Annotated in this window: 44 protein-coding genes and 1 tRNA gene (1 of these 45 running past the window's edge); 24 read left to right on the top strand and 21 right to left on the bottom strand. The window is 59.7% G+C overall.

From position 1 onward, the window contains the following. The 7 genes from ACM6JQ_RS25200 to ACM6JQ_RS25170 form a co-directional block, all read left to right on the top strand. Positions 1-1,278, top strand: partial view of an HlyD family type I secretion periplasmic adaptor subunit gene (locus tag ACM6JQ_RS25200; protein WP_007914892.1) — the 3' portion only. The gene continues 72 nt to the left of window position 1, outside the view; only the last 1,278 of its 1,350 coding nucleotides appear in the window; its start codon lies off the left edge, out of view; the stop codon is at positions 1,276-1,278. A 2-nt stretch (positions 1,279-1,280) separates the two neighbouring features. Continuing rightward, on the top strand, positions 1,281-2,651 hold the full coding sequence (locus tag ACM6JQ_RS25195) for a TolC family outer membrane protein (RefSeq protein ID WP_007914891.1): 1,371 nt from the start codon (positions 1,281-1,283) through the stop codon (positions 2,649-2,651). 316 nt (positions 2,652-2,967) lie between these two features. Then, positions 2,968-5,928: an autotransporter domain-containing protein gene (locus tag ACM6JQ_RS25190; RefSeq protein WP_414894848.1), complete on the top strand. Its 2,961-nt coding sequence runs from the start codon at positions 2,968-2,970 to the stop codon at positions 5,926-5,928. An 88-nt stretch (positions 5,929-6,016) separates the two neighbouring features. Beyond that, on the top strand, positions 6,017-9,094 hold the full coding sequence (locus tag ACM6JQ_RS25185) for an autotransporter domain-containing protein (RefSeq protein WP_414894847.1): 3,078 nt from the start codon (positions 6,017-6,019) through the stop codon (positions 9,092-9,094). A gap of 57 nt (positions 9,095-9,151) precedes the next feature. Further along, positions 9,152-10,840: a polyurethanase gene (locus ACM6JQ_RS25180; protein ID WP_414894846.1), complete on the top strand. Its 1,689-nt coding sequence runs from the start codon at positions 9,152-9,154 to the stop codon at positions 10,838-10,840. A 197-nt stretch (positions 10,841-11,037) separates the two neighbouring features. Next, positions 11,038-12,891 (top strand): polyurethanase, encoded by a 1,854-nt coding sequence (locus ACM6JQ_RS25175; RefSeq protein ID WP_123375156.1) that lies wholly within the window; start codon positions 11,038-11,040, stop codon positions 12,889-12,891. 241 nt (positions 12,892-13,132) lie between these two features. Further along, positions 13,133-13,507, top strand: coding sequence for a hypothetical protein (locus tag ACM6JQ_RS25170; protein ID WP_414894845.1), 375 nt, complete (start codon positions 13,133-13,135; stop codon positions 13,505-13,507). 144 nt (positions 13,508-13,651) lie between these two features. On the opposite strand, the gene ACM6JQ_RS25165 is transcribed toward ACM6JQ_RS25170, so the two are convergent. Beyond that, positions 13,652-13,876 carry a YgdI/YgdR family lipoprotein gene (locus ACM6JQ_RS25165; RefSeq protein ID WP_042705060.1) on the bottom strand — a complete coding sequence of 75 codons (225 nt, stop codon included), beginning with the start codon at positions 13,874-13,876 and terminating at the stop codon, positions 13,652-13,654. Positions 13,877-14,070: 194 nt separating this feature from the next. On the opposite strand from ACM6JQ_RS25165, the gene ACM6JQ_RS25160 reads away from it, so the two are divergent. From ACM6JQ_RS25160 to ACM6JQ_RS25145, 4 genes are all read left to right on the top strand, one after another. Beyond that, the gene (locus tag ACM6JQ_RS25160) at positions 14,071-15,723 is read left to right on the top strand and encodes a VRR-NUC domain-containing protein (protein ID WP_414894844.1); all 1,653 of its coding nucleotides are present in this window, start codon (positions 14,071-14,073) and stop codon (positions 15,721-15,723) included. Beyond that, entirely contained in the window at positions 15,720-18,038 is a 2,319-nt protein-coding gene (locus ACM6JQ_RS25155) for an ATP-dependent DNA helicase (RefSeq protein WP_414894843.1), read from the top strand. The genes ACM6JQ_RS25160 and ACM6JQ_RS25155 overlap by 4 nt, the downstream gene beginning before the upstream one ends. A gap of 5 nt (positions 18,039-18,043) precedes the next feature. After that, positions 18,044-19,963, top strand: a complete 1,920-nt coding sequence (locus ACM6JQ_RS25150) for a PAS domain S-box protein (RefSeq protein WP_414894842.1) — start codon at positions 18,044-18,046, stop codon at positions 19,961-19,963. 77 nt (positions 19,964-20,040) lie between these two features. Beyond that, positions 20,041-20,577, top strand: coding sequence for a hypothetical protein (locus tag ACM6JQ_RS25145; RefSeq protein ID WP_007914867.1), 537 nt, complete (start codon positions 20,041-20,043; stop codon positions 20,575-20,577). A gap of 420 nt (positions 20,578-20,997) precedes the next feature. On the opposite strand, the gene ACM6JQ_RS25140 is transcribed toward ACM6JQ_RS25145, so the two are convergent. The 4 genes from ACM6JQ_RS25140 to ACM6JQ_RS25125 form a co-directional block, all read right to left on the bottom strand. Beyond that, positions 20,998-21,294 (bottom strand): hypothetical protein, encoded by a 297-nt coding sequence (locus tag ACM6JQ_RS25140; RefSeq protein WP_007914865.1) that lies wholly within the window; start codon positions 21,292-21,294, stop codon positions 20,998-21,000. Positions 21,295-21,481: 187 nt separating this feature from the next. Then, the gene (locus ACM6JQ_RS25135) at positions 21,482-22,825 is read right to left on the bottom strand and encodes a cation:proton antiporter (protein ID WP_414894841.1); all 1,344 of its coding nucleotides are present in this window, start codon (positions 22,823-22,825) and stop codon (positions 21,482-21,484) included. A 90-nt stretch (positions 22,826-22,915) separates the two neighbouring features. After that, entirely contained in the window at positions 22,916-23,773 is an 858-nt protein-coding gene (locus ACM6JQ_RS25130) for a glucose 1-dehydrogenase (RefSeq protein WP_414894840.1), read from the bottom strand. A 208-nt stretch (positions 23,774-23,981) separates the two neighbouring features. Continuing rightward, on the bottom strand, positions 23,982-25,136 hold the full coding sequence (locus ACM6JQ_RS25125; protein ID WP_414894839.1) for a MalY/PatB family protein: 1,155 nt from the start codon (positions 25,134-25,136) through the stop codon (positions 23,982-23,984). 334 nt (positions 25,137-25,470) lie between these two features. Here ACM6JQ_RS25125 and fdnG point away from each other — a divergent pair, with 334 nt between their 5' ends. The 7 genes from fdnG to ACM6JQ_RS25090 all read left to right on the top strand — a co-directional run bounded on the left by fdnG (position 25,471) and on the right by ACM6JQ_RS25090 (position 34,542). After that, positions 25,471-28,536, top strand: a complete 3,066-nt coding sequence (gene fdnG / locus ACM6JQ_RS25120) for a formate dehydrogenase-N subunit alpha (protein WP_414894838.1) — start codon at positions 25,471-25,473, stop codon at positions 28,534-28,536. Positions 28,537-28,550: 14 nt separating this feature from the next. Continuing rightward, positions 28,551-29,486, top strand: a complete 936-nt coding sequence (gene fdxH / locus ACM6JQ_RS25115) for a formate dehydrogenase subunit beta (protein ID WP_008082738.1) — start codon at positions 28,551-28,553, stop codon at positions 29,484-29,486. Then, a complete protein-coding gene (locus ACM6JQ_RS25110) occupies positions 29,483-30,148 on the top strand; it encodes a formate dehydrogenase subunit gamma (RefSeq protein ID WP_007914853.1) in 666 nt (221 codons plus the stop codon). Before fdxH ends, ACM6JQ_RS25110 begins: the two co-directional genes overlap by 4 nt. 3 nt (positions 30,149-30,151) lie before the next feature. After that, a complete protein-coding gene (gene fdhE / locus ACM6JQ_RS25105; protein ID WP_414894837.1) occupies positions 30,152-31,078 on the top strand; it encodes a formate dehydrogenase accessory protein FdhE in 927 nt (308 codons plus the stop codon). Between the two features lie 45 nt (positions 31,079-31,123). Then, positions 31,124-32,527, top strand: coding sequence for an L-seryl-tRNA(Sec) selenium transferase (gene selA, locus ACM6JQ_RS25100; protein WP_414894950.1), 1,404 nt, complete (start codon positions 31,124-31,126; stop codon positions 32,525-32,527). Continuing rightward, the gene (gene selB / locus ACM6JQ_RS25095; protein WP_414894949.1) at positions 32,524-34,440 is read left to right on the top strand and encodes a selenocysteine-specific translation elongation factor; all 1,917 of its coding nucleotides are present in this window, start codon (positions 32,524-32,526) and stop codon (positions 34,438-34,440) included. Before selA ends, selB begins: the two co-directional genes overlap by 4 nt. Before the next feature lie 6 nt (positions 34,441-34,446). Beyond that, positions 34,447-34,542, top strand: a tRNA-Sec gene (locus ACM6JQ_RS25090). A gap of 276 nt (positions 34,543-34,818) precedes the next feature. Here the strand turns inward: ACM6JQ_RS25090 and ACM6JQ_RS25085 are convergent. From ACM6JQ_RS25085 to ACM6JQ_RS25075, 3 genes are all read right to left on the bottom strand, one after another. Continuing rightward, positions 34,819-35,178, bottom strand: coding sequence for a DUF6124 family protein (locus ACM6JQ_RS25085; protein ID WP_095113273.1), 360 nt, complete (start codon positions 35,176-35,178; stop codon positions 34,819-34,821). A 471-nt stretch (positions 35,179-35,649) separates the two neighbouring features. After that, positions 35,650-37,398: a phosphoethanolamine transferase CptA gene (locus tag ACM6JQ_RS25080; protein WP_007914842.1), complete on the bottom strand. Its 1,749-nt coding sequence runs from the start codon at positions 37,396-37,398 to the stop codon at positions 35,650-35,652. A 211-nt stretch (positions 37,399-37,609) separates the two neighbouring features. Next, the gene (locus tag ACM6JQ_RS25075) at positions 37,610-37,792 is read right to left on the bottom strand and encodes a DUF6026 family protein (RefSeq protein WP_007914840.1); all 183 of its coding nucleotides are present in this window, start codon (positions 37,790-37,792) and stop codon (positions 37,610-37,612) included. 272 nt (positions 37,793-38,064) lie between these two features. Here ACM6JQ_RS25075 and gnd point away from each other — a divergent pair, with 272 nt between their 5' ends. The 3 genes from gnd to ACM6JQ_RS25060 are packed head-to-tail and all read left to right on the top strand — an operon-like array spanning position 38,065 to position 41,383. After that, positions 38,065-39,045, top strand: a complete 981-nt coding sequence (gene gnd / locus ACM6JQ_RS25070; RefSeq protein WP_007914838.1) for a phosphogluconate dehydrogenase (NAD(+)-dependent, decarboxylating) — start codon at positions 38,065-38,067, stop codon at positions 39,043-39,045. Next, entirely contained in the window at positions 39,042-40,565 is a 1,524-nt protein-coding gene (gene zwf / locus ACM6JQ_RS25065; RefSeq protein ID WP_414894836.1) for a glucose-6-phosphate dehydrogenase, read from the top strand. Before gnd ends, zwf begins: the two co-directional genes overlap by 4 nt. Beyond that, a complete protein-coding gene (locus ACM6JQ_RS25060; RefSeq protein WP_414894835.1) occupies positions 40,562-41,383 on the top strand; it encodes an HAD family hydrolase in 822 nt (273 codons plus the stop codon). The genes zwf and ACM6JQ_RS25060 overlap by 4 nt, the downstream gene beginning before the upstream one ends. Positions 41,384-41,414: 31 nt before the next feature. On the opposite strand, the gene nhaB is transcribed toward ACM6JQ_RS25060, so the two are convergent. The 4 genes from nhaB to ACM6JQ_RS25040 all read right to left on the bottom strand — a co-directional run bounded on the left by nhaB (position 41,415) and on the right by ACM6JQ_RS25040 (position 45,999). Then, a complete protein-coding gene (gene nhaB, locus ACM6JQ_RS25055) occupies positions 41,415-42,917 on the bottom strand; it encodes a sodium/proton antiporter NhaB (protein ID WP_007914825.1) in 1,503 nt (500 codons plus the stop codon). A gap of 173 nt (positions 42,918-43,090) precedes the next feature. Then, on the bottom strand, positions 43,091-44,017 hold the full coding sequence (locus tag ACM6JQ_RS25050) for a hypothetical protein (protein ID WP_414894834.1): 927 nt from the start codon (positions 44,015-44,017) through the stop codon (positions 43,091-43,093). A 134-nt stretch (positions 44,018-44,151) separates the two neighbouring features. Continuing rightward, positions 44,152-45,453 (bottom strand): hypothetical protein, encoded by a 1,302-nt coding sequence (locus ACM6JQ_RS25045; protein ID WP_414894833.1) that lies wholly within the window; start codon positions 45,451-45,453, stop codon positions 44,152-44,154. A 279-nt stretch (positions 45,454-45,732) separates the two neighbouring features. Further along, a complete protein-coding gene (locus ACM6JQ_RS25040) occupies positions 45,733-45,999 on the bottom strand; it encodes a hypothetical protein (protein WP_007914821.1) in 267 nt (88 codons plus the stop codon). Positions 46,000-46,353: 354 nt separating this feature from the next. Between ACM6JQ_RS25040 and ACM6JQ_RS25035 the strand changes: the two genes are divergently transcribed. Beyond that, the gene (locus ACM6JQ_RS25035; RefSeq protein WP_007914820.1) at positions 46,354-47,679 is read left to right on the top strand and encodes a sigma-54 dependent transcriptional regulator; all 1,326 of its coding nucleotides are present in this window, start codon (positions 46,354-46,356) and stop codon (positions 47,677-47,679) included. 83 nt (positions 47,680-47,762) lie between these two features. Here ACM6JQ_RS25035 and ACM6JQ_RS25030 read toward each other — a convergent pair whose 3' ends face one another. From ACM6JQ_RS25030 to ACM6JQ_RS24990, 9 genes are all read right to left on the bottom strand, one after another. Continuing rightward, positions 47,763-49,067 (bottom strand): hypothetical protein, encoded by a 1,305-nt coding sequence (locus tag ACM6JQ_RS25030; RefSeq protein WP_123375174.1) that lies wholly within the window; start codon positions 49,065-49,067, stop codon positions 47,763-47,765. A gap of 45 nt (positions 49,068-49,112) precedes the next feature. Beyond that, the gene (locus tag ACM6JQ_RS25025) at positions 49,113-49,862 is read right to left on the bottom strand and encodes a hypothetical protein (protein WP_007914817.1); all 750 of its coding nucleotides are present in this window, start codon (positions 49,860-49,862) and stop codon (positions 49,113-49,115) included. A gap of 44 nt (positions 49,863-49,906) precedes the next feature. Continuing rightward, the gene (locus ACM6JQ_RS25020) at positions 49,907-50,587 is read right to left on the bottom strand and encodes a C39 family peptidase (protein ID WP_007914815.1); all 681 of its coding nucleotides are present in this window, start codon (positions 50,585-50,587) and stop codon (positions 49,907-49,909) included. Positions 50,588-50,650: 63 nt separating this feature from the next. Beyond that, on the bottom strand, positions 50,651-51,652 hold the full coding sequence (locus ACM6JQ_RS25015) for a hypothetical protein (protein WP_007914813.1): 1,002 nt from the start codon (positions 51,650-51,652) through the stop codon (positions 50,651-50,653). 74 nt (positions 51,653-51,726) lie between these two features. Continuing rightward, positions 51,727-52,302, bottom strand: coding sequence for a hypothetical protein (locus ACM6JQ_RS25010; RefSeq protein WP_007914811.1), 576 nt, complete (start codon positions 52,300-52,302; stop codon positions 51,727-51,729). 1 nt (position 52,303) lies between these two features. After that, complete coding sequence (locus ACM6JQ_RS25005) at positions 52,304-52,756, bottom strand: hypothetical protein (protein ID WP_007914809.1); 453 nt, start codon at positions 52,754-52,756, stop codon at positions 52,304-52,306. Between the two features lie 357 nt (positions 52,757-53,113). Continuing rightward, a complete protein-coding gene (locus ACM6JQ_RS25000; RefSeq protein ID WP_414894832.1) occupies positions 53,114-53,638 on the bottom strand; it encodes an AAA family ATPase in 525 nt (174 codons plus the stop codon). Beyond that, positions 53,635-54,198, bottom strand: a complete 564-nt coding sequence (gene pnuC / locus ACM6JQ_RS24995) for a nicotinamide riboside transporter PnuC (protein WP_123375176.1) — start codon at positions 54,196-54,198, stop codon at positions 53,635-53,637. The genes ACM6JQ_RS25000 and pnuC overlap by 4 nt, the downstream gene beginning before the upstream one ends. A 254-nt stretch (positions 54,199-54,452) precedes the next feature. Then, positions 54,453-56,087: a methyl-accepting chemotaxis protein gene (locus tag ACM6JQ_RS24990; protein ID WP_007914796.1), complete on the bottom strand. Its 1,635-nt coding sequence runs from the start codon at positions 56,085-56,087 to the stop codon at positions 54,453-54,455. 304 nt (positions 56,088-56,391) lie between these two features. On the opposite strand from ACM6JQ_RS24990, the gene ACM6JQ_RS24985 reads away from it, so the two are divergent. Then, positions 56,392-57,222, top strand: a complete 831-nt coding sequence (locus ACM6JQ_RS24985) for an undecaprenyl-diphosphate phosphatase (RefSeq protein WP_127927848.1) — start codon at positions 56,392-56,394, stop codon at positions 57,220-57,222. After that, on the top strand, positions 57,219-57,647 hold the full coding sequence (locus ACM6JQ_RS24980) for a DUF1294 domain-containing protein (RefSeq protein WP_414894831.1): 429 nt from the start codon (positions 57,219-57,221) through the stop codon (positions 57,645-57,647). Before ACM6JQ_RS24985 ends, ACM6JQ_RS24980 begins: the two co-directional genes overlap by 4 nt. Positions 57,648-57,671: the final 24 nt, after the last annotated feature.

Genomic DNA, 57,671 nt, shown 5'->3' with positions numbered 1-57,671 from the left:
CGCGATGCAAAGTTCTTCGCGCGCATGGGCTGGATTCTGGCGATCGTCGGCGCTGGCAGTTTCTTCACTTGGGCGGCGTTGGCGCCGCTGGATCAAGGCATTCCGGTGCAAGGCACGGTCGTGGTCTCGGGCAAGCGCAAAGCCGTGCAGTCGATGAGCAGCGGCGTGGTCAGCCGGATTCTGGTGCGCGAAGGCGAAATCGTGAAGCAGGGTCAGCCGTTGTTCCGCCTCGATCAGACGCAAGTCGCCGCTGACGTGCAGTCGCTGCAGGCGCAGTACCGCATGGCCTGGGCCAGTCTCGCGCGTTGGCAGGCCGAGCGCGACAACCTCAAGCAAGTGACCTTTCCCGCCGAGCTGAGCAATGATCCGGATCCGCGTCTGGCACTGGTGCTGGAAGGTCAGCGGCAACTGTTCAGCAGCCGTCGCGAGGCCTACTACCGCGAGCAGGCCGGACTGCGTGCGAGCATCGAAGGCGCCACCGCGCAACTGGCCGGCATGCGCCGCGCCCGTACCGATCTGAATGCCCAGGCCGACTCGCTGCAACAACAGCTGAGCAACCTGCAACCGCTGGCGGACAACGGCTACATCCCGCGCAACCGCTTGATGGAGTACCAGCGTCAACTGTCGCAAGTGCAGCAGCAACTGGCGGAAAACACCGGTGAAAGCGGCCGCGTGGAACAGGGCATCCTCGAGTCGCGGCTGAAGCTGCAACAGCACGCCGAGGAATACCAGAAGGAAGTCCGCACGCAACTGGCCGACGCGCAGCTGAAAAGCGTGACCCTGTCGGAACAACTGACTTCCGCCGGTTTCGACCTGCAGCACAGCGAAATCATCGCCACCGCCGACGGCGTCGCGGTCAACCTCGGCGTGCACACCGAAGGTGCCGTGGTGCGTCAGGGTGAAACCTTGCTGGAGATCGTTCCGCAAGGCACCACGCTGGAAGTGGAAGGGCACTTGCCGATCAATCTGATCGACAAGGTCGGCACGCATTTGCCGGTGGATATTCTGTTTACCGCGTTCAACCAGAGCAAAACCCCGCGTGTACCGGGTGAAGTCAGTCTGATTTCCGCCGACCAGATGGTCGACGAGAAAACCGGCGTGCCGTACTACGTCCTGCGCAGCAGCGTCAGCGATCAGGCCATGGAAAAACTCAACGGTCTGGTGATCAAGCCCGGCATGCCGGCAGAAATGTTCGTGCGCACCGGCGAACGTTCACTCCTCAACTATCTGTTCAAACCGCTGCTCGACCGGGCCGGCTCCGCGTTGACCGAGGAATAAGGATGTTCGGCTGTATGAATAAGCTTTCCATGCTCGCGGCGGCAATGATGCTGCTCGCGAGTCACTCAGCAGTGGCGGCGATGGGGCCGTTCGAGATCTACGAACAGGCGTTGCGCAATGACCCGGTGTTCCTCGGGGCGATCAAGGAGCGTGATGCCGGCCTGGAAAACCGCGCCATTGGCCGTGCCGGCCTGCTGCCGCGCATCGGTTACACCTACAACAAGGGCCGTAACTCCTCGAAAGCCACCTCGCTGGATGAGCGCGCGCGTAATCGTACCGATGACCGCAACTACAGCAGTTACGGCTCGGCACTGACCCTGCAGCAACCGCTGCTCGATTACGAGGCGTATGCCGCGTATCGCAAAGGTGTCGCGCAGTCGTTGTTCGCCGACGAAAACTTTCGCGGCAAGAGCCAGGAACTGTTGGTCCGCGTGCTGGATAACTACACCAAGGCACTGTTCGCGCAGGATCAGATCGATATCGCCCAGGCGAAGAAGAAGGCCTACGAGCAGCAGTTCCAGCAGAACGAGCACATGTTCAAGCAAGGCGAGGGCACGCGCACCGACATTCTCGAGGCTGAGTCGCGCTATGAACTGGCGACCGCTGAAGAGATCGAAGCGCGCAATGAACAAGACGCGGCGCTGCGTGAACTGGGCGCACTGGTGGGCGTGCCGGCGGTGGATATCGGCGATCTGGCGCCGCTGGGGCAAAACTTCCAGACCTTCGCGCTGATGCCAGCCAATTACGACACCTGGCACGAAATGGCGGTGAGCAATAACCCGAATCTGGCCTCGCAGCGCCAGGCCGTGGAAGTTGCGCGTTATGAAGTGGAACGCAATCGCGCCGGGCATCTGCCGAAAATCAATGCCTATGCCTCGATGCGCCAGAACGAATCAGAAAGCGGCAATACCTACAACCAGCGCTACGAAACCAACACCATTGGTTTCGAAGTCAGCGTGCCGTTGTATGCCGGGGGCGGGGTGTCGGCGTCGACGCGTCAGGCCAGCCGCACCATGGAACAGGCGGAGTACGAGCTTGATGGCAAGACACGCGAGACGCTGATCGAACTGCGTCGTCAGTTCAGTGCGTGTTTGTCCGGGGTAAGCAAACTGCGCGCTTATCAGAAAGCGTTGAGCTCGGCGGAAGCGCTGGTGGTGTCGACCAAGCAGAGCATTCTCGGTGGCGAACGCACCAACCTCGACGCGTTGAACGCCGAGCAGCAACTGTTCACCACGCGCCGTGATCTGGCGCAGGCTCGGTATGACTATTTGATGGCGTGGACCAAGTTGCATTACTACGCCGGGACCTTGAACGAGCAGGATCTGGCGCGGGTGGATGAGGCTTTTGTGGTCGCTCACCAGCCCTCACCCTAACCCTCTCCCAGAGGGAGAGGGGACCGATCGGGGGATATTTTAGAAGTACGCCGACCTGATCGAGCGTCACCGAATCCAACATCGACCGGGGTTTTCAGGTCGATGTATGACGCGAGACATCTCGGTCAGCTCCCTCTCCCTCGGGAAGAGGGCTGGGGTGAGGGGATGTGCTTTACCTAATCCACAATCGACCCAGGTTTTTCAGGTCGATGAATGACGCAAGACACCTCGGTCGGCTCCCTCTCCAGGGGGAGAGGGCTGGGGTGAGGGGAACAGGCAACACCGCAAAAGAACCTGCATAAAACAATAAAAGTGAATGGTGAACATGGACGGACGTATCAAACCTATTTCGCTCGGCACCTTGCTGCTTGCGATTTCCGCAAACCCCGCTCAGGCGCAATACCTGGAACCTGGAAAACCCGGCGATCCGGCCAGTTGGCGCACTGCCGAATTCCTCCGTGACTGGGGCCTTGAGCGGATGCAGGCCGACAAAGCCTACGCGGCAGGATTTAGTGGCAAGGGGGTAAAAATCGGCGCCCTCGATTCCGGCTTTGACACAACTCACCCAGAGTTCGCCAGTGACCGCTATCACCCGGTGACGGCCACTGGCAGCTACGTCGATGGCTCGCCGTTCAACGTCGACGGCACCCTCAATCCCAACAACGACTCCCACGGCACCCACGTCGTCGGCACCATGGGCGCCTCGCGCGATGGCAGCGGCATGCACGGCGTGGCGTACAACGCGCAGATCTACGTCGGCAACACCAACAAGAACGACAGCTTCCTGTTCGGCCCCAATCCCGATCCGCGGTATTTCAAAGCGGTGTACGACGCGCTGGCCGATGCCGGCGTGCGCGCGATCAACAACAGTTGGGGTAGCCAGCCGCCAGATGTCAGTTACCGCACCCTCGCGGATGTGCAGAAGGCCTACGCCCAGCACTACAACCAGGGCACCTGGCTTGACGCGGCGGCCGATGTCTCGCGGCGCGGGGTGATCAACGTGTTCAGCGCCGGCAACAGCGGCTACCCGAATGCCAGCGTGCGTGCGGCACTGCCGTATTTTCAGCCGGATCTCGAAGGCCACTGGCTGGCGGTCTCCGGGCTCGATCAGAACAATCAGCAGAAGTACAACCAGTGCGGCATCGCCAAATACTGGTGCATCACCACACCGGGCGCGAAGATCGACAGCACCGTTCCCGGCGGCGGCTACGGGATCAAGTCCGGTACCTCGATGGCGGCACCCCATGCGACCGGCGCATTGGCGCTGGTCATGGAGCGTTTCCCGTACATGACCAATCAGCAAGCCCTGCAAGTGCTGCTGACCACCGCCACGCAACTGGATGGTTCGGTGACGCAAGTGCCGAATGAACAAGTCGGCTGGGGTGTCATCAACCTGGACCGGGCGATGCGGGGGCCGGGGCAGTTGATGGGGGTGTTCAATGCCAATCTGGCGGCCGGACAGAGTGACGTCTGGAGCAATGACATTTCCGACAAGGCAGGCAAAGCCCGCGAAGATGAAGCACTCGCCGAGCACTATGCGTGGGAGAAAACATTCTTCAACAAGGCTTGGTACAACGGGCTTCCGGAGAATGCCAGCCAGCAGGACAAGACGGATTATGCGGTGGGCATGGCCCGCGACGCCGCATGGGAGAACAAGATACTTCAGGGTCGCCTGATCAAGTCCGGGGCAGGGAGTCTGTATCTCACCGGGAACAATACGTTCAGTGGCGAGACCATGGTCAACGGCGGTTTGCTGAGCGTCGACGGTACATTGACTTCGACGGTGACAGTCAATGACGGCGGTACTCTTAGTGGTACTGGTGTGGTCGGCGGATTGATCCTCAACCGCACCGGCCGCGTTGCGCCCGGCCACTCCATCGGCACGCTCAGCGTGATGCGTGACGTCCTTATGGGGGATCTTTCGACTTACGAGGTAGAGGTGTCGCCAGCGAGCAGCGACCGAATCGTTGCCGAAGGCATGGCTGCCCCCGGTCAGGGTGCGGTCAGCGTGTCGCTGGAAAACAGTCCAACCCTGCTCAGTGCCGTCGAAGCGAGAAGCCTGCTCGGTAATCGTTACGTCATCCTGGAGGCGAAGAGCGGAATATGGGGCCAGTTTGGCAGTGTTCAACCGAACTATCTGTTCATCGGCGGCGTCCTCGATTACGGCGTCACCACCATTGAACTGAGTATCGAGCGCAACGCGACCTCTTTTGCCAGTGTTGGCCTGACCCCGAATCAGCGCGCGGTGGCGACGGCTGCGGAAAGTCTGGGCGCAGGCAACTCGGTGTATGAAAGCCTGCTGCTCTCGGAAAATGCCGCGTCTGCGCAACAGGCGTTCCAGCAACTGAGCGGCGAAATCCATCCAGCGCTGGGCACGATGCTGATCAACGACAGCCGCCAGTTGCGTGATGCAGTGGGCGAGCGTTTGCGCGATAACAATGCTGCGCAAAGCAATGGCTGGATCAAAGCCCTCGGCGCTTGGGGCACGACCGATTCGAGCCACGACACAGCGGGCTATAGCACGTCGATTGGCGGTCTGCTGGCCGGTGTCGATGGCGCGCTGGATGAGCAGACGCGCATCGGTCTGGTCACCGGTTATAGCGACAGTTCGCTGAGCATGGGCTCGGGCACGCATTCGTCGGCCAAGGTCGACAGCTATCACTTAGGCGCGTACGCCGGCCGTGAAATCGGCGCGTGGCGCTTGAGCACCGGCGCGGCATACAGCTGGCATCGCGCCGATGTGAAACGCGATCTGCAATACAGCGACCTCAGTGCCAAACAGAAAACCAAGGTCGATGCCACCTCCACGCAAGTATTCGGCGAAGCGGCTTATCGCCTGCACCTGCAACCACTGGCGCTGGAGCCGTTCGCCAACCTGGCTTACGTGCATCTGGACACTGAAGGTTTCACCGAGAAGGGCGACGCCGCGGCGCTGAAAAGTTCGGGTGATCAACGTGACGCGGTGCTCAGCACACTCGGCGTGCGGGCGATCAAGACCTTCAATCTTTCGCCTCAACAATCATTGGACGTGAGCGGCCACCTCGGCTGGCAGCACAGCCTCAGCGACATCGATTCCGAGCAGCATTTGCGCTTTGCCAGCGGCGGCACGCCGTACGCGGTGGAGAGTTCGGCGCTGGTGCGCGATGCCGCGCTCGTTGGCGTGCAGGCCAGCCTGGCGTTGAGCAAGGACGTGCGCGTCAACCTTGATTACAACGGACAACTGGCCAATCGCGAGAAAAGCCATGGCGTCGGCCTGAGCCTGAACTGGCAGTTCTAACCCACGCTGATCGTTCCCACGCGGAGCGTGGGAACGATCAGAGCTGAAGAGACGGATTTTTCGCAACAACACTAAGGAAGGTCGCTGGATGAATAACAATAAAACCCCCGCGCAAACGGGTGGCCGCTTTGCCCTGAAATCCCTCACGCTCGCCGTACTCTGTGCAATCGGCACGGCACACGCTGCGCCGTACGTGGAGAGCGGTCGCACGGGCGATCCGTCGAGTTGGCGCAGTGCCGAGTTTCAGGCCGATTGGGGTCTGGGCGCGATCGGTGCCGATCATGCTTACGCCGCCGGCTATACCGGTAAAGGCGTGAAACTGGGGATCTTCGACCAGCCGGTGTACGCCGCGCACCCGGAGTTTTCCGGCAGCAATAAAGTCGTCACCCTGGTCACCAGCGGAATTCGCGAATATACCGATCCGTATATCCCGGTCAAAGCCGGCGATGCGTTCCGCTATGACGGTTCGCCCTCGGTCGGCTCCGACGGCAAACTCGGCGCCCACGGCACCCACGTCGGCGGTATCGCCGCCGGCAGTCGCGACGGCGGACCGATGCACGGTGTGGCGTTCGGTGCGCAGATCATCAGCGCCGACAACGGTGACCCGGGTCCGGAAGACGGCATCGTTCGCGGCAACGACGGCGCGGTGTACAAGGCCGGTTGGGATGCACTGATCGCCAGCGGCGCGCGGATCATCAACAACAGTTGGGGCATCGGTATCACTGATCGTTTCGACCTCGGCGGCCGCGATCCGGCGTACCCGCATTTCACCGTCAATGACGCGCAGTTGCAGTTCAACGAGATCCGCACGCTGCTCGGCACCAAGCCTGGTGGCGCCTACGATGGCGCGATTGCCGCCGCGCGCAGCGGCATCGTGACGATCTTCGCCGCCGGCAACGACTACAACCTCAACAACCCGGACGCCATCGCCGGCCTCGGCTATTTCGTTCCGGACATCGCGCCGAACTGGATCACCGTCGCCGCGTTGCAGAAGAACCCGGACCTGGCCAGCGCCAACCCGTACATCATGAGCACGTTCTCCTCGCGCTGCGGTTACACCGCGAGTTTCTGCGTCTCGGCGCCAGGCACGAAGATCTTCAGCTCGATCATCGAAGGCACCAACGCCGACAACCTCACCACCGGCTACAAAAACTACAACGGCACCTCGATGGCCGCGCCCCACGTCGCCGGTTCCATGGCGGTGCTGATGGAGCGCTTCCCGTACATGACCGGCGATCAAGTCGCCACGGTCTTGCGCACCACCGCCACCGACCTCGGCGCGCCGGGCATCGACGCCTTGTACGGCTGGGGCATGATCAACCTGCGCAAGGGCATCGATGGCCCGTCGATGTTCGTCACTGAACAAGACATACCGGCGGAATTCCGCATCGACGGCGCGTACGGTTCCGGCCAGTTTGTCGCCGATCTACCGGGCATCGGCGCGATCATCGATCAGGGCAAACCGACCGAACGCGTGTGCACCGACATCACCTGCGGCCTCGACACCTGGCGCAACGACATTTCCGGCCACGGCGGTTTGACCAAGCAAGGTATCGGCACGCTGGTGCTGACCGGCAACAACACTTACAGCGGCCCGACCCTGGTCAATCAGGGGCGTCTGGCCATCAACGGTTCGCTGCAATCGGCGGTGACGGTGAATGACGGCGGTATCCTCGGCGGCAACGGCCACATCGGCGCGCTGTCGGTGAACAGCGGCGGTACGGTGGCGCCGGGTAACTCCATCGGCACAATGAACGTGGCCGGTGACGTGACCTTTGCACCGGGTTCGACCTACGCCGTAGAGCTGTCGCCGACCAGCAGCGATCAGATCATCGCCACGGGTAAAGCGGTCATCGAAGGCGCCACGGTGAGCATGTCGCTGGAAAACAGCCCGACACTGCTGACCACCAACGAGGTGCAAAGCCTGCTCGGCACGCGCTACAACATCCTGCAAGCGGCCGGCGGCATTGAAGGGCGCTTCGGTCAGGTGTTGCCGGATTACGCCTTCCTCGGTGGCACGCTGGCGTACTCGGCCGATGGCATCCAGTTGGCCGTCGGGCGTAACGAGGCTTCGTTCGCCAGCGTCGGTCTGACGCCAAACCAGCGCGCGGTGGGCGCTGCGGCGGAACGGCTGGGCGCTGGCAATGCGCTGTTCGAAACCCTGTTGCTGTCGCCGAATGCGGCGTCGGCGCAGCAAGCGTTCCAGCAACTGTCCGGTGAAATCCATCCGGCCATTGGCACGATGCTGATCAACGACAGCCGTTACCTGCGTGAAGCCGTCGGCGAGCGTCTGCGTGAGCGTGATCTGTTCAATGCCAGCGCACCGACTGACGATCGCAGCAACGCCTGGGTCAAAGTGTTGGGGTCGTGGGGCAAGAGCGATGGCGGGCATGACAATGCCGACTCCAACAGCTCCATTGGCGGCCTGCTGGCCGGTGTTGATGGCTTGATCGCTGAAGATACCCGTCTGGGTTTCGTTACCGGTTATAGCGACAGCTCGTTGAGCATGGGCAGCGGCACGCATTCGTCGGCGTCGGTCGACAGCTACCACTTGGGTGCGTACCTGGGGCATCAGATCGATGCGCTGCGGCTGACCGTCGGCGGCGCCTACAGCTGGCACCGTGTCGACGTCAAACGTGACCTGCAGTTCGGGGACGTCAACAGTAAACAAAAGACCAAGCACGATGCCGTCACCACTCAAGTGTTCACCGAGGCCGCTTATGATCTGGGCCTGCAACCGATGAACTTGGAGCCGTTCGCCAATCTGGCTTACGTGCACCTCAATACCGAAAGCTTCACCGAGAAGGGTGACGCCGCGGCCTTGAAGGGCGGTGAGGACAATCGCGATGTGGTGCTGTCGACCCTCGGCGTGCGCGCCAAGCGTTCGTTCGCCTTGTCGGATCAGCATCAGCTGGAACTGGGCGCGAGCCTCGGCTGGCAGCACAACCTGAACAACGTCGATGCTGACAGCCATCTGGCCTTTGCCAACGGCAACAGCGCGTTCACCGTGCAGGGCGTGTCGATGGATCGCGACGCCGCGGTGGTCGGCGTGCGGGCAGGTCTGGCGCTCAACCGCGATGTGCGGGTGAACCTGGATTACAACGGCCTGATTGGCTCAAACGAGAAGGACCACGGTGTGGGTCTGACCCTCGACTGGCAGTTCTAAAGCGTACCGGCAGCTCTGCACAGAGCTGCCGGTTTCTGAAGGAAGAGAGAGCACAACATGGGACTGTTCGATTATAAAAATGCCGATGGCAAAGCGTTGTACAGCGACGCCATCGCGCTGACGCTATATGCCTACACGCCGACCGGCAAGCCGCTGCCGGCCACCGCCTGGACGCCGCTCACGGCGACGGCGCTGGGCTATCAGGGCAAAGTCGGGCCGCAGGGCACGTTCTTCGGCGAGAAGGACGGCTTCACCAGCGCCGAGGCCGAAGTGCTCGGCAAATACGACGCCGCCGGCAAACTGATCGGCATCGGCGTGGCCTTTCGTGGCACCGGCGGGCTCGGTTACAGCGATACCTTCGGCGACCTGAAAAACAACCTGCTGGCCGCCATCGGGCCTTCGGATTACGCGAGCAATTACGCTAAAAACGCCTTCGACAATTTGCTCAAGGCTGTCGCGGCATTCGCCATTGCCAACGGCATCGCCGCCAAGGACGTCCTGCTCAGTGGCCACAGCCTCGGCGGGCTCGGCGTCAACAGCGTTGCCGAATTGAGCGCGAGCAACTGGGGCGGCTTCTACAAGGACGCCAACTACATCACCTTCGCCTCGCCCACCCAGAGCAGCACCGGCAATAACGTGCTGAATATCGGTTTCGAGAACGACCCGGTGTTCCGCGTGCTCGATGGCACCACGTTCAGCACAGCCTCGATGGGCAAGCACGACAAACCCCACGATTCGACCACCGACAACATCGTCAACTTCAACGACAACTACGCGTCCACCGCGCAGAACCTGGTGCCGTTCAGCATCGTCAATCCGCTGAACTGGTCGGCCCACAGCTCGCTGGGCTATGCCGATGGCTTGAATCGGGTCATCGATTCGAAGTTCTACAACCTGACGCATAAAGACTCGACGATTATCGTCTCCAATCTGGAAGAAGCGTCCCGGGGCAAAACCTGGGTCGAGGATCTGGGGCGCAGCGGTGAGCCGCACACCGGCAGCACCTTCATTATCGGCACTCAGAGCAACGACTGGCTCAAGGGCGGCGCGGGCAACGACTTCCTCGAAGGCCTGGGCGGCGATGACCGTTTCCGTGATGACGGCGGCTATAACATCCTGCTCGGTGGCCAGGGCCACAACACCTTCGAGCTGCAGAAACCGTTGCAGAACTTCAGCTTCGCCAACGACGGTGACGGCACGCTGTACGTGCGCGATGCCTACGGCGGTATCAGCATGACCCGCGACATCGGCGCGCTGGTGAGCAAGGAGTCGGGCTCGTGGTGGGGCAGCAAGGAAATCACCTGGGGCGTTACGGCCAAGGGTTTGACCAATGGCAGCGAGCTGACCCAGTACAACCACTCGCTCAGTGGCGACGGCTACGGTAATGCGCTGCACGCCACGGCTGACGGTGACTGGCTGTTTGGCCTTGGTGGCGATGACAAGCTGATCAGCGACAAAGGCCATGTGACCTTCGTCGGTGGCGCCGGTAACGACGTGATGACTGCCGTAGGTGGCAACAACACCTTCCTGTTCAGCGGTGCGTTCGGTTTCGATGCCATCAACGGTTATCAGGGCAGCGACAAACTGGTGTTCATGGGCGTTGAAGGCGCGGGGCAGGGCTACGACTACAAGCAACACGCGGCGCAGACCGGCAGCGATACCGTGCTGAAGATTGGCGACTATGCCGTGACCCTGATCGGGGTGGGAGTGGCTAACCTGTCGGACTCGGCGTTCGTTTTCGCCTAGTAACCCCTGTAGGAGTGAGCCTGCTCGCGATAGCGGTGTGTCAGTTTGCATTTTTTCATCTGGCACACCGCTATCGCGAGCAGGCTCACTCCTACAGTTAAAAGCTATGTAGATTCTGAAATGCTCCGGGGCGTCCCCGTGGGGCGCCCTGGCTGTGAGCTATCTCTAACAATTCCAACAAGAGAGAGGCAATAGCAATGGGTGTGTATGACTACAAGAACTTCGGCACAGCCGATTCCAAGGCGTTGTTCAGTGATGCCATGGCAATCACGCTGTATTCCTACCACAACCTCGATAACGGCTTTGCCGCCGGTTATCAGCACAACGGTTTCGGCCTTGGCCTGCCCGCCACGCTGGTCACGGCGCTGCTCGGCGGTACCGATTCGCAAGGGGTGATTCCCGGCATTCCGTGGAACCCCGACTCGGAAAAACTCGCCCTCGACGCCGTGAAAAAGGCCGGCTGGACGCCCATCACCGCCTCGCAGTTAGGCTACGACGGCAAGACCGACGCGCGGGGAACTTTCTTCGGCGAGAAGGCCGGTTACACCACCGCGCAAGTGGAAATCCTCGGCAAGTACGACGCTCAGGGCCATCTCACCGAGCTTGGCATTGCCTTTCGTGGCACCAGCGGCCCACGTGAAAACCTGATCCTCGACTCCATCGGCGACGTGATCAACGACCTGCTCGCCGCCTTCGGTCCCAAGGATTACGCCAAGAATTATGTCGGCGAAGCGTTCGGCAATCTGCTCAATGATGTGGTGGCGTTTGCCAAGGCCAACGGCCTCAGCGGCAAGGACGTGCTGGTCAGTGGTCACAGCCTCGGCGGCCTGGCGGTCAACAGCATGGCGGATCTGAGTGGCGGCAAGTGGGGCGGTTTCTTTGCCGATTCCAACTACATCGCCTACGCCTCGCCAACGCAAAGCAGTACCGACAAAGTGCTCAACGTCGGCTACGAAAACGACCCGGTGTTCCGCGCCCTCGACGGTTCGACCTTCACCGGCGCCTCCGTCGGCGTGCACGATGCGCCCAAAGTATCGGCCACCGACAACATCGTCAGCTTCAACGATCACTACGCCTCAACCGCGTGGAATCTGCTGCCGTACTCGATCCTCAACATTCCCACCTGGATCTCGCACTTGCCGACCGCGTATGGCGACGGCATGAACCGGGTGATCGACTCAAAATTCTACGACCTGACCAGTCGCGACTCGACGATCATCGTCGCCAACCTCTCGGACCCGGCGCGGGCCAACACCTGGGTGCAGGACCTCAACCGTAACGCCGAAACCCACAAGGGCAGCACGTTCATCATCGGCAGCGACGCCAACGACTTGATCCAGGGCGGCAGCGGCAACGATTACCTGGAAGGCCGCGCCGGCAATGACACCTTCCGCGATGGCGGTGGCTACAACGTCATCCTTGGCGGGCAGGGCAGCAACACCCTCGATCTGCAAAGCGCGGTGAAGAACTTCGACTTCGCCAACGACGGCGCCGGCAATCTGTACGTGCGCGATGCCAACGGCGGGATCAGCATTACCCGCGACATCGGTAGCATCATTACCAAAGAGCCGGGGTTTCTCTGGGGCCTGTTCAAGGACGATGTGACCCACAGCGTCACGGCCAGCGGCTTGAAGGTCGGCAGTAACGTCACCGCGTACGAGTCCAGCGTCAAAGGCACCGCTGGCGCCGACACGCTGAAGGCACATGCCGGTGGCGACTGGTTGTTCGGCCTGGATGGCAACGATCACCTGATTGGTGGTACCGGCAATGACGTGTTTGTCGGCGGCGCTGGCAATGACCTGATGGAGTCGGGGGGCGGGGCGGATACGTTCCTGTTCAACGGTGCGTTTGGGCAGGATCGGGTGGTGGGTTACACGTCGAATGACAAACTGGTGTTTCTTGGCGTGCAGGGAGTTTTGCCGGCGGAGGACTTCCGTGCCCATGCCGCGACCGTTGGACAGGATACGGTGCTGACGTTTGGCAACGATTCGGTGACGTTGGTCGGGGTGTCACTCAACAGCCTGAGTGCTGACGGTGTTGTGATCGCCTGAGGTTGATGGGGTGCTGGTAAGGGCCCTTTCGCGAGCAGGCTCGCTCCCACACTGGATCTGTGTCCTTTGCAAAACCCCTGTGGGAGCGAGGCTGCTCGCGAAGAACGATAACTCGGTTTCAAAAGTGACTCGATGGCCACGACCTGACTCAAATCCCTGCGAAAACAGCAAGTGCGGCCTAAAGCCAGTACGTGCGCACACGTTCTACAGCTAGCCGCCATTGAGTACAGGAGATTCAAACGTGAAAGGTTTCAAGGGGTATGTCGGGTTCGTTGTACTGGCGCTGGGTTCGGCCAATGCCTGCGCCGATCTGCCTCAAAGCTCGATTCTGAGCCGTTACGGCGTTACCACCGACCAACTGCCGAGCCCGCCGAAAACCGAGGCGGTCGAACCGGTCGAAGAGAAGAGTCGCTTTCAGATTCAGCCCGAACAACCGTTCGTGACCCTGCGCCTGGGTGACGGTAAACAGCCGCAGACCACCGGCAATCTGAGCATCGATCGTATGGCGCAGCAGGATCTGGAACGCTGCCGGCGCTTGCAGGGGGAAGTGGTCAAGCGGGGTGGCACGTACATGCCTTGCGACGGCAGCCTGCCGGGTATGCCGACTTTCGAATAACACAAAGCTGCCCTGATATGATCGTTCCCACGCGCAGCAAAGGAATGCAGCCCGGGACGCTCCGCGTCCCATCCAGAGGCGAACGCGGAGCGTCCGTTGAGGCATTCCCACGCAGAGCGTGGGAACGATCGACACGAGCGAAACCTAGTCTTCTTCGCGAACCGTGGCGACCTCATCAGCACGGACCTTCACCTTGGCTCCGGAAATATCCTCGAACTCATAGAAGCCATCCTTGGTTTTGGTCTTCGGCATGTCCTTGGTCAGATACTGGGTGCCGTTCTGCAGAGTGACCACCGTCGGGGTCGAGCAACCGGCCAGTGTCAGCGCCGCAGCGATGGCGAAAGGGATGCCCAGTGATTTGATTTTCATACCCACCTCTAAATCCTCATTCGATGTGATGCCGAGCATTGTCGGCCCTCTAACGCGGTTGGTGCCATCCCCGAGGGAAAAGTTCGATGGCCCGGCGAAAAAATGCCATTGATCATTTTCCGTTTGCGCCGGGCAGGGCACAGCTGGTATCTGTACGCATAACCAGTACTCGTTCGCCATGGCCCAGAATTCCCGTGACTGCCAATCCCCTCGACGACCCGTTCTATTACCTCAACAACTTCCGGCAAGTGCTTGATTGGCTTGAGCTTCGCTATGCCGATGTGATGAGTGAAACGGAACACACGTTCATTCGCGACTTCAAGGCCTTGCCCCGAGCGTCGCAGGGTTTGCTGGTGCGGATGGTCATGCGCAAGGGCGTGCATTTTCGTGCCGGCAAACTCAATTACGTTGAAATCGGCGACATCGCCGTGGCCGCGCAACCCTTGCTGGACCATGGCTGGATCGATGAGCACGCGCCGCTGGCCCTCGCCGAGTTGTTCGACGTGTTGCTCAAGGCCGAGATCCTGCAAGCCTTTGCAGCCTTCATCGAGCAGCCCAAGGGTCGCAAGGACGATTGGCTGCCGGTACTGGCCGAGCAGTTTGCTGACACTCGCAGCCTGCGCGACTGGGCGCCGCTGCTCGATGATCGTTTGTTCAGCCTGACCATCATGGACTTGTGCGACCGCTTGCGGCTGATGTTCTTCGGCAACCTGTATCAAGACTGGTCGGAATTCGTTCTCGCCGACCTTGGCATCTTCACCTATGAAAAAGTCGAATTCTGCGCCGACTCGCGGGGCCTGCGCAGTCGCGCAGACGTCGACGCCTGCCTGTTCCTGCACAACTGCCAATTGCGTTTCGAGGCCGGTGAGCCGCTGGACACCATCGTCGCGCAGGTCAGTGCCTTGCACTTCGACAACCCGTGGCTGCAACGCCGGCGTGGCAAGGTGTTGTTCCAGATCGGTCAGTATTGCGAGCGCATCAGCGAATTTGCCCTGGCCCTGAGCATTTACCGCGACTGCGCCTATCCCGGCGCCCGTTTGCGCATGATCCGCGTGCTCGAGCGCAGCGGCGAATACCCGTCGGCGCTGGAACTCGCCACACTGGCAGAACAGGCACCGGAAAGTGCCGCCGAGCAGCAGGGCCTGCAACGGATTCTGCCAAGGCTGCGGCGCAAACTCGGTGGCCCGCCACTCAAGCGCACAGCGGCCAGACCGGTCGAGCGTCTGGATCTGCACTTGCCGCGCAGCGATCCTGGGTTGTCCGTGGAGTATTACGTGCAGGCGCACTTGCACGATGACGACGGCCCGGTGCATTACGTGGAAAACAGCTTGATCAATTCGCTGTTCGGCTTGTTGTGCTGGCCGGCGATCTTTGCGCCGTTGCCCGGGGCGTTTTTTCACCCGTTCCAGCGTGGCCCGGTGGACCTGCTCAACGAAGACTTCCAGCAACGCCGCGCCGAGCTGTTTCAGGCGTGCCTGAGCGAACTCGACGACGGTCGCTATGCCGCGACCATTCGCCAGCGCTTTGTCGACAAATGGGGCATCCAGTCGCCGTTCGTGTTCTGGGGCGCGGTGAATGAACAACTGCTGGAACAGGCGTTGGCCTGTCTGCCCGCCGAACATCTCAAGCACTGGTTCAACCGTTTGCTGCTCGACATCAAGGCCAACCGCGCCGGCATGCCCGACCTGATCCAGTTCTGGCCGCAGCACAAAACCTACCGGATGATTGAAGTGAAAGGCCCCGGCGATCGCCTGCAGGACAACCAATTGCGCTGGCTCGAATTCTGTCATCAACACCAGATGCCGGTGGCCGTGTGTTACGTGCAATGGGCGGAGCAGAGCGCTTGAGCTACAGCATTGCCGTGCGCGCACTGTGTGAGTTCACCGCCAAGACCGGCGACCTCGACCTGCGCTTCACTCCATCCCCCACGGCGCTGGAAGGCATCGCCGGCCACCGCACCGTGGCCTCGCGGCGCAGCGAAAAATATCAAAGTGAAGTGGCGCTGGAAGGCGAGTTCCGGCAATTGAAGGTCAAGGGCAGGGCGGACGGTTACGACCCGGCGCAAAACTGCCTGGAAGAAGTCAAAACCTACCGTGGCGACCTGAGCAAGCAACCGGCCAACCACCGCCAGTTGCATTGGGCGCAGGCGAAGATCTATGGCTGGTTGATGTGCCGCAAGCTCGAACTCGAACAGATCAATCTGGCGCTGGTGTATTTCGACATCGTCAGCGAGAAGGAAACCTGTCTGGTCGAGGCGTTCAGTGCAGATGCGTTGAAAGCTTTTTTCGAGCAGCAATGCACGCTGTTCCTGCAATGGGCCGAACAAGAAATGGCTCATCGCGAGGCGCGCAATCTCGCCGCGCAACAATTGGCGTTTCCCCATGCCGATTTTCGTCCCGGTCAGCGGCATCTGGCCGAGTCGGTGTTCAAGGCCGTCAGCACCGGACGCTGCCTGATGGCCCAAGCCCCGACCGGTATCGGCAAAACCCTCGGCACGCTGTTCCCGATGATCAAGGCTCTGGCGCCGCAGCAACTGGACAAGGTGTTTTTCCTCACTGCCAAAACACCGGGGCGCAAATTGGCGCTGGATGCCAGTCAGGTGTTGTTCGATCAGTCACCAGCCTTGCCTTTGCGGGTGCTGGAAATGGTCGCCCGCGACAAAGCCTGTGAACACCCGGACAAAGCCTGTCACGGCGAATCCTGCCCGTTGGCCCAAGGTTTTTATGATCGCCTGCCAGCCGCGCGTGAGGCAGCAAGTCGAATCCGCCTGCTCGATCAAGCGGCCATGCGCGAGGTCGCCGCGCAGCACGCGGTGTGCCCGTATTACCTCAGTCAGGAGATGGCCCGTTGGGTGGACGTGGTGATCGCCGACTACAACTATTACTTCGACTTCAGTGCCCTGTTGTTTGGGCTTGCCCAGCTCAATCAGTGGAAAGTCGCGGTGCTGGCGGACGAGGCGCATAACCTCGTCGAACGTGGCCGGCAGATGTACAGCGCCAGTCTTGATCAGTTCACCCTCGGCAGCGTGCGCAAAACCGCGCCGGCGGCGCTGAAGAACGCGTTGCAACGGGTCAACCGTGAATGGAACGCGCTGCATGCGCCGCAATTGGCGGCGTATCAGGCGTACGACAAGGCGCCGGAAAAACTCCTGCACGCCATCTCGCTGTGTTGCGCGGCCATTGGCGATTACCTCAATGACCACCCGCAGGGTCTCGACAGCGCCTTGCAGAACTTCTACTTCGACCTGCTGCAATTCGCCCGGGTGGCCGAGTTGTACGACGAGCATTACCTGTTCGATATCAGCAAGCGCGACCTCGAGCGCAAAAAGCCACTGTCGCAATTGTGCCTGCGCAATGTGGTGCCGGCCGCGTTCATTGGCCCGCGCCTGAAAGCGGCGCGCAGCAGCGTGCTGTTTTCCGCGACCCTCAGTCCGCGCCATTATTACGCTGACTTGCTCGGCACGCCCGCCGACACCGTGTGGATCGACGTTGAGTCGCCGTTTTGCGCCGAGCAGTTACAGGTGCAAATCGTCAGCCGCATCTCGACGCGTTTCAACCATCGTCAGGCCTCGCTGGAACCGATTGTCGAGCTGATCGCGCGGCAGTTCAGCGAGCGCCCCGGCAACTATCTGGCGTTTTTCAGCAGCTTCGATTATCTGCAACAAGTGGCGTCGTTGCTGGCGGAGCGTTATCCGCACATCACCCTCTGGCAGCAATCGCGGGGGATGCTCGAAGGCGCGCGGCAGGCCTTTCTCGACCAGTTCACCGCACACAGCCAGGGCATCGGCTTTGCTGTGTTGGGCGGTGCGTTTGGCGAAGGCATCGATTTGCCCGGTGCGCGGCTGATCGGCGCGTTTATTGCCACGCTGGGGTTGGCGCAGTTCAATCCGGTCAATGAACAACTCAAGTACCGCATGGCCGCCATCTTCGGTGCCGGTTACGACTACACCTACCTGTACCCCGGCGTGCAGAAAGTGGTGCAGGCCGCCGGACGAGTCATCCGTACCCGCGAGGATCGCGGCGTGGTGATGCTGATTGACGACCGCTTTGCCGAGAGCCGGATCAAACAACTGCTGCCGCGCTGGTGGGCGATCAATCATGAGACGGCTGCTTCCCAATTCGCTGGATTGCCGCATACTTCCGATCATGACAATGGCTGGTGAGTGTGATGAGCGAGAAAAACAAGACCGCGGCGATCGAAGAGATGCGTTTTCGTCTATTGATCGATGCGGTGGTCGACTATGCGATCTACATGATCGATCCCGACGGCATCATCACCAGTTGGAATTCCGGCGCCAAACGCTTCAAGGGTTATGAAGAGGCGGAAATCCTCGGCGAACATTTCTCCCGCTTTTATACCGCTGAGGATCGCGCCGCCGGCCTGCCGCAACGCGCGCTCGATACGGCGATTCGTGAAGGGCGCTTCGAAGGCGAGGGCTGGCGGGTACGCAAGGATGGCACCAACTTCTGGTCGCACGTGGTGATCGATCCGATCATTGATCCCAGCGGCAAGTTGCTCGGTTACGCCAAGATCACCCGCGACTTGACCGACCGCAAGATGGCCGAGGAAACCCTCAAGCAAAGCGAACAGCAGTTCCGTTTGCTGGTGCAGGGCGTCACCGATTATGCGATTTACATGCTCAGCCCCGAAGGCCGGGTCAGCAACTGGAACCAGGGCGCGCAGCGAATCAAGGGCTATCTGCCGGAAGAAATCATCGGCCAGCATTTTTCGATCTTCTATACCCCCGAAGACCGCGAACTCGGCGAGCCGCGGCGGGCGCTGGAAATCGCCACCCGCGAAGGCCGCTTTGAAAACAAGAGCTGGCGCATGCGCAAGGACGGCACGCGGTTTCTCGCTCATGTGGTGGTCGATGCGATTCGTGGTGACACCGGCACGTTGCTCGGTTTCGCCAAAATCACCCGCGACATCACCGAGGCCCACCTGGCGCAGCAAGCGCTGGAGAAAACCCGTGAAGCGCTGTTCCAGGCGCAGAAGATGCAGGCCATCGGCCAACTCAGCGGCGGCGTCGCCCATGACTTCAATAATCTGCTGACGGTGATTCTCGGTAACCTCGAGATCGTGCACAAACGCGTGGGCGATGATCCGAAAATCAGCCGCCTGCTGGAGAACGCCACTCAAGGCGCTTTGCGCGGCGTGTCGCTGACCCAGCGCATGCTGGCGTTCGCTCGCCGTCAGGAACTGAAGACCGAATCGGTGGATATCGCGCAATTGGTCCAGGGCATCACCGGGTTGCTGCGCAGCTCCCTCGGGCCGGGCATTCGTATCGATACGCGGTTTCCCGAAGATATCGAGCCGGTGCTGGCGGACACCAATCAGTTGGAGTTGGCGTTGCTTAACCTGGCAACCAACGCCCGCGACGCCATGCCCGATGGAGGTACGGTGAGCATCACTGCCGAACCGCAAGTGGTGCTTGAGCTGGGGCATTCGGACCTGCCAGCGGGGCGTTATGTCTGCCTCAGCGTAATCGACAGCGGGGAGGGCATGGATGAGCACACGCTGGCGTCGGCCAGAGATCCGTTCTTCACCACCAAAGGGCTGGGCAAGGGCACCGGACTGGGCCTGTCGATGGTCCACGGCTTCATGGAGCAACTCGGTGGCCGTTTCATCCTCAAGAGTGCAAAGGCCCAGGGCACTACGGCGGAACTGTGGATTCCGGTGGCCGTTGCGGGCACGGCCAACAAGCCGCCGCTGCCTCACGCCGAGCCGGTGGTGGTGTCGAGACTGAGCGTGCTGGTCGTGGATGACGATTCGCTGGTGTTGACCAGCACCAGTCTGCTGCTCGAAGACCTTGGCCATCGGGTGATCAGTGCGACGTCCGGTGCGCAGGCGCTGGCGTTGTTCGATCAGGGCGAGGTCATCGACCTGATGATCACCGACATGGCCATGCCGCAGATGAGCGGCGCACAACTGGCACATGCCGTGCGCGTGCTCAAACCGGATCTGCCGATCATCCTGGCCACCGGTTACGCCGAGCGTCTGGAAGGTTTTGCCGCGCAACTGCCACGGCTGCCCAAGCCGTTCACGCAAATGAATCTGGTGGCAATCATTGCTCAGTCGATGAAATAAAACGTCGGTCAATCCGTCTGAACTTGCGCGCCAACGGGGACTTCTAAAGGTTTTCCCCACCCCGGAGCATGCACTTTTTGTCTCGCATACTGACCGAGCCCACTGCTGAAGAAACCCTGACCGAACATAACGCCAAAATGTTCGGCTCACCCAAGGAACGGCTGGATTTCTATCGGCGGGAGATCCAGTACGAAACCAGCATCCTCGCCAACCGCACCGACGCCTATCTGGCGGCGCAATCGTTTCTGGTGATCGCCTTTGCGTCCTGCATGGCCAACCTCAACCCGGAGTGGGGCAAGTTGTTCACGCTGGTGGTACCACCGTTTCTGGCACTCCTCGGGTTGCTTAGCTCGCTGAACGCCTGGCCGGGGATTCGCGCGGCGTACGACATCATCGATCACTGGCATTTCAAGCAGAGCCACTTGCTCCACAGCGAACCGCTGATGGGCCTGGCGTATGACGAGTCGCCGCTGTTCAGCGAGATGGAATCGAGCCACAAGGGTTATCGCAAGTCGCTGCTGTTTTCGGTACGCACGCCGTGGATTTTTGCAACGTTCTGGGTGTTGCTGGGGAGTTATGCGGTGTTTATTCAGGTGACCAATCCTGGGGGGTGATGGGCAGCTCTGGAAGAGCCCGGCCTATGTGGCCGGGCTTTTTCATTCGCTTGGATTTTGTGTTGCCATTCAGATCGATCCCCCTCACCCCAGCCCTCTCCCCCAAGGGGGCGAGGGGGAAGGGAGCAGATTTTTGTGCTGTTCAAAATCTGCGTTCGGCTCGGTACCTCAGGCCAAAGTTCGCGTTCAACTCGGAATCTCAGGTCGGCGTACCTCAACCATCCACCTCACCCTAGCCCTCTCCCTCTGGGAGAGGGCTAGGGTGAGGTGCTGTCAAGGTTCGCACCGTAGTGAGCCGGTCCTCGTCGTATTCAAAAATCCGCGTTCGACTCGGTATCTCAAGTCGGCGTATCCCGACCATTCACCTCGGTCAGTTCCCTCTCCCTCTGGGAGAGGGCTAGGGTGAGGGGCTTTTCTGCCTCACTCCACAGTTTCAAGCTCTCGACGCAGCGCCATTGAGTTTTGCGAGGACATCGGGATCGGTGGGAAGTCCTCGTTCAGGACGCACAAATGGTCGATGGCGTCTTCAAACATCGAGTCGGCTTTCTTGCGCAGTGCGCGGTAGCGCTCAAACTGCTCAATGTCCAGATCGGCCACGTCAAGCAGCGCATTGGCCGCTCGATTGAGGGTGTGGGCGTTATCGAACAATTGACGATTGCGTTCCAGAGCCAGTGCTCTGCAAGCCTTGATTTGCGCAGGAGTCGAGCATTCTTTCATGACCGTGACCTTTTTCTTCAAGGATTCCGTTTCATAGGCGTAGCGCCGCAGGGGAACCGAACCTGCCGGGCCTCGCCGGACGTATCCGGCGAGGGGTTATGCTTGTGACTGCCGGTGATTAAGCAGGGATCCATTTTTTTACAGAAAAATGTTCGATCAATTAGTCGATAAAACTCGGGATTAAAAATCAGGATTTTTGTTTCTTGTGCTGCTCATAGCGAGCGAGGATCGGTTGTGTGCTGATGCCATGCAGCAAAATGCTCAGTGCCACCACCGACAAGGTCAGGTCGGTACACAAGGTGGCGACGCTATCGGTCAGCCCGTGATTCAAGCCGTAAAACAGATAGAACAGGCTACCGATCCCGCGAATGCCGAACCAACCAATCAACAGCCGTTGGCGTCCCTCCAGCAATGCGCCCCAAGGCATCAACGCAACGCAGGCCGGGCGGATCAGGCAGAACAGCACGCCGCCCACCAGTAACGCCCGCCAATCCCAATGCGCCACTAGCACCACGCCGAGCAGGGTTACCAGAAACACTTCCATGGCGCGCTCGACCAGACCGCCGAATGACAGCATGTCGCCCATCATGATGCCGGCGGCGACCTGGTCACTCTCCAGCCGTTCCGTGTCGCCGTGCACCGCGTGCCGCGGCTCGACGTTCTGGTGGCCGACCACTGGTTGCACCAGATGCTCGGCGGGTGGCTGCCCTGCGCCGGTGGATTTCACTTCGACCTGACGCAGGCCCAGCCCGGCAGCAAACACCGACAGAAAGCCATAGCCGCCAATCGCCTCGGCGACGACATAGGCCAAGGCGATCAGTGACAACGCCAGATAGTCATTCGGACTGAGCGTGCTGTCGTCATTGCGGATACGTAGCGAAAGCGTCACCCGACCGATACCGCGCCCCATCCAGTAACCGGTGAGCAATCCTGCGGGCACCGCCCACAATAAATTGCGCAGAACCCAGCCCTGCCACTCGGCGGCAGAGCCGTCACCGTGGATCAACAACAAACCGAGAATCACAAACGGAAAGGCCACCCCGTCATTCAGCCCGGCCTCACCCGACAGGCCGAAACGCACGCTGTCGACATCCCGCGCATCGTTGACCTGCACCAGCGCCGCCAGCACCGGATCGGTCGGTGCCAGAATCGCGCCGATCAACAGCGACGGCCCCCAGGGCAAGCTCAACGCAAAGTGCAGCAGCAGACAAACCCCGGCAATGGTCAGCACCATCACTGGCCCGGCGAGGCCAAAGGCGATTCGCCAACGTTTGTCACTCAGCGGCAGGCGCAGCTTCAGGCCGCAGACGAACAGGGAGAAGAGCACCGCGACTTCCGTCAGGTGCTCCATCCACAGCGAGGCGTCTTCCAGGGATAACTTCAGCAGATCGAGGCCACTGGGGCCGATGCCTATCCCCAGCAACAAGCAAACTGCTGACGTGGTCACCGGCATCCAGCGCAGATACGACGAGGTCAGTGCCAGGGTCAGCAGGACGGCGCCGAGTACGGCGACCCACACGATAAAACTCATGATCTGCCGCCCTCAAATGTTTGATCTGACGGCAATCGCACCGTGTTCAATGGGCCTTCAGTTGTACTGTAGGCGTTGGCGAAGGCGTCATCACAACATCGGTTTACCACCGGTCACGCCATAGCGCTGGCCGGTGATGTAACTGGCTTCGTCCGAGGCCAGCAGCACGTAGATCGGCGCCACTTCAACCGGTTGCCCGGGGCGGCCGAGCGGGGTGTTGCCGCCGAAGTTCTGCACTTCTTCATCGGGCATGGTCGAGACAATCAACGGCGTCCAGATCGGCCCCGGTGCCACGCAGTTCACGCGAATCTCTTTCGGCCCGAGCATCTGCGCCAGACCGCCGGTGAAGTTGGCAATCGCGCCTTTGGTGGTGGCGTAGGCGAGCAGGGTGGGTTTGGGCATGTCCGAGTTGATCGAACTGGTGTTGATGATCGACGCGCCGGCACGCATATGTTTGATCGCGGCCTGACACAAGCGGAAGATTGCGGTGATGTTGACGTCGAAGGTCATCACCCATTCCTCGTCGGGGATTTCTTCGAAAGTTTCGTGTGTCATCTGGAACGCGGCGTTGTTGACCAGCACATCGATGCGGCCGAAGCGTTCAACGGTCTTGTCGACCAAGGCCTGGCAATGGGCTTTTTGCGCGATGTCGCCCGGCAACAGCAGGCATTGGCGCCCGGCCTGTTCGACCCAGCGCGCGGTTTCCTTGGCGTCTTCATGTTCATTCAAGTAGGCGACGGCAACATCGGCGCCTTCACGGGCGAAGGCGATTGCCACGGCGCGGCCGATGCCGCTGTCGGCGCCGGTGATGAGGGCGATCTTGCCGGCCAGCCGCCCGGAGCCGACGTAGCTTTGCTCGCCGCAGTCGGGGTAGGGCTGCATTTTGCCTTGCGAACCGGGAACGGCCTGGGCTTGTGCGGGGAAGGGTGGTTTTGGATAGTCGGTCATCGCGGGTCTCCGAGGTCTCAGGGCAGGTATGGGCGGTTGACCCGGTGTGTTTGCCGTGAGTTCGATCGGATTTACGCAGGTCTTCAGACTGAATAAAGAACCTGTGGGAGCTGGCTTGCCAGCGATAGCAATGTATCAGTCGACATTAATGTTGAATGTCAGACCGCTATCGCTGGCAAGCCAGCTCCCACAGGGTTTAGTGGTGTTTTCAGGTGTTGCGCTGAGTCAGGGCGCGCTCCATGCGGGCGATGCCTTCTTCCAGCAGTGAGCGCGGGCAGCCAAAGTTCAGGCGCACGAACTGCTGGTGTTGATCGCCGAAGTCCAGACCCGGGCTCAGCCCGACTTTGCCCTGCTCGAGGAAGAACTGCTGCGGGTTGTCCAGGTCCAGCGCCGAGCAATCCAGCCACGCCAGATACGTGCCCTGCGGCACATTGATGGTCACGCCAGGCAAGCGGCTGCGCACCGCTTCAACCAGCCAGTCGCGATTGGCTTGCAGGTAGGTTTTCAGCTCGGCCAGCCACGGTCCACCTTCGCTGTAAGCCACGCGCGTGGCTTCCATGCCCAGCGGATTGACGCTGTCGACCATGCCGCAACGGGCGTGGTTGACGCGTTCGCGCAGGGCGGTGTTCTGGATGATCATGAACGAGGTCTTCAGGCCGGCAATGTTGTACGCCTTGCTCGCCGACATCAGGGTGATGGTGCGCTCGGCGATCTCCGTGCTCAGCGACGCGGTCGGAATGTGCACGCGACCGTCGAAGCACAGTTCGGCGTGGATTTCGTCGGAGATGATCCAGGCGTCCTGCGCCGCGCAGATATCCGCCACCGCTTGCAGTTCCTCACGGCCAAACACCTTGCCGATCGGGTTGTGCGGGTTGCTCAGCAGCAGCGCGCCGCCACCGTTCAGCGATTCACGCAACACGTCCAGCGGCGTCAGGTAAGTGCCGTCAGCCTGCGCGACGAACTCCAGCTCGACCTTGTTCAACCCCCAATGCCCCGGCGCGTGGCGCAGCGGCGGGTAGTTCGGCACTTGCACCACAACGTTCTGCTGCGGCTGCACCAGCGCCTTCAAAGCCATGTTGAAGCCCGACTCGACTCCCGGCAGGAAGATCAGCTCTTGCGGTTTGACCTTCCAGGCGAACTTGGCCCAGAGGTCGGCGACGATGGCTTCACGCAAGTTGTCCTGCGCCACGCTGTAACCCACCAGCGGGTGCAGCAAACGTTGCTGCAATGCCTCGATCACCACCGGTGGCGCGGCGAAATCCATATCAGCGACCCACATCGGCAACACATCGGCCGAATAGCGGCTCCACTTGGTGCTGCCGGTGTTGTGGCGGTCGAATACCTGATCAAAATCGAAAGTCATGCGCGGTCTCGTGAAGGCGGGATTGGTCCTGCGGGCATGATAAACCCATGTCCCTTTGGAAACACACTCAAACCCTGTGGGAGCTGGCTTGCCAGCGATAGCGGTGGGTCAGTCACCATCATTGTTGGAGGAGCCGACGTCATCGCTGGCAAGCCAGCTCCCACAGGGTTTGCGGTTGTTAGCAGGAGTGCCGACAAACGGCCGACGGTCGGTTTTCACACAGATCGTGTGGTCATTGTCTACAGTGAAAAGGTCGGCAGACGTTTGCCGCAACCGTGATTGTCCAGATAAAACCCGGCAGCAGTACCGGGTTCCACCTGATCAGGAGTGCACGATGGATCTCAGCCGTCGTCAGTTCTTCAAGGTCGCCGGTATCGGCCTTGCAGGCTCGAGCCTGGGCGCGTTGGGCATGGCCCCGACGCCAGCCTTCGCCGAGCAGGTGCGCCACTTCAAGCTTGCCCACACCCATGAAACCCGCAACACCTGCCCGTATTGCTCGGTCGGCTGCGGTTTGATCATGTACAGCCAGGGCGACACCGCGAAGAACGTAGCGCAAAGCATCATTCACATCGAGGGCGACGCCGACCACCCGGTCAACCGCGGCACCCTCTGCCCGAAAGGCGCAGGCCTGCTCGACTTCATTCACAGCCCCGGCCGTTTGCTCTACCCGCAAACCCGCAAGCCGGGCAGCAGTGAATGGACGCGGATCAGTTGGGACGAAGCGCTTGACCGCATCGCCGACCTGATGAAGACCGATCGCGACGCCAACTTCATCGAAAAAAATGCCAACGGGCAAACGGTGAATCGCTGGCTGAGCACCGGGTTCCTCGCCGCGTCGGCGGCGTCCAACGAAGCCGGTTACATCACCCAGAAGGTGATTCGCAGTCTCGGCATGCTGGGGTTCGATAACCAGGCGCGTGTCTGACACGGCCCGACGGTGGCAAGTCTTGCCCCGACGTACGGCCGTGGTGCCATGACCAATACCTGGACCGATATCGCCAACGCGAATCTGATCCTGGTGATGGGGGGCAACGCCGCAGAAGCGCATCCGTGCGGCTTCAAATGGGTAACCGAGGCCAAGGCGCACAACGCTGCGCGGCTGATCGTGGTTGATCCGCGTTTTACCCGGACCGCTTCGGTGGCCGACTATTACGCGCCGATCCGCACTGGCACCGACATCGCCTTCATGGGCGGTTTGATCAATTACCTGCTGACCGAGGACAAGATTCAGCACGAATACGTGCGCAACTACACCGACGTGTCGTTCATCGTCAAAGCAGGCTATGGCTTCGAAGACGGCATCTTCAGCGGGTACGACGTGGCCAAACGCAGCTACACCGACAAGTCCGGCTGGGGTTACGAACTGGGCGAGGACGGTTTCGTCAGAGTCGACCCGACTCTGCAGGATCCGCGTTGCGTCTATCAATTGATGAAGCAGCATTACAGCCGCTACAACATCGACCTCGCCAGCCAGATCTGTGGCATGCCGGTCGACGCCATGCAGAAAATCTGGGAAGAGATCGCCACCTGCTCGATCCCGGGCAAGACCATGACGATTCTCTACGCCCTCGGCTGGACGCAGCACTCGATCGGCGCGCAGATCATCCGCAGCGCGGCAATGGTGCAACTGCTGCTGGGCAACGTCGGCATGCCAGGCGGTGGCGTCAATGCCTTGCGCGGTCACTCGAACATTCAGGGACTGACCGACCTTGGCTTACTCTCCAACGCACTGCCGGGCTACCTGACCCTGGGCAGCGACATGGAGCAGGATTACGCCCAGTTCATCCACAAACGCACGCAGGTTCCGCTTAGACCCGGACAGCTTTCCTACTGGCAGAACTACAGCAAGTTCCACGTCAGCCTGATGAAGTCGTGGTACGGCGCCAACGCCACCGTCGAGAACAATTGGTGCTACGACCATTTGCCGAAACTCGACATCCCCAACTACGACGTCCTGAAGATGTTCGACCTGATGAGCCAGGGCAAGGTCAACGGCTACTTCTGCCAAGGCTTCAATCCGATCGCGGCACTACCGGACAAGAACCGCGTGATGGGCGCGCTGGCCAAGCTGAAATGGCTGGTGGTGATGGACCCGCTGGCTACCGAAACTTCGGAGTTCTGGCACAACGTCGGGCCGTACAACGACGTGAAAAGCGCCGAGATCCAGACCGAAGTCATTCGCCTGCCGACCACTTGTTTTGCCGAAGAGGACGGCTCGCTGGTCAACAGCAGTCGCTGGCTGCAATGGCACTGGAAAGGTGCCGATGGCCCGGGCGAGGCGCAGACCGACATCCGCATCATGAGCGAATTGTTTCTGCGCCTGCGCAAGCGTTATCAGGCCGAGGGCGGCAAATTCCCCGATCCGCTGTTGAAACTGACGTGGCCGTACAAGATCCCCGACGAGCCTTCGCCGGAGGAACTGGCCAAGGAAATCAACGGCAGTGCCGTGGCTGATTTCACCGACGCCACGGGTGTGGCGGTGAAGGCTGGCTCGCAACTGGCCGGATTCGGCTTGCTCAAGGATGACGGCAGCACCGCGTCTGGCTGCTGGATCTTCGCCGGCAGTTGGACCGAGGCCGGCAACCAGATGGCCCGCCGCGACAACAGCGACCCGTTCGGTATGCATCAGCATCAAGGCTGGGCGTGGGCCTGGCCGGCCAACCGGCGAATTCTCTACAACCGTGCTTCGGCGGACGTCGCCGGCAAACCGTGGGATCCGAAAAAACGTCTGGTGTGGTGGAACGGCAAGGCCTGGACCGGCACCGACGTACCGGACTACAAAGCCGATGTACCACCGGAAGCCGGAATGAACCCGTTCATCATGAACCCCGAAGGCGTGGCGCGATTCTTCGCCGTCGACAAGATGAACGAAGGACCATTCCCCGAGCACTACGAGCCGTTCGAAACGCCGATCGGCATCAACCCGCTGCACCCGCAAAACAAGAAAGCCACCAGCAACCCGGCGGCGCGGATCTTCGATTCGGTCTGGGAAACCCTCGGCGAGGCCAAGGACTTCCCGTACGCCGGCACCAGTTACCGGTTGACCGAGCATTTCCACTTCTGGAGCAAGCACTGCAAGTTGAACGCAATTGCTCAACCGGAGCAGTTCGTCGAAATCGGCGAAGTGCTGGCGAAAGAGAAGGGCATTGCTGCCGGTGATCGCGTACGCGTCAGTTGCAAGCGCGGCTTTATCGAAGCGGTGGCAGTGGTGACGAAAAGGATCCGGCCGTTGCAGGTCAACGGCCAAGTCGTGCATCAGATCGGCATCCCGCTGCACTGGGGGTTCACCGGTTTGACGCGTCACGGTTATCTGACCAACACCTTGGTGCCGTTCCTCGGCGATGGCAACACACAGACCCCGGAATCCAAGTCATTCCTGGTCAACGTGGAGAAGCTCTAATGGAGAATCTTTAAATGGCCAGCCAAGACATCATTGCCCGCTCGGCCACTACCACCGTGCCGCCATCGGTGAGGAATCAGGAGGCGGTGGCCAAGCTGATCGACACCACCAAATGCATCGGCTGCAAGGCCTGTCAGGTCGCCTGCTCGGAATGGAACGAGCTGCGCGACGAGGTCGGCCACAACCACGGCACCTACGACAACCCGCAGGATCTGAGCGCCGAAACCTGGACGTTGATGCGCTTCACCGAGCATGAAACCGACGCCGGCAACCTCGAGTGGCTGATCCGCAAGGATGGCTGCATGCACTGCGCCGAGCCCGGTTGCCTGGCGGCGTGCCCGAGCCCCGGCGCGATCATCAAACACGCTAACGGCATCGTCGATTTCGATCAGGATCACTGCATCGGTTGCGGTTATTGCATCACCGGTTGCCCGTTCAACATTCCGCGCATTTCGCAGAAGGATCACAAAGCCTACAAGTGCACCTTGTGTTCCGATCGCGTGGCGGTAGGGCTGGAACCGGCCTGCGTGAAAACCTGCCCGACCGGGGCCATTGTGTTCGGCACCAAGGAAGACATGAAGGAACACGCTGCCGAACGCATCGTCGACCTGAAAAGCCGTGGCTTCGAGAATGCCGGTCTGTATGACCCGGCAGGCGTTGGCGGCACACATGTGATGTACGTGTTGCACCACGCTGACACACCAACGATCTACGCCAATCTGCCGCAGGATCCGGCGATCAGCCCGTTGGTGGGCCTGTGGAAAGGCATCAGCAAACCCTTGGGCCTGTTGGCCATGGGCGCCGCGGTGCTGGCCGGGTTCTTCCATTACGTGCGCATCGGCCCGAATCGGGTGGAAGAGGATGAACACCCGACACCACCCGACACCTCGGTGCACGTTGTCGATCCGGCAGTGCACACCTTCGATCCACGCGGGGAGGACCGGCCATGAGCAACAAGACGATCTTGCGTTATACCGCCAACCAGCGCACCAATCACTGGCTGGTGGCAATCCTGTTTTTCATGGCCGGGCTGTCCGGGCTGGCGTTGTTTCATCCGTCGCTGTTCTGGCTCAGCAACCTGTTCGGCGGCGGGCCGTGGACGCGGATTCTGCATCCGTACATGGGCATCGCCATGTTCGTGTTTTTCCTCGGTCTGGTACTGAGTTTCTGGCGCGCCAACTTTTTCATCAGCAACGACGGCAAGTGGATGCGCCGCATTGACCGGGTGCTGGTCAACGATGAAGAAAGCGTGCCGCCGGTGGGCAAATACAACGCCGGGCAGAAGCTGCTGTTCTGGACTTTACTGCTGTGCATGCTCGGTTTGCTGTTTACCGGGCTGGTGATCTGGCGCGCCTGGTTCAGTGCGTATTTCGGCATCACCGTGATTCGCTGGGCGATGCTCCTGCATGCACTGGCCGGGTTTATTCTGGTGCTGAGCATCATCATTCACATCTACGCCGGGCTGTGGATCAAGGGTTCGGTGGACGCAATGATGCACGGCTGGGTCAGCCGCGCCTGGGCCAGGAAACACCATGAACTCTGGTATCGCGACATCACCCGCGACGAACGCCAACCGGATGTGCCGGAACGACCGATCACCAAAAAGGGCTGACTCTTGCCAACCATTCTGGAACCTGGGGAAATTGAAGCGGCGGCGAGTTCGCCGCCGTTTCTGCATCTGCCGCCTTCGAACCTGTTTGCGCTGCGGGCTGATCGACTGGAGCAACTGGCCGAGGGGCATGCGCTGGCTGAATACCTGCGACTGATTGCCGGATTGTGCCGGGTGCAGCAGCAGGTCTTCGACGATCCGCCGTTGACGGCGCCGTTCGATCAACAACGGATTGAAGCCTGTCAGCAGCATGGTTTGCCGCCGTTTGCCGCCGATACGTTGGTGCGCGAAGAGGGCTGGCAGGCTTACCTTGAAGCTTTGCTGCAGCGTTATGAACCTGCTGAGCAACCTGCCGTCATTGATGCGGTGACGACGTTGCGGGTCGCCAGTTCGGGCCAGTTACGCGCGTGGGCGGTGGCGCTGGTCAGTGGCCAATACACAATGGTGCCCGCGCAACTGGTGCCGTTTCTCGGTGCGGCGCTGCAAGTGGCGTGGAGTCATTGGTTGCTCAGCGCGCTGGATTTGAAACTTAAACCCGGCGACAGCCTCAGCCAATGCCCGGCGTGCGGTTCACCGGCGATGGCCGGGGTCATTCGCCATCGCGGCAAGCACAATGGTTTGCGTTATCTGGTGTGTTCGCTGTGTGCCTGCGAATGGCATGTGGTGCGGGTCAAGTGCGTGTATTGCGAGTCGAGCAAAGGGCTTGATTATCTGAGCCTCGAGGACGATCGCCACGCTGCAAATCAGGCACCGTTAAGGGCGGAGGTCTGTCCGGGGTGTAACAGTTATCTGAAACTGGTGTATCTGGAAAACGATGCCGATGCCGAGGCGTTATCAGCAGATATCTCCAGTCTGCTGCTGGACATGCGCCTGGCGCAGGACGGTTATCAGCGGCTGGCACCGAATCTGTTGCTGGCACCGGGAGACGAATGAACTGAGCGTCTACACTCTGGCGCAGTGATCTGTCTCCAGGAGTGGCTGATGTCCCTGCGGTTACCTTCCATTGATGGTCTGTTGCGTCATCCTGCGTGTGGGCCTTTACTTGAGCGTCACGGCCGTGAGTCGCTGCTGGCAAGTTTGCGTCAGTTGCTCGATGAGCTACGTTCCGGCGTGTTGAACGGGCAATTGTCAGCCGTCGAAATCAGCCCCGAAGTGCTTGCCGGCCGCGTCGGTGAACGTCTGGCCCAGCAACAGCGCAGCAACGTACGCCGCGTGTTCAACCTCACCGGCACCGTCTTGCACACCAATCTGGGCCGCGCCTTGTTGCCGGACGAAGCCATCGACGCCGTGCAAATGGCCGCGCGTTATCCGCTCAATCTGGAATTCGATCTGGCCAGCGGCAAACGCGGTGATCGTGATGACCTGATCGAAGGCCTGATCCGCGAACTGACCGGCGCCGAAGCCGTCACCGTGGTCAACAACAATGCCGCCGCCGTGCTGCTGACGCTCAACAGTTTGGGCGCGCGCAAGGAAGGCATCATTTCCCGTGGCGAGCTGATCGAAATCGGCGGCGCCTTCCGCATTCCCGACATCATGGCCCGTGCCGGTGTGCGTCTGCACGAAGTCGGCACGACCAATCGCACCCATGCCCGCGACTACGAAGCGGCGATCAGCCCACGCAGCGGTTTGATCATGCGCGTGCATGCGAGCAACTACAGCATCGAAGGTTTTACCGCGCGGGTGCCGACTGCTGAACTGGCCGAGCTGGCCCATCGACACGGCTTGCCGTTGCTGGAAGACCTGGGCAGCGGCAGCCTGCTGGATCTGACCCGTTGGGGGTTACCGGACGAACCGACAGTGCGTCAGGCGCTGCTGGATGGCGCGGATATCGTCACCTTCAGCGGCGACAAATTGCTCGGTGGCCCGCAGGCGGGGCTGATCGTCGGGCGTAAAGAGCTGATCGCGAAGATCAAGAAGAACCCGTTGAAACGCGCGCTGCGGGTGGACAAGTTGACTTTGGCGGCGCTGGAAGCGGTGCTCGGGTTGTATCGTGATCCCGATCGCCTCGCTGAACGTCTGCCGAGTCTGCGCCTGTTGACCCGCCCGCAGGCTGAGATCTTCGCCCAGGCTTTGCGCTTGCAGCCCTTGATGGCTGAACGGTTGGGTGAGATCTGGCAGGTCAGTGCAGTCGAGGCCTTGGGCATGATCGGCAGCGGCAGCCAACCGGTGGCGCGTCTGCCGAGTGCAGCGTTGTGTTGTCGCCCGCAAGTCTCCAAGCGTTTGCGCGGGCGTTGCCTGTTGAATCTGGAAGCGGCGTTGCGCGCCTTGCCGATCCCGGTGCTCGGTCGTATCGACGACGATGCACTGTGGCTGGATCTGCGCCAACTCGACGATGAGCCGGCGTGGCTCGGGCAATTGCCGCAGTTGCAGGTCGATTCGTGATTGTCGGCACGGCGGGGCACATCGACCACGGCAAGACCTCGTTGCTGCAAGCCCTGACCGGACAAACCGGCGATCGCCGCCCGCAGGAGCGCGAGCGGGGGATGACCATCGACCTTGGCTATCTCTATGCCGAACTCGCACCCGGCGCCGGCCTGACCGGGTTTATCGACGTCCCCGGCCACGAGAAATTCACCCACAACATGCTCGCCGGCGCGCAAGGCATCGACTTGGTGTTGCTGGTAGTTGCCGCCGATGACGGCGTGATGCCGCAGACCCGCGAGCATCTGGCGATTGTCGAATTGCTCGGCATCCCGCGCGCTTTGGTGGCGATCACCAAATGCGACCGGGCCGAGGCGGGCAGGGTGGAAGAGGTGCAGCGGCAGGTGCTGGACCTGCTCGCTCCGGGGCCGTTTGCCGAGGCGCCGATCCTCACCGTGTCGAGCCTGAGCGGACAGGGCGTTGAGGCCTTGCGCGAGCTGCTGGTGCAGACGCAAAACGAAGTGCACGAACGCAGTCGTGAAGGCGCTTTTCGCTTGGCCATCGACCGCGCGTTCAGCGTTACCGGTGCCGGCATTGTGGTGACCGGAACGGCGTTGTCGGGCACGGTTGCCGTCGGCGACAAGCTCATCCTCGGGCCATCCGGAAAATCGTTACGCGTGCGTGGCTTGCACGCGCAGAATCAACCCGCCGAACAGGCCTACGTCGGCCAGCGGGTGGCGTTGAACCTGACCGGCGAACGCCTCGAACTGGCGCAGATCCGTCGCGGTCAGTGGCTGCTGAGCGAGTGGCTGCACGCGCCGACGCAGCGGGTCGACATCGACTTTCAACTGTTACCCGGTGAACGCACCTTCGAACACTTCCACTCGGTGCACGTGCACCTCGGCACGCAGGATGTGATTGCACGGGTGGCGTTGCTCGAAGGCCCGCGCCTCAGTCCCGGCGAACACATGTTCGCGCAACTGCTGATCAATGCGCCGGTGCACGCGGTGAAAGGTGATCGGCTGATCCTGCGCGACCAGAGCGCACAACGCACCTTGGGCGGCGGCCAGGTCCTCGACCCGTTCGCCCCGGCGCGACAGCGTCGTAGCCCGGAACGTCTAGCGCAATTGCGCTCCTTGGTCTCGGACGACGAGTTCGAACAGGTCCTGCCCGTGTTGCTCAACTACAGTGCGGGCGGCCTCGACCCGCTGAGGCTCGAACGTCAGTTCAATCGTCCGCGCTCAACGTGGGCGTTAGCGGAAAACGTACGCCTGATCGACACGCGCCAAGGCCAGGTGCTGTTTAACGTGCAGCGCTGGGCACAGTTGAAGTTCACCCTGCTAGAGCAACTGGCGCAGTTCCATGAACTGGAACCCGACCAGATGGGCCCGGATCGCGATCGCCTGCGCCGCTTCAGCGGCTTGGCATTGGAGCGCTCGACGTTTGTCAGTTTGCTGGATGAATTGCTCACCGCCGGATCGATTCAGGCAAGCGGACCGTGGCTGCATTTGCCGGATCATCAGGTGCGCCTGAATGCCGAGGACGAAAACCTCTGGCTAGGAATGCAGCCGTTGTTCGAACAGGCCGGTTTCGACCCGCCATGGCTGCGCGACATCGCGAAAATGCTCGGTCAGGACGACGCCGTCGTACGCCTGCTGCTGCGCAAACTGGCGCGGCTCGGTCTGATGCATCAAGTGGTGCGCGACCTGTTTTTGAGCGACGTGCAACTGCGCCAAATGGCCAACGTGTTGCTCCAACTGGCCAGGGAAAATCCGCAGATCCAGGTGACAACCTTCCGTGATGCGCTAGGCTTGGGTCGCAAACGCTGCATTCAGTATCTGGAATATTTCGACCGCGTCGGCCTGACCCGACGCATAGGCGAATCCCGCCAGATCCGCCCCGACAACGCGCTGGCCCACGCCAACGCACAATGAGTTCAAGGAAGGCAATCGCGCCCGGTGGCGCGGCCGGGCTTCAAACCCGGTTGGGGACGGCATCCGTTCCCGGGCAGGTTCGACTCCGGCTGCCTTCCGCCAGTTTGCCAAGATCAAAAGATCGCAGCCTTCGGCAGCTCCTACATAGACCGGTGTAGGAGCTGCCGAAGGCTGCGATCTTTTGGTTCGGAATGCTTGAAAGACCTGGTCTGGCCCCGTTTAGTCACGATTCAAACGGGGCAACGGTTTTTATGTTGATCATTCCCACGCGCAGTAAAGGAATGCAGCCAGGGACGCTCTGCGTCCCATCCAGAGCCGAACGCGGAGCGTCCGTTGAGGCATTCCCACGCAGAGCGTGGGAACGATCATAGAGGCCCGCTACTGCGGCAACTGCAGATTATCCATCACTCGATTCACCGCCAGTTCACCGAGCATGATCAGTTGCGCGATACCCAGCAGCGTCCTGCGCTGTGACGCGGGTATGAGGTGGGCGAAGTCATGAGCGATGGTTCTGGCTGAGGCGAGTGTTTCGCTGGCATCGGCCAGCAGTTCCTCGTTTTTGAAGTCCGCAGTGACGGCGTACATCCGGCGGGTTTTGCGTGGCGGAGGGGTAGAGCCGGGTGGGCAGAGGTAGTGATCGAGCGCGCGTTCGGCGGCGTCGTTGAGTTTTTTTGAGTCGAGGGATTCGTAGGGGGAGGCGAGGTCGGTTTCGGGTGGGTTTGGTGTTGGTTTGATCATCGGTAAAGCTCCTTGAGATATGGAGCCGTCATCCATCGCTGCTAAACGGATAGGGTGGCGGCTGTACGCGGGTTAGCAGACCAGGCTCAAGGATCCCGGCGCACCGAAGTGCCCCACGCATAGCCGCCATAACGTACTGGCGAAACTCGCGTGCCTTGAAAATTGCCGAGCTGCTAAACCCGATCGCTGATTCGTCAGCGACCGACCCACAATAGAACCCGCCCCCAAAGCGCACAAGCCGGCGGATTCTGGCGTAGCTGTAGGCAATGGCGCAAGGATGTGTAGCCTCGAAGGCGTGTCTGGAGGTGTCTTTTAAACACCGGAGTTTAAATGGCAACTACAACCAGCCATCGCTCAACCACATCACCGCCGTGTGGGCCAGTTGCTGCACATCGGCACCTTTGGTTTATGGCGATCAGTCCTTCGCTAGCAGTGGACATGAAAAAGGGGCCGTTTCAGGCCCCTTCGGTGTTACTGCTCCGCCGCGTCGGCGACGGCGTTATCGGGTTTCTTCGGCTTCATCAAACTGAAGTCGATCAGCGCGCGCTGCTCGGTCTGGTACGGGTCGCCGATCAGTAGTGGCCGCGCCTTGAAGCTGTCGCTGACCAGGCTCTTGCTGCGGTCGAGTTCATCGAAGCTCAAACCGGCCAGGTCGGCCCAGGTATGGATGAGGTGCGAGCTGCTGTACGGGCGATCCAGATCTCCGGCAAAGTTCCAGTCGTGGCTGGCTTTCCACTTCGGCGAAGCCCAGGCCATGAACGGGATGGTGTACATCGGCGCGGTCGGTTTGTTTTCGTTGCGGCCCAAGGTCTTGTGGCCCACCGAGTCGAACACGTCTTCACCGTGGTCGGAGAGGTACAACAGGAAACCGTTCGGATCGGATTTGGCGTAATCCTTGATCAGACTCGAAACGACAAAGTCGTTGTACAGCACGGCGTTGTCGTAGCTGTTGTAGGTCGGTACCTGGTCGTCACGCACACCCGGTGGCACGCCGTTGCGATCCTGAAACTTGTCGAACGTTGGCGGATAGCGGTACTGGTAGCTCATGTGTGTGCCGAGCAAATGCACGACGATCAGCTTGCGCGGTGCCGCGTCAGCCAGCGCCTTGTTGAACGGCTCGATCACGTCGCCATCGTATTGCGCGGCGTTCTGGTTGCGGTTGTTGTTCAGGTACACCTGCTCGTCGGCCTGCTCGGAGAAGGTCGTGAGCATGGTGTTGCGCTTGGTCATGGTCTGCTGATTGGTGATCCAGAAGGTCTTGTAACCGGCCTGTTTCATCATGCTGACCAGCGACGGCGTCGACAGGTACAGATCCGGATGCTCTTCGTCAGCGAAGGTCAGCACCTGCTGCAACGCTTCGATGGTGTACGGGCGCGGGGTGACGACGTTGTCGAACACCGCCAGTTGATCCTTGAGCTTGTCCAGTTCCGGCGTGGTGTTGCGCTGATAGCCGTAGAGGCTCATGCGCTGACGGTTGGTCGATTCACCGATGACCAGTACCAGAGTCTTCGGCTGATCGGCCGAGGCGTCCTGAAGGTTTTTCAGTGGCGGGATCTTGCTCACGTTGTGCAGCATGCCCTGCATGTCGGCGAGGGTTTCCTGATAACGGTGATAAGCGACAACCATTTGCCAAGGCACTGCAGGCTCGATGCGGGTTTCGAATTTTTCGAAGCCTTGGGCGAAGGTGCCCATGCGCAGGGTCTGTTTGACCAGCGGGTAACCGACTACAGCGATCACGATCGCGGTTGCCGCCACCAGCGCACGACCTCGGGGCATGTACACCGGGCGCAGGCGTGTCCACAGGAAATAGGCGAACGCGGTATGGGCGAGGAACGCCGGCACCATCCACCAGGCAAAGTACTGGGTCATGTACTCGCCAGCTTCAGAGATGTTCGACTCGAACATGATGAAGATGACGCTCTGGGAGAATTCCTGCTCATAGATGAAGAAGTAGCCCAGGCTGGCCATCGAGCAGGCCCACAGCACCACGCCAATGATCGCGGCGAGCAGTTTGGTGCGTTTGGGGAACAGCAACATCGGCGCCAGCCAGATCGCGCTCATGACGAACGCCTGACGGAACCCGGTAAAGCCCGAGGTGCCAGTCAGCTGAATCAGCAGTTGGGTGATACCCGAGAAGTACCAGAAGAATACAAACAGCCAGAGAAAACCGGCCCAGTCGAAACCTGTCGCAGTCGTTTTGCTGCGTTTGAACAATGCCATTCGGCGCTCCAGCTCACTCGTTACAACCACCGCCGGAACATCCATGAAGCCGACGAACGGAAGCCGTACGCGCAGGTACGGCCAGAATGGGGCGGAGTATTACGAAGAGAATGTGAAAAGTTTGTGAGTTGCTGCCTTTGATCTATAGCGAAGCGGGCAGCGATGCATCATGTCGGGAACAGCGGCGGCCGTTCCCGAATCAGGCGGGGGATCAAGCGTGGGGATGACGCTGAACGACCGGCAAAGGTTGCGGTTGCACACCTTGGGTCAACAGGCGCAGCTGCGCCAGCTCCTGCTTCAACTGGTCGCGTTCGTCTTTCAACTGACGCAATTCATCGCGACGGATTGTCACGTACAGGGTTTGTGGCGGCATTGCTGTGTGTACTGTGCCCATTGCTCACCTCGCAAATGGCGTGCATCAACTGTAGGTCGTCCCCATTTGGGGTACTGATCTACTATCGGCGCCGATTTTGATTTCTTTTGCCCGTGAATGGAACTTTTTTATTTTTCATGGTCGGTGTGTCTTCGCCACGTTTCGGGGCGTTATCAGTCTGATTCGGGCACAATGCCCGGAAACTTCATCGCAACGCTCTGGACTAACCTCCATCAGTCGCGTTGGGCTATAACCAATGACACACATTTATTTGTAGTAAGGAGCATCAGCACATGCAACTCGGGATTATTGGACTGGGCCGCATGGGCGGCAATATTGCGCGACGTCTGATGCTCAACGGTCACACCACCGTTGTTTACGACCGCAATACCGCTTTCATCGATAACCTGGTCGCCGAGGGCTCCACCGGCGTCGCCGACTTGCCGGCACTGGTTGCCGGCCTGGCCAAACCGCGTGCGGTCTGGGTCATGCTGCCGGCCGGCGCGCCAACCGAAGACACCATCAACACCCTGAGCACTTTGCTCGAAGCCGGCGACACCATCATCGACGGCGGCAACACCAACTATAAGGATGACATTCGCCGGGCCAAGACCCTGGCCGAGAAGGGCCTGCACTACATCGACGTCGGTACTTCCGGCGGCGTCTGGGGTCTGGAGCGCGGCTATTGCATGATGATCGGCGGCGACGCTGAAACCGTGCAGCGCCTCGACCCGTTGTTCGCCGCACTGGCGCCGGGCATGGGTGACATCCCGCGCACCAAGGATCGCAAGTCCGACGACCACCGCGCCGAACATGGCTACATTCACGCCGGTCCCGCCGGTGCCGGGCACTTTGTGAAGATGATTCACAACGGTATCGAGTACGGCATGATGGCCGCGTTCGCCGAGGGCTTCGACATCCTCAAGACCAAGTCCAGCGAGCGCCTGCCGGAAGATCAGCGTTTTGATCTGAACGTGGCTGACATCGCCGAGGTCTGGCGTCGTGGCAGCGTGGTGTCCTCGTGGTTGCTCGACCTGACCGCTGATGCACTGGCCAGCGATCCGAAACTCGACGGCTTCTCCGGCTCTGTTGCCGACAGCGGCGAAGGTCAATGGACCATCGAAGCGGCCATGGAACAAGCGGTGCCGGTACCGGTGCTGTCGAACTCGCTGTTCTCGCGCTACCGCTCGCGCGGCCAGGGCACCTTTGGCGACAAGATTCTTTCGGCCCAGCGCTTCGGCTTCGGCGGCCACGTGGAGACACCGAAGAAATGACCCATACGATCCGCAGAAAATCCAAGGCAGAACCCGCACCACCGACCACGCTGTTTCTGTTCGGTGCCCACGGCGACCTGGTCAAGCGCTTGCTGATGCCGGCGCTGTACAACCTCAGTCGCGACGGCTTGCTTGACGAAAATCTGCGGATCGTTGGCGTTGACCACAACGCCATTACCGATGAGGCCTTTGCGCAGAAGCTCGAAGACTTCATCCGTACCGAAGTGGCGGCAAAAGTCGGCAAGGGCGATCAGATGCTGGATCCGGCCTTGTGGGCCAAGCTCGCCAAAGGTATCAGCTACGTCCAGGGCGACTTCCTGGACGACAGCACTTATTCCGCGCTGGCGGCGAAAATCGCCGACAGTGGCACCGGCAATGCGGTGTTCTACCTGGCCACCGCGCCGCGTTTCTTCAGTGAAGTGGTGCGCCGACTGGGCGCCGCGAAACTGCTCGAAGAAACCCCTGAGGCTTTCAGAAGGGTGGTGATCGAGAAGCCGTTCGGCTCCGATCTGCAAACTGCCGAAGCGTTGAACGCCTGTTTGCTCAAGGTGATGTCCGAGAAGCAGATCTATCGGATCGACCATTATCTGGGCAAGGAAACCGTGCAGAACATTCTGGTCAGCCGGTTCTCCAACAGCCTCTTCGAAGCGTTCTGGAACAATCACTACATCGACCACGTGCAGATTACCGCCGCCGAAACCGTCGGCGTCGAAACCCGTGGCAGTTTTTACGAACACACCGGCGCCCTGCGTGACATGGTGCCCAATCACCTGTTCCAGTTGCTCGCCATGGTAGCCATGGAGCCGCCGGCGGCATTCGGCGCCGACGCGGTTCGCGGTGAGAAGGCCAAAGTGGTTGGCGCGATTCGTCCCTGGACAACTGAAGAGGCACGGGCCAACTCGGTTCGTGGCCAGTACAGCGCCGGCGAAGTCGATGGCAAGTCGCTGAACGGCTATCGCCAGGAGGCCAACGTTTCGCCTGACAGCAACACAGAAACCTACGTCGCACTCAAGGTGATGATCGACAACTGGCGCTGGGTCGGCGTGCCGTTCTACCTGCGCACCGGCAAACGCATGAGCGTGCGCGACACCGAGATCGTCATCTGCTTCAAACCGGCGCCGTACGCGCAATTCCGTGACACCGAAGTCGACGAATTACAGCCGACCTACCTGCGTATTCAGATCCAGCCGAACGAAGGCATGTGGTTCGACCTGCTGGCTAAACGGCCGGGGCCGGCGTTGAACATGGCCAACATCGAACTGGGTTTTGCCTACAAGGACTTTTTCGAGATGCAGCCGTCGACCGGTTACGAAACGCTGATCTACGACTGCCTGACCGGCGATCAGACGCTGTTCCAGCGTGCTGACAACATCGAGAATGGCTGGCGTGCGGTGCAACCGTTCCTTGATTCCTGGCAGCAGGATGCAAGTGTGCAGACCTACGCCGCCGGTGAAGACGGCCCGCAGGCTGCCGAAGATCTGCTGACTCGCGATGGTCGCGTCTGGCATGGCTTGGGATGAGTGACTTGCCGAAACAACCTGTCCGTTTTCTGCTCAGCGACATGGACGGCACACTGTTGCTGCCCGATCACAGTTTGAGTCAGCGCACCATTGACGCGGTGCGTTCTTTGCGTGAGGCCGGCGTGCTGTTCAGCCTCGCCACGGGCAGACCACCGAAGGCCATGTTGCAGCAGATCGAAGCCCTGGGCGTTGATTTGCCGACGGCGGCGTTTAACGGTGGAACCATCGTCAATCCGGATGGCAGTTTGCTGGTTGCGCATTACCTGCCGGCGACGACGGCGCTGATTGCCCTGGCAACGTTCGCCGATCAGCCTGATGTGGAAATTTGGGTGTTCAGCGGCGGTGACTGGCTGCTCAAGGATCCGCACGGGCCGATGGTGCCGCGCGAACAGCATGGCCTCGGTTATCCGCCGGTGGTGGTGGAGAGTTTCGAGCCCTATCTGGAGCGTATCGACAAGATTGTCGCGACCAGTAACAACACTGAACTGTTGATTGAACTGGAGGCGCGCCTGTTGCCCAAAGTCAATGGCATGGCACAAGTGTCACGCTCGCAACCGGTGTATCTCGATGTCACGGCGCTGGAGGCCAACAAAGGCACCGCACTGGCGACCCTGGCCGCGCATCTCGGGATTCCACTGGAACAGACAGCGGCCATCGGTGATGGCGGCAACGACCCGGCGATGTTTCATTGCGCGGGATTGTCGATTGCCATGGGGCAGGCGGAGGAGGCGGTAAAGCGTCAGGCTGACGTGGTCACCGCGCCGAACACCGAAGACGGCGTCGCCCAGGCCATCGAGAAATACATCCTCCCTCACTGAAAGCACTCCTACAGTTTTTACGCGGTGTTGATCAGAGCCAGTAGCTCACCGCGTACCAACCCAACAGGCCCATGACGAACGTGTACGGCAACGCCATCCACACCATCCGCCCGTACGACAAACGCACCAGCGGCGCAATCGCCGAGGTCAGCAGAAACAGGAATGCAGCCTGACCATTTGGCGTCGCCACGCTCGGCAGATTGGTACCGGTATTGATCGCGATCGCCAATGTCTCGAAATGCTCGCGGCTCATGTGCCCGGCGAGGAACGCCTGTTTCACTTCGGTGATGTAAATCGTCGCGACAAACACGTTGTCACTGATCGCCGACAACAGGCCGTTGGCGATAAACAACATGCCCGGTTGTTGTTCGACCGGCAGCGCCAGCACCCACTGAATCAGCGGCGCAAACAACTGTTGATCGTGAATGACTGCGACCACCGCAAAAAACACCACCAGCAACGCCGTGAATGGCATGGCGTCCTTGAATGCGCTGCCCAGACGATGCTCGTCGGTGATACCGGTAAACGCGGTGATCAACACAATCACCATCAACCCGATCAAGCCGACCTCCGCGATGTGAAACGCCAGACAACCGATCAGGATCAGTGCGGCTGCACCTTGCACCAGCAGCGCGGCGCGTTGGCGAGCTGTGCGTTCGGCATTGTCTTCGGCGGCGTAGTTGGCCAGCACCGTGCGAACGTTGTCTGGCAGCAGTGTGCCGTAACCGAACCAGCGCAGTTTCTCCAGCAGCACGCAGGTGACCAGACCCGCCGCCAGCACTGGCAGCGAAACCGGTGCGACCTTCTGGAAGAACTCACCGAAGTGCCAACCCATTTCGTGGCCGATCAGCAGGTTCTGCGGTTCGCCCACCAGCGTGCAGACGCCGCCCAATGCCGTACCGACCGCACCGTGCATCAGCAGGCTGCGCAGGAAGGCGCGGAATTGCTCCAGATCGTCGTGGTGCAATTTCGGCAGGTTCTGGTCGTCAGCAAACTCACTGTCCTGACGCGGATCGTTGCCGGAGGCGACGCGGTGATAGACGGAATAGAAACCGACCGCCGCACTGATGATTACCGCGGTCACCGTCAGAGCATCGAGAAACGCCGAGAGAAACGCCGAAAGAAAGCAGAACATCAAGGCCAGTGCCGCTTTTGACCGCACGCCCAACAGCAGCCGCGAGAACAGAAACAGCAATAGATCCTTCATGAAATAGATGCCGGCCACCATAAACATCAGCAGCAGGATCACCGGGAAGTTGTGCACCAGCTCATCGTAAAGCGCCTGTGGCGTGGTCATCTTCAGCAGCAGTGCTTCGATCAACAACAAGCCACCGGGCATCAGCGGATAGCACTTGAGCGCCATCGCCAGGGTGAAGATGAATTCGATCACCAACAGCCAGCCGGCCGCTACCGGGCCAACCGTGAACAGCACCAGCGCATTAAGGATAAGAAAACCGACGATGGTCGCCTTGTACCAGCGTGGCGAGTGTCCGAGAAAGTTTTGCGCGAACGCCTGGGCCATAGAACCGGACATCGGTTGCTCCTTGTCTTTTAGAAGCGCGCAAGTTGCCGGATGTGGCGGGCAAGTTCAAGGTGTTACCGGATTTGACCGATGTCTTTTTTGCAAGCCTGGCATGTTTCACCCTGGAATGACAAAGGCCCACCGAGTCACGACTCGACGGGCCCTTGTCTGTCGCAGGAAAGCGTTTATCGCAATTTCGACGAAATCACCTTGATTGCCCACGGCGCCGAGAGCCGCCCTAGGTCGGATCGGAGTCTGAAGGTGTGAACCAAGTTTTCTTTCAGGTCTTCGATTTTTGCGGAGTAAACACCTTGTTCATTTGCAGCGAAGGGCACCAAGTCACGGTGATAGTCGACAATCCAGCCTGTTTCACCGGGGGTTGCCGTACCCACCAATGTCACTGATCGATCGGTTGTGGTTTCTTGATTGCCGATCAATTGGAAACTTTCATTGCCCAAGACAAATTGGATGCTGATCGGTGCAGGTTGCTTTATCAGGACCCGCCATGACGAGGAATGCTGCCCATTGGTTTCCCGAGCGATGAAGTTTTGGGTGCCTGTCTTGAGATCCTTGATGTTGGCGCTCCAATGCCCGTCTGTTCCGACATTCAGGAGGCTTAGCACTGTGCCGTTATTCACCAACTCCACTACTTTGCCAGGCGCGGCCTTGCCAATAAAATTCAGTTCATTTTGAAATGTAGTCTCACCGTTTCCGACGGGCGTACCGGCAGCATCGTAAACCGAGTCGATTGAGACCTTTTCGCTGACATCCACTTCAACAGTCCACGTCGCTGACACTTGACCATCGGAGGTTGTCACGCTGTATGCGTGAATACCCCGTGCCTGATCAAGCAGCAGGGCGCTGAAATCACCACGTTCGTCAACAGTCACGAGGTGGTGTGCGGGAATCCCATTGTCCAGCATCACTGCTAACTGATTCGGCTCCGCCGAACCGAAAAAAGACAGATTGCCGTTCGTGGTAGTGCCGTCAGGTGGGATGGAGATATCGTCACCATTGGTGATTGAGAGAATCCTCGGCGCTATAAGCTCGGTGCTTCCTGAGGACAGTTCAACCGATGTGCGATGTTTGGACGGTGTCACTAGATCGTTCATATCAAAATTCCTTTTTCGGGTAGAGCACGCAATGTTCTGCGCGCCCTGCTATCTGATGCCCGATCAAGGTTGACGTCTACTGTCAGTAATTACAGGTACAAGGCCATTCTCGACGAACGGTTAATACGGCTCGCCTATGAATTTAGATACCGCGCCACCATCGCCCGATAGTTGCCATCCAGCGAATAACCGCCGACAAGGATCGCGTCATCCGCTTGCACAGCCAGCGAATTGGCTGTGTCCAGGCTGCGCCCCAAGCGCGTACGCAGCCAGCCTTTGCCGTCGCCAAAACTGTGATCCAGGCCGCCATCACTCGAGTAACGGGCGACGATAAAGTCCGCTTCGATTCCACCAATGGTTGCGCCGACCGCGATGATGCGGCCGTCCGCCATGCGTTGGGCGGCGCTCCATTGGCAGCCGCTGGGGCCGATCTCCAATAATTGTGGCTGGCCGCCATGGTTGTGCAGGTTAGGGCGACCGTTTGTGTGCGGGCTGAATGCCAGGCAGCGAATCGGGTCGCGACTGCTGCCGAAACAGTGCAGTGCCTCTGAGGTTTCGATCACCTGACTGACCTGAGCACTTTTACCGTGCGCCTTGAAGGCCATGAAGCCGTCCACGGCGAAACGCTCGTCGAGGCGGCCGTCGGGCAGGTAGCGCGCCAACAGACCTTCCTGCGGAAAATCGATGGAACCTGCCACCACAATCCGCCCGTCCCTTTGCAGTAGCAGGCTGCTGAGCCAGGTATTGAGCAGCAAGTGGCGAACCATAACGAAGCCACGGCCATTAAAGGTTTCATCCAGGCGGCCGTCGGGTTTGAGGCGAATCAGCATGCCGGCATGGTCGGCGAGTTCGAAGTGGTGATTGGCGATGAGCAGGATATGGCCATCGTCCTGAACGACGAAATCGCTGGCTTCGGCCCCCGGCACACCTGGCGGCAACCAGCTGTCACGGCTGCCCATGGACAAATCGCCCGGCAGGCGCACCACCTGGCGACCGTTGTCACCGAAGCGCACATCCGGTTTGCCCTGGGCATCGAACATAGCGAGGGCGGGCAGGGTGCGATAAGCGTTTTCATAATGCAGCCCGGCCAGCAGGATGCGCCCGTCGGGTAGCGTCTGAACTTTGCCGGCCGTGGCTTCAAAATCCGGGGCAAAGGTGTCGATCACGCTGCCGTTATCACCGAAGGTCAGATCGGCCGAGCCATCGGCCAGCATCCGCGCCAGGCCGAATCGGCTGCCGGTAGCGACGCCGACCTTTGCTGCGACCAGAACGCGCCCCTGCGCATCGAGGGCAATGTCCTCGGTCAGGCTGGAGACGCTGCCAGTGAAATACACTTGAGCGACGCCGGTGGCGGCAAATGTTCTGTCGAGTTGACCGGCTCGGCTCAATAAAGACGTCGATACCGCCGGCAGCGCAAAAGTGTTCAGGGTGGACATGCACGCATCTCCTTGCGAGTTGACCTGGACCGGAAACCGGATGGGTAACTGCATGAGCGAAACATTCAATCCCTGAACCGGGAGAAGTACAACTGTAAGAACTAACAGGTGGAGGGTCGCACTGTGCCAGAACAGTGTCTTTTTGAACCAATAGCAAGCCGCCCAAGCAGTTAAGCCTGAACACGTTGCAAATAGTTGTACAAAAGTACCGAGCGTTAAAAAGACTGCAACTAAGGGAAGAGGGCGGATGACCTGAACGTCATCCGCATTACCCGGTTGTTAGTGTGGCATCGACCAGGATTGCAGCAAGTGACCTTCTTTGCTGAGTTCAGCGCGCGCCTGCTGCAGCAGTTGCTCGAGTTGCGCCGGATCAGAGTAGGCGCTGCTTGGGATCTGTTTGCGACCGATACTGTTATTGGTCCGGTCAATCACGGTCAGGCTCAGTTCGCCATTGCCGTCTTGTGGCGCCCAGGCCACGCACTGGAAAGGTTTGAACGCGTGGTTGGCAATCAGAAGAGCTTCGTTGATACGGAGCGGGGCGGTCATGGGTTTTTCTCTCTGTCGTGCCCAATCAAGTGATGTGCCGTCGGTTGGGCTTACCGTTCGGCTGGTACTTGTACTGATGCACCGAACCCGCAGGCGGGTCACACATGAAACAAAGAAATTTCAACTTTCTTTCATGGCGTTGCTTTACAGACAGGTTTTTGAAAGCTCACTGAAAGGTTAAGGCAGAAATTAGTAGATAGCTGACTAACAACTTCTGTTCTTATAACGTGTTTGCTTGTACACCTATAAGCAATCGATACAAGGCCCTGTCAAAATCTTGCTAATGTTACAGTCGGGTCTGCCAAATGACTGTTTTTACAATCATTTCTAATAATTTGGCGCCAAGGAACAGTCATGAGCGAAGCGCCAGCGTTACGACGTTTATTGGTGGTCGATCCCTGCGACGATTGCCACCGCTTATTGCCCGGATTACGCGCCGTAGGTTGGGATGTTGATAGCTGCACTCTGGAAAATGCCGCCGATCGAAGTTGTGATGTCGGCTTGTTGCGATTGCAGCCGTTTCACCTCGAACGACCTGAAGCCGTCAAGGAACTGATCAGTCGCAGCGGCACCGAATGGATCGCCGTGCTCAATCAGGAAGTCCTGCGTTTACAAAACGTCGGTGACTTCGTTTGTGAATGGTTTTTCGATTTTCACACCTTGCCGTTCGACGTGTCGCGGGTACAGGTTACCCTCGGCCGGGCATTCGGCATGGCGCGTTTGCGCGGGCAGGGCACGATTCATGTGGATCAGCCCGAACACGAATTGCTTGGCGACAGCAAACCGATCCGCGAACTGCGCAAATTGCTCAGCAAACTGGCGCCGACCGAATCGCCGGTATTGATCCGCGGTGAAAGCGGCACGGGTAAAGAACTGGTTGCACGCACGCTGCATCGGCAATCCCAGCGTCACAACAAACCGTTTGTGGCAATCAATTGCGGGGCAATTCCCGAGCACCTGATTCAGTCCGAGCTGTTCGGCCACGAGAAAGGTGCGTTTACCGGCGCCCATCAGCGCAAGATCGGGCGCATTGAGGCGGCCAATGGCGGCACTCTGTTTTTGGATGAGATCGGTGATCTGCCGCTGGAACTGCAAGCCAATCTGTTGCGCTTCCTGCAGGAACGGCACATCGAACGTGTCGGAGGCAGTCAGCCGATCCCAGTGGATGTGCGCGTTCTGGCAGCGACCCACGTCGACCTAGAGGCGGCCATCGAGAAAAAGCGATTTCGTGAAGATCTGTATTACCGGCTCAACGTGTTGCAAGTGGTCACCGCGCCGCTGCGTGAACGTCACGGTGATCTGTCGATGCTGGCCAACCATTTTTCGCACTTCTACAGCCATGAAACCGGCCGACGCCCACGCAGTTTCAGCGAAGACGCGCTGATTGCCATGGGCAAGCATGACTGGCCGGGCAATGTCCGTGAATTGGCCAACCGTGTGCGGCGTGGGCTGGTATTGGCCGAAGGCCGGCAGATCGAGGCCCGTGATCTGGGGTTGATCAGCCAGCATTCGATCGCTACGCCCATGGGTACGCTGGAAGATTACAAGACCCGCGCCGAGCGCCAGGCGTTATGCGACGTATTGAACCGGCACAGCGATAACCTCAGTGTTGCCGCAAAAGTCCTCGGCGTATCACGGCCGACGTTTTATCGTTTGCTTCACAAGCACCAGATCCGCTAGCTGGCTGAAGATCAAAAGATCGCAGCCTTCGGCAGTTGTAATCCCTGTAGGAGCTGGCGAAGGCTGCGATCTTTTACTTTTGCTTAGAAGTAGTACGGGAATTTCAGGCTGAAGGAAAAGTCCGGGGCATCATCCGTCATGCCGATGGACAAGTTGGGTACGATGGTCAGGTTGTCGGTGGCCGCAATGGTCATGCCGACGTTGAAGTAGCCGGCGTTGGCGTCGCTGGACACCACCGATTCCCAATCCCCGCCATCCTGTTTCAGCTTGCTCTTGCGTTGCACCAGATCAGACACCGAGAACGACATACTCATCTTCTCGTTCAGCGCAAACGCAATACCGGCGCCGATCTGGAAGCTGTCGCCGATCTTTACCTTGCCCGGGTTTTTCTGGTTGACCGTCGAACTGATGTCGTCAAACGACTCCTCCAGGTTGTGGGTGTAGGACAAGCTGCCGAACAGCACCGCCGGGTCGAACGTCTTGACCAGCGAGATGCCCGGCGTGATCGACCAGACGCCGTTGCCGGTGGGCAGGGTGTCAGGTACAAACAGATTGGAGTTGGCATTGGTCTGGCGCAGTTTGATTCCGAACGGATCCTTGCCGGTTGGCGCCTTGACCCGCAAGGTGACGACCGCGTCCGGTGTATTGACCGACTCGTCGAGGAATTTGTAAGCGATGCCGAAGTTGACGTCGCCAATGGTTGGATCCTTGGTGACGGTTTCTTCTGTGGTGACACCCGCCGCGCCCTCATTGCCGCCGCCCGACTGATAAGTCGATTCGCGATACACCACGGGCACGTTCAAGTCGAACTGCCAGCGGTTATCGAAGTTGTAGCGGCCCGTCAGGTCGAGGGTCCATGTGTCAGCCTTGATCCGGTCGAGGTTGATGTTGCCGAGAAAGATCGAATCGAGTGCGAGGAAGCCATTGAGAATCAGCTGACGGGTGTCATAGCGCGAGTAGGTGATGCCGGTTTCGACGCTGAACTTGCCGCCGCCGAAGAAGCCGCTGGCCTCGTCGTACAGGTTGGAAACGCTCTGCGCCGGTTGCGAATCGTCCGCCAGCGACTGCCCGTAAGAAGCGCCACTGCCCCCGGCGGCGCCTCCTGATGCTGCTGCCGCACCGGTGCCGGTGGCGACGCGATTGCCTTTCATGTCCGATGGCGATTTGGCCAGCCGTTTTGGCGGTGGGGCGGCGGGTTGCTCTTCAACCTGGCGGACTCGTTGTTCAAGTACCGCAAGGGCTTTTTGTTGTACTTCGTATCGTTGTTTCAGCTCCAGAAGTTCCTGTTTCAGGGCCTCTACATCTGCGTCCGGTGCTGCTTGAAGCATCGCCGCAGGGAGAAGAGTGCTCAAACACACTGCGGCACGCAGTGATACTGATCGATACATGAATAAGCCGTCCCTTTAAGCCCAATGATCGAGACTCAGCGTAGTTCAATATCCAATACTGCGTAGGGCCCCGAGTTGAGTCAGGTTGCAATCCAGTGCGCCGGCACTTCTGCCGTTATTATTGAGTACGACGTTAAGTTGAGTCAGGTTGTTGACCACATTGGCACTCCCGAGCAGACGGGTGTTTTGCAAGAGACCGCTCGAAGCGACCTGTTGCAGCGCCGTGCCTTGATTGCCGCTGGCTTGTATCGCCATTTGCACGCCACCCGTACCGGTTGCCGACACTGCGACATTGCCGGCGGCATTACTGCCGGAAATAGTCTGGCCGGCCATCAGGGCCTGGCCCTGTACGGGGGCGAGTGCTGGCGCCTGATTGGCTTCCTTGACGTTAATGGCGACGTTGTTGTTCGCCGTGTTGCCGTCACCCGCCGCGCGTACGCTCTGCGTCACGCCCGACGATGAGTTAAGGCCGGCACCACCGATAATCGATCCCGTGCCCAGTTCCGGCGTATTGCCGTTGCCCATCTCCTTGATGGTCGACACGTAAAATTCCGGTTTGATGGTGGTTTGTTGCACCTGCATGGATGCAGACGCCCCGATCAGATCGCCACTGGCGTTGCGCCAGGTACTGCTCATGACAATGCCGAAGCTGATAATCCGCCCCGGCATCACATACCGACCACGCAGCTCGGCGAGCTCCTGGTCCTTGATTTCTATGGGTTTGAATCCTGCATTGGCGTAGCCCGATGCGCTCGCTGCCAGGCAGGCGGCGGCCAGCCAGTATGAGGTTTTCATCTGCTGCTCCCGGGACATCCAGTCCCATTTTCTATAATCGGCGATTAAAAGAAGTCGCTCTGAATGAACCCGAAATCCATCAATTCAGCATCTTTGACAGGGTTGAAACCGTCGAGCTTGTTCTTGGCTGTCAAGGGCACCGGAGGGCTGCGCAAGGCGTTGACCTTGTCATATCCGGGACCGACGATGGCAAAGACAATGCCGTTCCAACCTTTGACAAAGTCGTCATGTTTGTAACGCTTATGGCCGAGAACCGGGTCTCCGATGTAAACCCAATCCTTGTCCGAACGCTGCAACACGACGAAATGCTTGTAGCCGCGAATTTCCATCAGTACCACCACCGGGATCGTTACCGCTTCGAGCTTTTCCGGTGGAATCTTGTAACCCCTGGCGCGCATGCCGATGCTTTCTATGTAGCGCTTCATGTCCAGCATGGAGAACCCTTGCGTACGAACAAGGTCCTGGTCAGCGTTGACCAGCATGCCTTTGATGATGTGCTCCTCATCGACGTCGAGCCAATAGGCCTGGCGTAATACCGTGGCCAGTGCAGCAGCGCCGCAGCTGAAATCGGTTTTTTGTTCGACGATGTCGGCAAACTTGCGCTCGCGGATGCTCTGCACGTTTTTGTAGACGAGCGTGCCACCCGGCAGGGCAGCCACGGGCATCTGACCGGCCTGAGTCAGGCCACAGACGAAAAGCAGAGTGAGGAGGGCAGTCTTACGCATGATCGATACGCCTTTGCGGACTGAGGAAAAGCCCCGTTGCCGGGGCTTTCGTTTCGATCGCGATTACAGGCAGGCTCTGCAGCCAGCAGCGATGGACAGCGAGTTGCTTTGTTGGTTGCCCACACCCGCCGAGACGTTGGCTCCGCCGTTGCCGGAGAAGTTGTTCATCGAGTTGGTCATGTTGGCATTGTTGACCACAGGGGCTTTCCAGCCATCTTTGGTCATCACCTGTTGGGTGGTTACGCCAGCCAGGCCAAAAGTACCGACGGCTTCGAACTTGGCTTTCTGGTCATCGTTGCCACCGTGGCCGCCGCCACGATTGCCATAACCGCCGTGGTCATCATCTTCGATGGTTGCAGTGCCTTTGGCTTTAAACACGCCAGCGGCCGCGTAGGTGCCAGTGAGGGTATCGGTTTTGTAGGTCTGCACGCCTTTGTTGTCGACAACCAGGCCAGTGGAAGACTGGTTGGCGGCAGCAGCGGCAGTGGCTACACGGCCACCGGATACGGCGATTGCGAGGTTGTTTTTCTGTTGGTTGAAGTTGCCTGCAGACACGTTGATGCCGATGTTGCCGGAACCATTGTTGCCTGCATTGTTGAGCGTAGCGTTATTGAAGGTGGACGAGTTTTTCACATAGTTGTTGTTGTTGACTTGAGTTGCACTCGAGGCAGCAACAGCGTTGCCGAAGATGAAGCTTTCATCGGCAGTAGCCAGCGCGGCGGCGTTGTCCTGCTGGTTGCCGTCGCCGGCTGCAACGTTGGCACCCATGTTGCCGTTAGAGCCATTGAGCGAGTCGCTGGCATTGGCGTTGTTCAGAGTGCCCTGGTTTTTCACCACGTTGCCGTCGCTGTTTTGCGCGTCGAGTACAGCGGCGCCGGCGCCTGCGGTGATCTGCAGCAGTTGTTCAAGATTTGGACCTTGTGGCTGGCCGTGACCGTTGCCGTGTCCATTGCCATGCCCGTTACCATGACCGTTGTTGTCATCACGACCGCCTGCCTGTGCTGCGATTGCCATCACTGCTGCAAGTGCGAAAACCAGTGGTTTGAGAGCCATTGTAGGTTTCATGGTGTTTCTCCATCGTGCTTATTAGTTGGTTAAGTGTTGGTACTTTCTAATTGCACTGCTTTTTGTTGTTTGGGTCAGTCAGCGACCCGGATGCTCAGGGTGTTAGCCATTCGGTTCCCCACCCCGGCACTCTGGTTCACCTGGATTACCCCGCGGCTGCCGGTGAAGGCCTGATCACTTGTCGTGACCTGGCGACTGCCGGATGAGGTACCAGTTGCTCCTGAGCTCGGTAAAAGCGCCACGTTCTGTTGTGAAAGGGCACTGTCGTCAACGCTCTGCGGGGCAGCACTGATGCTGACGCGCGTGACGTTGGCCATCTGGTTGTTGGCCCCGGCACCCTGGTTCACACCAAGGATGCCGTTGCCATTGCTGAAAGAGGTGCCGCCGATGGTTGCGCTGGCGTCCATCGAGCGAGAGGCAGGCGTATCGATTTTCTGCATGACGCTGGTGCTGGCATGGGATCCGGTGCCGATCGCCACAGCCTTGACGTTGGCCTGTTGCATTTGATCGCCAGCCGCCTGGTTGACGTTGAAGTTGCCGCGGTACTGAACCCCGGAATCCTGAATGTTGGCGTTGTTCACTGAAGCGGGATCGGCAGCCATGACAGTGGTGCAACCGAGCAAGGCGAGCAGAAGGAGTGAACGATTCATTTCATTGGCCTCCGGCCATGCGGGTCAATGGCGCAAGGCCGGAACTCATGGCGCGGTTGATCGTGCCGGAAATCGCGCCACCGGAACCGCCACCGTGGCCAGCGCTCATGCCGGGCATGCCGTTGGGATTGGTGAGGGTATTGAGGCCTGGCATGTTGGCGCCGGCCTGGACATTGTTGGTGGTGCGGAACGCGCTGCCGCTGGCGACGCCGGCGAAGTCGCCATCGCTCAATTCGGTGCTGTTCATAGTGGAATTGATGCGTGCGGACGGGTTGGCATTGACGGTAGTCGGGTAGGGGTCTTTGCCACCGTTGCGACCGATCGGGATAGGCTGAACATCGCGATCGAGAACAATCACGCCGTTACCTTCTGCCTGCACGTTGAAGCTGATCAACGTACTGGCTGCTGATCCGATCAGCAGAAGGCAGGTCAAACCTTTTTGGATATTCCCCACGGCTGCAATTCCTTCTTCAGTGGGCTGGCCCTAGTCAGCGTTGTGAAGGAGAGAGCGAAAGCTGTGCCGCTTTTTAAAAACGTTGTAATTTCAAAGGGTTGGAAAATAAATGCGCACGTCTGATACACAGGCTGTTTCAGGCTTGATACACGCACTGGTGCGCCGACCTGTCCATTGGCTGAACAAAGCTCTGGAACAAGGGTTTGCCGCGGTGTGTATCAGCCGCGTAACAACTCGGATGACAAAGCAGTGAACAGTGCTGAAACGGGCACTTTGCAACTCACGGAGTGTTTCAGGAACGGACACTTTGCCCCCAAAACAGGGGGGAGTCGTGGGGAAGTTGACCCGTTGACCGGGTCACTGCCTCAGCAATTGCTCGACGGCGGCAAATGCCTGAGTGTGGCGTTCGGCCCAATTGCCCTGAATGATCTGAAAACGCTGGTGATGGTTTTCCAGCCAGTTTCGCGTGGACTGGTAAAACGCCATTCGCTCGTGCAGATCCGGTTGGCAGCGCTGACCGTCATCAGTCCAGTCGACCTGTTCCGGGGACAAAAGAAGGTGCAGATCGTAATGCCGTGCCAACAGCTCGGATTCCAGCCAGGCCGGGCAGTCACCGAACAGCGTCTGGCTCCATAGCATATTGCTCAACAAGTGAGTGTCGAGAATCAGCAACGAAGGCTGCTGCGCTCGCGCCTGGTCCTCCCATTGCATTTGGCCCTGAGCGATTTCCGGGATGTCAGCCAGACAGGTATCGCGGGGATTGAGCTCGATAAAGCGGCGCACGTACTCATCCACCCGCACGCCGCCAAAGCGTTGTTGCAGGCCCGCCGCCAGCCAGCTCTTGCCGGTGGATTCGGGCCCGGTCAGGACCACAACCTTCATGTGCGCAACGCCGGGTCGGCGCGCCATTCGCGAAAGCCTTGAATCGCCAGCAAGGTGAACAGCCCGTACAGCGCAGCGGTCAGGTACAGCCCCTTATAGATGAACAAGCCGACAAAAATCACATCGAGCACGAACCACAGCGCCCAGCATTGCAGGCGTTTCTGCGCCATCCACAGTTGTGCCACCAGGCTGAAACCGGTCAGCGCGGCATCGAGCCACGGTTGCGCGGCGTCGGTCCAATGGGCCATGGCCGCGCCGAGCAACAGGCTGCCGATCGCGCCAACGCCTAAGCCGACCAGGATCGAACGTTGATCAAGGCGCGTGACCTCACGACCGTCATGCATCGTCCCGGCGCGGGTCCATTGCCACCAGCCATAGACTTGCAGCGCGGCGTAGACCACTTGCAGCAACATGTCCGAGTACAGCTTCACTTCAAAGAAGATCCAGCTGTAGAGCAAGACCATGACCAGCCCGATCGGCCAGCACCACGGATTCTGTTTGACCGTCAGCCACACGGCGATCACGCCAAGGGCGGCGGCAAACAGTTCAAGCCCGGACATGGCGGTTCCTTGGGGTAAATTGAGGAGGGGGCGGATTGTACTGCATTGGGCCAAACCCCTCACCCTAACCCTCTCCCAGAGGAGAGGGGACTGACCGAGTTGGATGTTCGAGATACGCTGACCTGATCTTTCTGCGTTGAATCCATAATCGACTCGATTTTTCAGGTCGACGTATAGCTTGAGACACCTCGGTCGGCCCCCTCTCCTCGGGGAGAGGGCTGGGGTGAGGGGTGGGCTCACCAGAGTTACACGGGTCAGACGCGGAACTGGCGCAGCAGGGCGTTGAGTTGTTCGCTCAATTGGCCGAGGCGCAGGCTTGCCGCACTCGACTGCTCGGCCGCGATTGCAGTGCTGTGCGAGAGGCCGGCCGCTTGCGTGACGTTCTGATTGATGTCCTCGACCACATGCGCCTGTTGCAGCGTGGCGCTGGCAATCGACGCATTAAGACCATTGAGATTGCGCAACGCCTGGCCAATGGCATTCAGACTCGCCCCCGCCAGCCCGGCTTGCTCGATGGTCAGTTGCGATGCCTTGCTGCTGTCACCGATCACCTTCACGGCCGCCTCGGAATGGTTCTGCAAGCGTTCGATCATCGACTGAATTTCCGCTGTCGACTTCTGCGTGCGCTGAGCCAACAAGCGCACTTCATCGGCGACCACGGCAAACCCGCGACCCTGCTCACCGGCCCGGGCCGCTTCGATTGCAGCGTTGAGCGCGAGCAGGTTGGTTTGCTCGGCAATTGAGCGAATCACCTCCAGTACACTGCCGATCTGTGTGCTTTCGGCGGCGAGGGTGCGAATTACTTCAACCGCTTGATCGATGGTGCCGGACAGCTTGTCGATCTGCTGCAAGCTGCCATCGATGTTGATCTGGCCCTGTTGCGCCTGTGCTTCGGCATCGCGCATTTCGGCGGCGGCGTGCTCGGCGTTCTTCGCCACATCCTGCACACCGTAGGTCACTTCGTTGATCGCCGTCGCCACCAGTTCCATCTGCTGCGACTGCTGCTGGCTACGCTGTTGCGCCTGCGAAGCGTCGTTGCCCAGTTCGCTGGACGACTGGCCCAAGGCGCTGGCCGACACCTGCAAATCACCGATCACCCGCCGCAGTTTGGCGGTAAAGGCATTGAAGTGATGCGCAAGCTCGGTGACTTCATCCTTGCCATGGGTATCGAGACTGCGGGTCAGGTCGCTTTCACCGCTGGCAATGTTGGCCATGGCGTTCACGGTTTCCTGTAGTGGACGGACGATGCTGCGCGCGATCAGGATCACCAGCAACGCCATGATCAGCGCAATCGCCAGGCCGATGACCGTGGCTTTGATCACCTGACCCTGGAACTCCGCCTGTACGTCATCGACGTAAACCCCGGAGCCAAGCACCCAGCCCCACGGTTCGAACAGTTTGACGTAGGAAGTTTTGGCCACCGGCTCACTGGCGCCCGGTTTTGGCCAACGGTAGTCGACCATGCCGGCGCCTTTGGATCGGGCGATGGCGACCATTTCGTTGAACACCGCGAAGCCGTCCGGATCGCGGATCGCCGAAAGGTTCTGGCCTTCGAGTTTCGGGTTGGTCGGGTGCATGACCATCACGGGCGTGAGGTCGTTGATCCAGAAGTAATCGCTCTGGTCATAGCGCAAACCACGAATTGCTGTCAGCGCCTGTTTCTGCGCGGCGTCCTTGCTCAGGGTGCCGGCAGTTTCGAGGTCGTGGTAATAGGTCAGCAGGCCGCTGGCGGTCTGCACCACGTGCTGGGTTTTCTGGGCCTTGGCGTGATAGAGATCGTCGTGGATCTGCTTGAGCATCAATACGCCCAAGGTCAGCAACATGACCACCGCCACAATCAAGATGAGCCACAAGCGTCGGCTGATCGACACACTGCGCAAGCTGTTCATAACGCTGTCACTCCGGATTCTTTTTCTTGTAATAAACGACCGCCAGCATCCAACCACGATTTTGTGAGCGGGCATACGCGACCCAAGTCGTATAACGCGGCAGCGCTATTAAGGCTTGTCTGTTAGGATTTCGGCCCCGCGCGTGAAAACCTGAATCCAAATTGATATTTCACGGAATTTTGACTGTTTCGTGTGGATCCTGTGCGTGCGGAATCGGTACAGCCACAACCAGCTACGCTGATCGCAGTGAACGTAAAAAAATACTATCGGGGCATGCCAGCGCGCATCGCTCTTTGGGGGATTGATGGATCTTTGGACGGCCTTGCAGGCACTGATACTAGGAGTTGTAGAAGGGCTGACGGAGTTTTTGCCCATTTCCAGTACCGGACACCAGATCATTGTGGCCGACTTGCTCGAGTTCGGCGGCGAACGGGCCATGGCGTTCAATATCATCATCCAGCTCGGCGCGATCCTCGCGGTGGTCTGGGAGTTTCGACGCAAGATTTTCGATGTGGTCATCGGTTTGCCGACCCAGCCCAGTGCCCGTCGTTTCACCGCTAACCTGCTGATCGCATTTCTGCCCGCCGTGGTGCTGGGCGTGATCTTTGCCGACCTGATCCACGAATATCTGTTTAACCCGATAACCGTCGCGACCGCACTGGTGGTGGGCGGCATCATCATGTTGTGGGCGGAAAAGCGTCAGCATGAAGTGCATGCGGAAACGGTCGACGAGATCACCTGGAAAGACGCCCTCAAGGTCGGCTTTGCGCAGTGCCTGGCCATGATCCCTGGTACCTCGCGTTCCGGCTCGACGATCATTGGCGGCTTGCTGTTCGGCCTGTCGCGCAAGACCGCTACCGAGTTCTCGTTCTTCCTTGCGATGCCGACCATGGTCGGTGCGGCGGTTTACTCGGGCTACAAGTATCGCGACCTGTTTGTCCCGGCTGATTTTCCGGTGTTCGCCATCGGTTTTGTCACCGCATTCATCTTCGCCATGATTGCCGTGCGCGGTTTGCTCAAGTTCATCGCCAGCCACAGCTATGCGGCATTCGCCTGGTATCGGATCGTGTTTGGTCTGGTGATTCTGGCGACGTGGCAGTTTGGCTGGATCGATTGGGCGGCGGCCAAGCCATGAGTGACTCCCGCGCACGCCGGCCCGAAGGGCGACCTTCGGGCGGCAACATTCAGCATCTGAAATTGAAACTGCTGGTTCTGCTGATCGTCTGCGCGCTGCCCCTGTTCGGCTCGTTGTCGATGTGGCTGCGCGGGATTTCGCTGGTCCCGCTGGCCGCTTACGGGATCGTCAGCGTGCTGGCGTTCTCCATGTATTGGGCGGACAAGCGCAAGGCGCGCGCTGATGCCTGGCGCACACCGGAGAACATCCTGCATGCGGTAGAGCTGGCGGGCGGCTGGCCGGGCGCGTTGATTGCTCAGCAGGTGTTCCGGCACAAGACGCGCAAAGTGTCGTTTCAGATTTTGTTCTGGGTGATTGTGCTGCTGCATCAGGTGTTCTGGATCGACCAGCTGTTTCTCGGCTCGAATCTGCTGACCCTGTTTTGAATACACCGCAATTCCCTATGTAGG

Origin of the sequence: Pseudomonas sp. IT-232MI5, from assembly GCF_949767845.1 — a bacterium.
Classification (GTDB): Bacteria; Pseudomonadota; Gammaproteobacteria; order Pseudomonadales; family Pseudomonadaceae; genus Aquipseudomonas.
The sequence above is the reverse complement of the archived record's forward strand: the minus strand, read 5'-3'. Positions and strand labels throughout refer to the sequence as shown.

Excerpts from the sequence above, each read along its gene's own strand:
- ACM6JQ_RS25195 (WP_007914891.1), top strand. The coding sequence starts at position 1,281 with ATGTTCGGCTGTATGAATAAGCTTTCCATGCTCGCGGCGGCAATGATG.
- ACM6JQ_RS25190 (WP_414894848.1), top strand. The coding sequence starts at position 2,968 with ATGGTGAACATGGACGGACGTATCAAACCTATTTCGCTCGGCACCTTG.
- ACM6JQ_RS25185 (WP_414894847.1), top strand. The coding sequence starts at position 6,017 with ATGAATAACAATAAAACCCCCGCGCAAACGGGTGGCCGCTTTGCCCTG.
- ACM6JQ_RS25180 (WP_414894846.1), top strand. The coding sequence starts at position 9,152 with ATGGGACTGTTCGATTATAAAAATGCCGATGGCAAAGCGTTGTACAGC.
- ACM6JQ_RS25175 (WP_123375156.1), top strand. The coding sequence starts at position 11,038 with ATGGGTGTGTATGACTACAAGAACTTCGGCACAGCCGATTCCAAGGCG.
- ACM6JQ_RS25165 (WP_042705060.1), bottom strand. The coding sequence starts at position 13,876 with ATGAAAATCAAATCACTGGGCATCCCTTTCGCCATCGCTGCGGCGCTG.
- ACM6JQ_RS25150 (WP_414894842.1), top strand. The coding sequence starts at position 18,044 with ATGAGCGAGAAAAACAAGACCGCGGCGATCGAAGAGATGCGTTTTCGT.
- ACM6JQ_RS25140 (WP_007914865.1), bottom strand. The coding sequence starts at position 21,294 with ATGAAAGAATGCTCGACTCCTGCGCAAATCAAGGCTTGCAGAGCACTG.
- ACM6JQ_RS25135 (WP_414894841.1), bottom strand. The coding sequence starts at position 22,825 with ATGAGTTTTATCGTGTGGGTCGCCGTACTCGGCGCCGTCCTGCTGACC.
- ACM6JQ_RS25130 (WP_414894840.1), bottom strand. The coding sequence starts at position 23,773 with ATGACCGACTATCCAAAACCACCCTTCCCCGCACAAGCCCAGGCCGTT.
- ACM6JQ_RS25125 (WP_414894839.1), bottom strand. The coding sequence starts at position 25,136 with ATGACTTTCGATTTTGATCAGGTATTCGACCGCCACAACACCGGCAGC.
- fdxH (WP_008082738.1), top strand. The coding sequence starts at position 28,551 with ATGGCCAGCCAAGACATCATTGCCCGCTCGGCCACTACCACCGTGCCG.
- ACM6JQ_RS25110 (WP_007914853.1), top strand. The coding sequence starts at position 29,483 with ATGAGCAACAAGACGATCTTGCGTTATACCGCCAACCAGCGCACCAAT.
- ACM6JQ_RS25085 (WP_095113273.1), bottom strand. The coding sequence starts at position 35,178 with ATGATCAAACCAACACCAAACCCACCCGAAACCGACCTCGCCTCCCCC.
- ACM6JQ_RS25080 (WP_007914842.1), bottom strand. The coding sequence starts at position 37,398 with ATGGCATTGTTCAAACGCAGCAAAACGACTGCGACAGGTTTCGACTGG.
- ACM6JQ_RS25075 (WP_007914840.1), bottom strand. The coding sequence starts at position 37,792 with ATGGGCACAGTACACACAGCAATGCCGCCACAAACCCTGTACGTGACA.
- gnd (WP_007914838.1), top strand. The coding sequence starts at position 38,065 with ATGCAACTCGGGATTATTGGACTGGGCCGCATGGGCGGCAATATTGCG.
- zwf (WP_414894836.1), top strand. The coding sequence starts at position 39,042 with ATGACCCATACGATCCGCAGAAAATCCAAGGCAGAACCCGCACCACCG.
- ACM6JQ_RS25060 (WP_414894835.1), top strand. The coding sequence starts at position 40,562 with ATGAGTGACTTGCCGAAACAACCTGTCCGTTTTCTGCTCAGCGACATG.
- nhaB (WP_007914825.1), bottom strand. The coding sequence starts at position 42,917 with ATGTCCGGTTCTATGGCCCAGGCGTTCGCGCAAAACTTTCTCGGACAC.
- ACM6JQ_RS25050 (WP_414894834.1), bottom strand. The coding sequence starts at position 44,017 with ATGAACGATCTAGTGACACCGTCCAAACATCGCACATCGGTTGAACTG.
- ACM6JQ_RS25045 (WP_414894833.1), bottom strand. The coding sequence starts at position 45,453 with ATGTCCACCCTGAACACTTTTGCGCTGCCGGCGGTATCGACGTCTTTA.
- ACM6JQ_RS25040 (WP_007914821.1), bottom strand. The coding sequence starts at position 45,999 with ATGACCGCCCCGCTCCGTATCAACGAAGCTCTTCTGATTGCCAACCAC.
- ACM6JQ_RS25035 (WP_007914820.1), top strand. The coding sequence starts at position 46,354 with ATGAGCGAAGCGCCAGCGTTACGACGTTTATTGGTGGTCGATCCCTGC.
- ACM6JQ_RS25030 (WP_123375174.1), bottom strand. The coding sequence starts at position 49,067 with ATGTATCGATCAGTATCACTGCGTGCCGCAGTGTGTTTGAGCACTCTT.
- ACM6JQ_RS25025 (WP_007914817.1), bottom strand. The coding sequence starts at position 49,862 with ATGAAAACCTCATACTGGCTGGCCGCCGCCTGCCTGGCAGCGAGCGCA.
- ACM6JQ_RS25020 (WP_007914815.1), bottom strand. The coding sequence starts at position 50,587 with ATGCGTAAGACTGCCCTCCTCACTCTGCTTTTCGTCTGTGGCCTGACT.
- ACM6JQ_RS25015 (WP_007914813.1), bottom strand. The coding sequence starts at position 51,652 with ATGAAACCTACAATGGCTCTCAAACCACTGGTTTTCGCACTTGCAGCA.
- ACM6JQ_RS25010 (WP_007914811.1), bottom strand. The coding sequence starts at position 52,302 with ATGAATCGTTCACTCCTTCTGCTCGCCTTGCTCGGTTGCACCACTGTC.
- ACM6JQ_RS25000 (WP_414894832.1), bottom strand. The coding sequence starts at position 53,638 with ATGAAGGTTGTGGTCCTGACCGGGCCCGAATCCACCGGCAAGAGCTGG.
- pnuC (WP_123375176.1), bottom strand. The coding sequence starts at position 54,198 with ATGTCCGGGCTTGAACTGTTTGCCGCCGCCCTTGGCGTGATCGCCGTG.
- ACM6JQ_RS24990 (WP_007914796.1), bottom strand. The coding sequence starts at position 56,087 with ATGAACAGCTTGCGCAGTGTGTCGATCAGCCGACGCTTGTGGCTCATC.
- ACM6JQ_RS24985 (WP_127927848.1), top strand. The coding sequence starts at position 56,392 with ATGGATCTTTGGACGGCCTTGCAGGCACTGATACTAGGAGTTGTAGAA.
- ACM6JQ_RS24980 (WP_414894831.1), top strand. The coding sequence starts at position 57,219 with ATGAGTGACTCCCGCGCACGCCGGCCCGAAGGGCGACCTTCGGGCGGC.